This is a genomic window from Kitasatospora sp. RG8 (genome assembly GCF_017813315.1).
Taxonomy (GTDB): domain Bacteria; phylum Actinomycetota; class Actinomycetes; order Streptomycetales; family Streptomycetaceae; genus Kitasatospora.
Genome location: NZ_JAGIYX010000050.1, coordinates 1 through 42,204 on the forward strand (window position 1 = coordinate 1; position 42,204 = coordinate 42,204).

Annotated in this window: 39 protein-coding genes, 1 tRNA gene and 1 pseudogene; 23 read left to right on the forward strand and 18 right to left on the reverse strand. The window is 74.0% G+C overall.

Going from position 1 to position 42,204, the window contains the following annotated elements; all coding sequences use genetic code 11:
• The 10 genes and pseudogenes from J5Y04_RS39200 to J5Y04_RS39245 form a co-directional block, all read left to right on the forward strand.
• Positions 1–783: pseudogene (locus J5Y04_RS39200) on the forward strand (DNA polymerase III subunit gamma and tau); the annotation flags it as partial.
• A 197-nt stretch (positions 784–980) separates the two neighbouring features.
• A complete protein-coding gene (locus J5Y04_RS39205; RefSeq protein ID WP_209417321.1) occupies positions 981–1,319 on the forward strand; it encodes a YbaB/EbfC family nucleoid-associated protein in 339 nt (112 codons plus the stop codon).
• A 200-nt stretch (positions 1,320–1,519) separates the two neighbouring features.
• A complete protein-coding gene (recR, locus tag J5Y04_RS39210; RefSeq protein ID WP_209417322.1) occupies positions 1,520–2,119 on the forward strand; it encodes a recombination mediator RecR in 600 nt (199 codons plus the stop codon).
• Complete coding sequence (locus J5Y04_RS39215; RefSeq protein ID WP_245206365.1) at positions 2,112–2,837, forward strand: DUF5063 domain-containing protein; 726 nt, start codon at positions 2,112–2,114, stop codon at positions 2,835–2,837. Before recR ends, J5Y04_RS39215 begins: the two co-directional genes overlap by 8 nt.
• Before the next feature lie 297 nt (positions 2,838–3,134).
• A complete protein-coding gene (locus tag J5Y04_RS39220) occupies positions 3,135–4,415 on the forward strand; it encodes an aspartate kinase (RefSeq protein ID WP_148644038.1) in 1,281 nt (426 codons plus the stop codon).
• Positions 4,412–5,464 carry an aspartate-semialdehyde dehydrogenase gene (locus J5Y04_RS39225; protein ID WP_209417323.1) on the forward strand — a complete coding sequence of 351 codons (1,053 nt, stop codon included), beginning with the start codon at positions 4,412–4,414 and terminating at the stop codon, positions 5,462–5,464. The genes J5Y04_RS39220 and J5Y04_RS39225 overlap by 4 nt, the downstream gene beginning before the upstream one ends.
• 437 nt (positions 5,465–5,901) lie before the next feature.
• The gene (locus J5Y04_RS39230; protein ID WP_148644040.1) at positions 5,902–6,447 is read left to right on the forward strand and encodes a SigE family RNA polymerase sigma factor; all 546 of its coding nucleotides are present in this window, start codon (positions 5,902–5,904) and stop codon (positions 6,445–6,447) included.
• Positions 6,440–7,822: a hypothetical protein gene (locus tag J5Y04_RS39235; protein ID WP_209417324.1), complete on the forward strand. Its 1,383-nt coding sequence runs from the start codon at positions 6,440–6,442 to the stop codon at positions 7,820–7,822. Before J5Y04_RS39230 ends, J5Y04_RS39235 begins: the two co-directional genes overlap by 8 nt.
• A 137-nt stretch (positions 7,823–7,959) precedes the next feature.
• Positions 7,960–8,760 carry an SURF1 family protein gene (locus J5Y04_RS39240; protein WP_209417325.1) on the forward strand — a complete coding sequence of 267 codons (801 nt, stop codon included), beginning with the start codon at positions 7,960–7,962 and terminating at the stop codon, positions 8,758–8,760.
• Between the two features lie 260 nt (positions 8,761–9,020).
• A complete protein-coding gene (locus J5Y04_RS39245; RefSeq protein WP_209417326.1) occupies positions 9,021–9,338 on the forward strand; it encodes a hypothetical protein in 318 nt (105 codons plus the stop codon).
• 64 nt (positions 9,339–9,402) lie between these two features.
• Here the strand turns inward: J5Y04_RS39245 and J5Y04_RS39250 are convergent, their stop codons facing one another.
• From J5Y04_RS39250 to J5Y04_RS39260, 3 genes are all read right to left on the reverse strand, one after another.
• Positions 9,403–11,394: a prolyl oligopeptidase family serine peptidase gene (locus J5Y04_RS39250; RefSeq protein ID WP_209417327.1), complete on the reverse strand. Its 1,992-nt coding sequence runs from the start codon at positions 11,392–11,394 to the stop codon at positions 9,403–9,405.
• 205 nt (positions 11,395–11,599) lie between these two features.
• Positions 11,600–13,030 (reverse strand): MFS transporter, encoded by a 1,431-nt coding sequence (locus tag J5Y04_RS39255; RefSeq protein ID WP_209417328.1) that lies wholly within the window; start codon positions 13,028–13,030, stop codon positions 11,600–11,602.
• Positions 13,031–13,185: 155 nt separating this feature from the next.
• The gene (locus tag J5Y04_RS39260) at positions 13,186–13,611 is read right to left on the reverse strand and encodes a nuclear transport factor 2 family protein (RefSeq protein WP_209417329.1); all 426 of its coding nucleotides are present in this window, start codon (positions 13,609–13,611) and stop codon (positions 13,186–13,188) included.
• A 155-nt stretch (positions 13,612–13,766) separates the two neighbouring features.
• Here J5Y04_RS39260 and J5Y04_RS39265 point away from each other — a divergent pair, with 155 nt between their 5' ends.
• Entirely contained in the window at positions 13,767–16,613 is a 2,847-nt protein-coding gene (locus tag J5Y04_RS39265; protein ID WP_245206368.1) for a LuxR family transcriptional regulator, read from the forward strand.
• A gap of 340 nt (positions 16,614–16,953) precedes the next feature.
• Here J5Y04_RS39265 and J5Y04_RS39270 read toward each other — a convergent pair.
• The 3 genes from J5Y04_RS39270 to J5Y04_RS43815 form a co-directional block, all read right to left on the reverse strand.
• A tRNA-Pro gene (locus J5Y04_RS39270) sits at positions 16,954–17,027 on the reverse strand.
• A 100-nt stretch (positions 17,028–17,127) separates the two neighbouring features.
• Positions 17,128–18,069 carry a metallophosphoesterase gene (locus J5Y04_RS39275; RefSeq protein WP_209417330.1) on the reverse strand — a complete coding sequence of 314 codons (942 nt, stop codon included), beginning with the start codon at positions 18,067–18,069 and terminating at the stop codon, positions 17,128–17,130.
• Positions 18,070–18,135: 66 nt separating this feature from the next.
• Positions 18,136–18,297 carry a hypothetical protein gene (locus J5Y04_RS43815; RefSeq protein ID WP_307853532.1) on the reverse strand — a complete coding sequence of 54 codons (162 nt, stop codon included), beginning with the start codon at positions 18,295–18,297 and terminating at the stop codon, positions 18,136–18,138.
• A gap of 550 nt (positions 18,298–18,847) precedes the next feature.
• Between J5Y04_RS43815 and J5Y04_RS39285 the strand changes: the two genes are divergently transcribed.
• On the forward strand, positions 18,848–19,303 hold the full coding sequence (locus J5Y04_RS39285) for a GatB/YqeY domain-containing protein (protein ID WP_148644065.1): 456 nt from the start codon (positions 18,848–18,850) through the stop codon (positions 19,301–19,303).
• A 184-nt stretch (positions 19,304–19,487) separates the two neighbouring features.
• On the opposite strand, the gene J5Y04_RS39290 is transcribed toward J5Y04_RS39285, so the two are convergent.
• Positions 19,488–21,836: a transglycosylase domain-containing protein gene (locus J5Y04_RS39290; protein ID WP_209417331.1), complete on the reverse strand. Its 2,349-nt coding sequence runs from the start codon at positions 21,834–21,836 to the stop codon at positions 19,488–19,490.
• 423 nt (positions 21,837–22,259) lie between these two features.
• On the opposite strand from J5Y04_RS39290, the gene J5Y04_RS39295 reads away from it, so the two are divergent.
• Entirely contained in the window at positions 22,260–22,583 is a 324-nt protein-coding gene (locus J5Y04_RS39295; RefSeq protein ID WP_033333275.1) for a WhiB family transcriptional regulator, read from the forward strand.
• Between the two features lie 152 nt (positions 22,584–22,735).
• Here the strand turns inward: J5Y04_RS39295 and J5Y04_RS39300 are convergent, their stop codons facing one another.
• Both J5Y04_RS39300 and J5Y04_RS39305 read right to left on the reverse strand, forming a co-directional pair.
• On the reverse strand, positions 22,736–23,926 hold the full coding sequence (locus tag J5Y04_RS39300) for an ArsA family ATPase (RefSeq protein ID WP_374106214.1): 1,191 nt from the start codon (positions 23,924–23,926) through the stop codon (positions 22,736–22,738).
• Entirely contained in the window at positions 23,923–24,999 is a 1,077-nt protein-coding gene (locus J5Y04_RS39305) for an ArsA-related P-loop ATPase (RefSeq protein ID WP_209417332.1), read from the reverse strand. The genes J5Y04_RS39300 and J5Y04_RS39305 overlap by 4 nt, the downstream gene beginning before the upstream one ends.
• Before the next feature lie 227 nt (positions 25,000–25,226).
• On the opposite strand from J5Y04_RS39305, the gene J5Y04_RS39310 reads away from it, so the two are divergent.
• From J5Y04_RS39310 to J5Y04_RS39330, 5 genes are all read left to right on the forward strand, one after another.
• Positions 25,227–25,385, forward strand: coding sequence for a DUF4177 domain-containing protein (locus J5Y04_RS39310; RefSeq protein ID WP_094743074.1), 159 nt, complete (start codon positions 25,227–25,229; stop codon positions 25,383–25,385).
• Positions 25,382–25,852, forward strand: coding sequence for a RidA family protein (locus tag J5Y04_RS39315; RefSeq protein WP_209417333.1), 471 nt, complete (start codon positions 25,382–25,384; stop codon positions 25,850–25,852). The genes J5Y04_RS39310 and J5Y04_RS39315 overlap by 4 nt, the downstream gene beginning before the upstream one ends.
• Positions 25,853–25,931: 79 nt before the next feature.
• Entirely contained in the window at positions 25,932–26,798 is an 867-nt protein-coding gene (locus tag J5Y04_RS39320; RefSeq protein ID WP_245206370.1) for an NUDIX hydrolase, read from the forward strand.
• Positions 26,799–26,885: 87 nt separating this feature from the next.
• Positions 26,886–27,062 carry a hypothetical protein gene (locus tag J5Y04_RS39325; protein WP_209417334.1) on the forward strand — a complete coding sequence of 59 codons (177 nt, stop codon included), beginning with the start codon at positions 26,886–26,888 and terminating at the stop codon, positions 27,060–27,062.
• Positions 27,059–27,880, forward strand: coding sequence for an MBL fold metallo-hydrolase (locus tag J5Y04_RS39330; RefSeq protein WP_307853533.1), 822 nt, complete (start codon positions 27,059–27,061; stop codon positions 27,878–27,880). Before J5Y04_RS39325 ends, J5Y04_RS39330 begins: the two co-directional genes overlap by 4 nt.
• A 141-nt stretch (positions 27,881–28,021) precedes the next feature.
• Here the strand turns inward: J5Y04_RS39330 and J5Y04_RS39335 are convergent, their stop codons facing one another.
• Positions 28,022–28,696: a Crp/Fnr family transcriptional regulator gene (locus tag J5Y04_RS39335; RefSeq protein ID WP_030240972.1), complete on the reverse strand. Its 675-nt coding sequence runs from the start codon at positions 28,694–28,696 to the stop codon at positions 28,022–28,024.
• A gap of 431 nt (positions 28,697–29,127) precedes the next feature.
• Here J5Y04_RS39335 and J5Y04_RS39340 point away from each other — a divergent pair, with 431 nt between their 5' ends.
• The gene (locus tag J5Y04_RS39340; protein ID WP_209417350.1) at positions 29,128–30,009 is read left to right on the forward strand and encodes an isocitrate lyase/phosphoenolpyruvate mutase family protein; all 882 of its coding nucleotides are present in this window, start codon (positions 29,128–29,130) and stop codon (positions 30,007–30,009) included.
• Between the two features lie 73 nt (positions 30,010–30,082).
• On the opposite strand, the gene J5Y04_RS39345 is transcribed toward J5Y04_RS39340, so the two are convergent.
• The 3 genes from J5Y04_RS39345 to J5Y04_RS39355 are packed head-to-tail and all read right to left on the reverse strand — an operon-like array spanning position 30,083 to position 31,310.
• Positions 30,083–30,256, reverse strand: a complete 174-nt coding sequence (locus tag J5Y04_RS39345; protein ID WP_209417335.1) for a hypothetical protein — start codon at positions 30,254–30,256, stop codon at positions 30,083–30,085.
• Positions 30,257–30,261: 5 nt separating this feature from the next.
• A complete protein-coding gene (locus J5Y04_RS39350) occupies positions 30,262–30,879 on the reverse strand; it encodes a MarR family winged helix-turn-helix transcriptional regulator (RefSeq protein ID WP_209417336.1) in 618 nt (205 codons plus the stop codon).
• Positions 30,876–31,310, reverse strand: a complete 435-nt coding sequence (locus tag J5Y04_RS39355) for an SRPBCC family protein (RefSeq protein WP_209417337.1) — start codon at positions 31,308–31,310, stop codon at positions 30,876–30,878. Before J5Y04_RS39355 ends, J5Y04_RS39350 begins: the two co-directional genes overlap by 4 nt.
• Before the next feature lie 363 nt (positions 31,311–31,673).
• Between J5Y04_RS39355 and J5Y04_RS39360 the strand changes: the two genes are divergently transcribed.
• The 4 genes from J5Y04_RS39360 to J5Y04_RS39375 all read left to right on the forward strand — a co-directional run bounded on the left by J5Y04_RS39360 (position 31,674) and on the right by J5Y04_RS39375 (position 35,884).
• Entirely contained in the window at positions 31,674–32,639 is a 966-nt protein-coding gene (locus tag J5Y04_RS39360) for a trypsin-like serine protease (RefSeq protein ID WP_209417338.1), read from the forward strand.
• A 197-nt stretch (positions 32,640–32,836) separates the two neighbouring features.
• Positions 32,837–33,760, forward strand: a complete 924-nt coding sequence (gene nth / locus J5Y04_RS39365) for an endonuclease III (protein WP_245206372.1) — start codon at positions 32,837–32,839, stop codon at positions 33,758–33,760.
• Positions 33,757–34,488 (forward strand): CoA pyrophosphatase, encoded by a 732-nt coding sequence (locus tag J5Y04_RS39370; protein ID WP_209417339.1) that lies wholly within the window; start codon positions 33,757–33,759, stop codon positions 34,486–34,488. The genes nth and J5Y04_RS39370 overlap by 4 nt, the downstream gene beginning before the upstream one ends.
• Positions 34,489–34,699: 211 nt before the next feature.
• On the forward strand, positions 34,700–35,884 hold the full coding sequence (locus J5Y04_RS39375; RefSeq protein WP_148644074.1) for a MarP family serine protease: 1,185 nt from the start codon (positions 34,700–34,702) through the stop codon (positions 35,882–35,884).
• Positions 35,885–36,471: 587 nt separating this feature from the next.
• Here J5Y04_RS39375 and J5Y04_RS39380 read toward each other — a convergent pair.
• The 5 genes from J5Y04_RS39380 to J5Y04_RS39400 form a co-directional block, all read right to left on the reverse strand.
• On the reverse strand, positions 36,472–36,681 hold the full coding sequence (locus J5Y04_RS39380; protein ID WP_209417340.1) for a hypothetical protein: 210 nt from the start codon (positions 36,679–36,681) through the stop codon (positions 36,472–36,474).
• A 371-nt stretch (positions 36,682–37,052) separates the two neighbouring features.
• Entirely contained in the window at positions 37,053–38,099 is a 1,047-nt protein-coding gene (locus J5Y04_RS39385) for an alpha/beta fold hydrolase (protein ID WP_209417341.1), read from the reverse strand.
• 260 nt (positions 38,100–38,359) lie between these two features.
• Complete coding sequence (locus J5Y04_RS39390) at positions 38,360–38,836, reverse strand: phage holin family protein (RefSeq protein ID WP_209417342.1); 477 nt, start codon at positions 38,834–38,836, stop codon at positions 38,360–38,362.
• A 297-nt stretch (positions 38,837–39,133) separates the two neighbouring features.
• Positions 39,134–40,540: a Na+/H+ antiporter NhaA gene (gene nhaA / locus J5Y04_RS39395; protein ID WP_209417343.1), complete on the reverse strand. Its 1,407-nt coding sequence runs from the start codon at positions 40,538–40,540 to the stop codon at positions 39,134–39,136.
• Between the two features lie 745 nt (positions 40,541–41,285).
• A partial coding sequence (locus J5Y04_RS39400; RefSeq protein ID WP_209417344.1) for an AMP-binding protein occupies positions 41,286–42,204 on the reverse strand: 919 nt, incomplete at its 5' end.

Here is a 42,204-nt window from a genome sequence, read left to right on the forward strand (position 1 = left end):
CAGGCCGCCCCCGTCCAGGCCGTGCCGCAGCCGGCGCAGGCCCCCGCGCCCGCGGCGGCCCAGGCCGGCGGGCAGCCGTCGGGCGCCGCGCAGCAGGGTGCCACGCAGATCCGCCAGATGTGGCCGCAGATCCTGGAGGCGGTGAAGAACCGCCGCCGCTTCACCTGGATCCTGCTCAGCCAGAACGGCCAGGTGGCCGGGTTCGACGGCAGCGTGCTCCAGGTGTCGTTCATCAACGCGGGCGCCCGGGACAGCTTCGTCGGCAGCAACAGCGACGACGTGCTGCGCCAGGCGCTGTCGGACGCGCTCGGCGTGGACTGGCGGATCGAGTGCATCGTCGACCCCTCGGGCGGCTCGTCCGGCGGGGTGGCCGCCGGAGCGGGCGGCGGCGCGGCACCCGCCGGCGGCGGCTTCGGCAACAGCGGTGGCAACAGCGGCGGCGGCTGGGGTGCACCTCCGGCGCGTCCGGCGGCGTTCGCGCCCCCGGCGCAGCCTGCTGCGCCCGCGCCGGTCCCGTCGCCCGCGCCCGTGGCCGCACCCCCGTCGGCACAGGTCGCCCCGGCGGCCCCGGCCGCGTCGATGGCACCGGCCGCCCCGGTGGCGCCGGCCCAGCCCGTGCAGGCCCGGCCGGCCGCGCCCGCCGGTCCGGCGGTCGCGCTGGAGGACGACATTCCGGAGGAGGACGACCCGGACCTCAAGGAGGAGACGTTCTCCGGTCAGGAGCTGATCATCCGGGAGCTGGGTGCGACGGTCCTGGAGGAGATCCGCCACGGCGGCGGCTGACGGACGAGCACCACGTAGGCTCGGGGTGACGACGCGTACGACGACGACGTGATGATGCGTACGGCGCGACGACGCGACGACGCGCGAGACGCGGCCGCCACGGCTGCCGCGGACGACGCGAGCCGAGCAGGACGTGTCGCACAGACGTGTCTGCAAGACGAACCCGTAAGACGAACCCGAACGCAAGGGAGTGAGCCGTGTTCCCCGGTGGTGGCCAGCCCAACATGCAGCAGCTGCTCAAGCAGGCGCAGAAGATGCAGCAGGACCTCGCCCAGGCCCAGCAGGAGCTGGCCGAGGCGAAGGTGAACGGTTCGGCGGGCGGCGGCCTGGTCGAGGCCACGGTGACCGGTGCCGGTGAGCTGGTGGCGCTGACCATCGCCCCGGCCGCCGTCGACCCGGAGGACACCGAGACCCTGGCCGACCTGATCCTGGCGGCGGTCCGGGACGCGAACCAGACCGCGCAGAAGATGCAGGCCGAGCGGATGGGCCCGCTGACCCAGGGCCTGGGCGGCGGCATCCCGGGTCTGCCCTTCTGACCTGCGGACCTTCCCCGACCGGTGGGGAGGGTCCGGGGTCGTGATGCTCTGAAGTTCAGGCGACGGACCTGTGTGATTTATGCGGGAGTAGGGCGTCGGGCGGTGCGCCCGGCGCCCTGTTCGTTGGATGATGGCACCGGAGTACCCCGAGCGGGTGCACCACCGACCGGCCGGCACCGGCCACCTAGGGAAGGCGCGACGTGTACGAGGGCGTGGTTCAGGACCTCATCGACGAACTGGGCAGGCTGCCCGGCGTCGGGCCCAAGAGCGCGCAGCGGATCGCCTTCCACGTCCTGCAGGCCGACCCCGTCGACGTCCGCCGGCTGGCGCACGCGTTGCTGGAGGTCAAGGACAAGGTCCGGTTCTGCGCGGTCTGCGGGAACGTCGCGGAGGCCGAGCAGTGCCGGGTCTGCCTCGACCCGCGCCGCGACCTCGCGGTGATCTGCGTGGTCGAGGAGTCCAAGGACGTCGTCGCGATCGAGCGCACCCGCGAGTTCCGCGGCCGCTACCACGTGCTGGGCGGCGCGATCAGCCCGATCGAGGGTGTCGGCCCGGACGACCTGCGGATCCGCGAGCTGCTCGCGCGCCTCGCGGACGGCACGGTCACCGAGCTGATCCTGGCCACCGACCCCAACCTGGAGGGGGAGGCGACCGCCACCTACCTGGCCCGGCTCTGCAAGCCGATGGGCCTGAAGGTGACCCGGCTGGCGAGCGGCCTGCCCGTCGGCGGGGATCTGGAGTACGCGGACGAGGTCACCCTCGGTCGCGCCTTCGAAGGGAGACGACTGCTCGATGTCTGACCGGACGATCAACCAGCAGCCCCACACGCCCCACCAGGCCGGCCCCCACCCGGCCGGCCCGGCCCCGGACCGGCACGCCCCGCACACCCACGCGCACGGCTCGGAGCCCGACGACTTCGCGGTGCAGATCGCGGACTCGGTGGAGAGCTTCGTGCTCGCCGTCAGCGAGGTCGCCAAGGGCGACGAGCCCGGCAGCGCGGTCTCGCTGCTCCTCCTGGAGGTGTCGCAGCTGCTGCTGGCCGGCGGCCGGCTGGGAGCCATCGAGGACGTCGTCCCCGAGGACCGCTTCGAGCCCGACGCCGGGCCGGAGCCGGACGGCGAGCAGCTGCGCGAGCGGCTGGCCGAGCTGCTCGCGCCCATCGACGTCTACCACGAGGTCTTCGACCCGTACGGGCCGCCGGAGAAGCCGAACGCCTTCCGGATCTCGGACGACCTGGCCGGCGTGGTCAGCGAGCTCCAGCACGGGCTCACCCACTACCGCGAGGGGCGGGTCAGCGAGGCGCTCTGGTGGTGGCAGTTCTCGTACCTCTCCAACTGGGGCACGACCTGCTCGGCGGTGCTGCGGGCGCTGCAGTCGCTGATCGCCCACGTCCGGCTGGACAGCCCGCTCGGGGCGGTTCCGGACGGTGCGGACACCGACGACGACGGCCTCACCGACGAGCAGCTGGAGCAGCAGGCCGGCGACCTGATGGCGGCCGAGCTGGGGCTCGGACGGTAGACCGCCGGGGCGGAGGGCGGACTGTGACGCAAGCCTCAGGCTCCGGGGCCGCGAAGGAAAACCCCGGGGCCGCCGTCCGTTCGTCCGCCGATTCTTCGGGAGCGTCCCGGATGCCCCGCAGACCTGCCGGTGGCCACCCCGGTCACGGCGCTCACCTGCTGAAACAGGCGTCTCATCATATGGAAAGCGGCGGTCGCGGCACCCCTGCTCGGTAGACTGACGCCGACCGCACTACCCCCGCCACCCGGGGGTACGGGGGCCCCGGGCCCCCGAAACGACACAAGTCGAGGAGCGCACGTGGGCCTTGTCGTGCAGAAGTACGGCGGCTCATCCGTTGCGGATGCCGAGGGCATCAAGCGCGTGGCCCGTCGAATCGTCGACACCAAGAAGGCCGGCCATGAGGTCGTCGTCGTGGTGTCCGCGATGGGCGACACGACGGACGAGCTCATCGAACTCGCGGAGCAGGTGTCACCCATCCCTGCCGGCCGTGAGTTCGACATGCTGCTGACCGCTGGAGAGCGCATCTCCATGGCCCTGCTGGCCATGGCGATCAAATCCCTGGGTCACGAGGCCCAGTCCTTCACGGGCAGCCAGGCCGGTGTCATCACCGACTCCGTCCACAACAAGGCGCGCATCATCGACGTGACGCCGGGCCGCATCCGCACCGCCCTGGACGAGGGCAACATCGCGATCGTGGCCGGCTTCCAGGGCGTCTCGCAGACGAGCAAGGACATCACCACGCTCGGCCGCGGGGGCTCGGACACCACCGCCGTCGCCCTCGCCGCGGCCCTCAAGGCCGAGGTGTGCGAGATCTACACCGACGTGGACGGCGTGTTCACCGCCGACCCGCGCGTGGTGAAGAAGGCCCGCAAGATCGACTGGATCGCGTACGAGGACATGCTGGAGCTGGCCTCGTCCGGTTCCAAGGTCCTGCTCGACCGCTGCGTGGAGTACGCGCGGCGCTACAACATCCCGATTCACGTACGCTCGTCCTTCTCGGGCCTTCCCGGGACGATCGTCAGCAACGACAACCCGAACCAGCCCGAAGGGGGCGAGATGGAGCAGGCCATCATCTCCGGAGTCGCCCACGACACTTCCGAGGCCAAGGTCACGGTCGTCGGCGTGCCGGACAAGCCGGGCGAGGCGGCGCGCATCTTCCGCGCCATCGCCGACGCCGAGGTCAACATCGACATGGTGGTGCAGAACGTCTCCGCCGCGTCGACCGGGCTGACCGACATCTCCTTCACCCTGCCGAAGACCGAGGGCCAGAAGGCCATCGACGCGCTCGGCCGGGTCAAGGAGGGCATCGGCTACGAGTCGCTGCGCTACGACGACGCGATCGGCAAGATCTCCCTGGTCGGCGCCGGCATGCGCTCCAACCCGGGCGTCACCGCGACCTTCTTCGAGGCGCTCTCCGAGGCCGGCGTCAACATCGAGCTGATCTCCACCTCGGAGATCCGGATCTCGGTCGTCACCCGCGCCGACGACGTCAACGAGGCCGTGCGCGCCGTCCACACCGCCTTCGGGCTGGACAGCGAGTCGGACGAAGCGGTCGTCTACGGAGGCACCGGGCGATGACCCGGAGGCCGAACCTCGCCGTCGTCGGCGCCACGGGCGCGGTCGGCGAGGTGCTCCTCGGCCTGCTCCCCCTCCGTCAGGACATCTGGGGCGAGGTGCGCCTCGTCGCCTCCCCGCGCTCGGCCGGCCGCAAGCCGGTCGTGCGCGGGGAGCTCGTCGAGGTGCTCCCGCTCACCGAGGAGGTCTTCGACGGGATCGACGTCGCGCTGTTCGACGTGCCCGACGACGTCTCCGCCCGCTGGGCGCCGGTCGCCGCGGCCAAGGGCGTCGTGGTGGTCGACAACTCCGCGGCGTTCCGGATGGACGACGCCGTCCCGCTGGTCGTCCCCGAGGTCAACGCGGCGGCGGCCCGGATGCGCCCGCGCGGCATCATCGCCGGGCCCAACTGCACCACGCTCACGATGATCGCGGCGCTCGGCGCGCTGCACGCCGAGTACGGGCTCAGCGAACTGGTCGTCGCCTCCTACCAGGCCGCCTCCGGCGAGGGCCGGGCCGGCGTGGACGCGCTGCGCGAGCAGGTCGCGCTGGTCGCCGGCACCGAGGTCGGCGAGCAGACCGGCGACCTGCGCGCGCTGGTCGCCGACCACGGGCCGTTCGCCGCCCCGCTGGCGCTCAACGCGGTGCCGTGGAGCGGCTCGCTGATGGACGGCGGCTGGGCGTCCGACGAGCTGAAGCTCCGTGACGAGTCGCGCAAGATCCTCGGCCTGGCCGGCCTCAAGGTCTCCGCGACCTGCGTCCGCATCCCGGTGGTGCGCACCCACGCGCTGGCCGTGCACGCCGTCTTCGAACGCGAGGTCACCCAGGAGCACGCCCAGGAGATCCTGCGCGACGCCCCCGGCGTGGTGCTCTACGACGACCCGGCGTCGGGTGAGTTCCCCACCCCGAACGACGTCGTCGGGACGGACCCGGTCTGGGTCGGGCGGGTCCGCCGGGCGCTGGACGACCCGGCCGCGCTGGACCTCTTCCTCTGCGGCGACAACCTGCGCAAGGGGGCGGCGCTCAACGCCCTGCAGATCGCCGAACTGGTCGCGGGCGAGCTCTCCGGCTGACGCGCCGTCCGCGTGCCGCGGCCCGCGCCGCACGGGGTCGGGGGGTGACGTCCCGTCCGTTCCACGGCCTCGCACCGCACGGTCCGGGGTGGCGCCGCCGTCCGCTTTCCGGGCCTCGCGTCTCACGGGCCGGTTTCCACGTCTCACGAAGCGGGCTTCACGCACCGTCCACATTCCGGGCGCCGTGCTCCACGTTCCGGGCACACGGATCCGGATCCCTCCGCCGGGCCGATCGTGGAATCGGCCGTATCCCCTGGAGGCCGCTCCGGCCCATGCGCGAGAATGTCCCCCGGGCTGGGCAACCATGACAGGGGATCGAGTGTCCAACGGGCGTGGCGAACGTGATGGTGAGGGCAGGGGCGGGCATCTCGGCAACGGCCGCGGTGACGTTCCCGCTGCGCGCCCATTGGCCTGCGGATAGGCCGGAAGACAGTCAGATGAAGGCGGTCCCACCCGGCCCGGCGGACTCCGGTGCCGGTACCAGCGCGGGCACCAGCGAGGACCTGCTCACCGAGACCTACCAGGCCCACTACCGTTCCCTGCTGCGGTTGGCGGCGTTGCTCCTGGACGACCTCTCGACCTGCGAGGACGTGGTCCAGGAGGCGTTCATCCGGGTGCACGCGGCCCGGCGCCGGGTCCGCGAGCCCGAGAAGACGCTCGCCTACCTGCGGCAGACCGTGGTCAACCTGTCCCGCTCCACGCTGCGTCGCCGGATCCTCGGCCTGCGGCTGCTGCCGAAGCCCATGCCTGACATGGCCAGTGCAGAAGAAGGAGCCTACGATGCGCTGGAGCGCGATCAGTTGAAGGCCGCGCTGCGGGGTCTGCAACGCCGTCAGCGGGAGGTTCTGGTGCTGCGTTACTTCGTGGACATGACGGAGGCGCAGGTCGCGGAGACCCTGGGCATCTCGCTCGGTTCGGTGAAGGCGTACGGCTCGCGGGGGCTCGCCGCGCTGCGGGTCCAGATGGAGGCCGGGCATGGCTGACGACAGGGGCGGCCCCGGCAGTACGAACGGGCCGAGGCCGGGCGGGCCGCACCGGGACGGGCTCAAGCCGGGCGGGCCGCACCCGGGAGGCCCGAACCGGGACGGGCTGAGTCGGGACGGACTGGGCCGGGACGGACTGAGCGCGGAGGAACGGCGGATCCGCGAGCTGATGCAGCGCGCGGTCTCCGAAGTCCAGCCCGACCCCGCGGGCCTGCACCGCATCCGCCACGCCGTACCCCGACGGCGCGCCGCCGTGCGCGGCGCCTGGACCGGAGCCGCCGCGCTGGCGCTCGCCGTGGCCATCGCACTGCCCGCCCTGCACGACGACGACCACCTGGGCCTGTCCGGCGGCCCCGGCTCGCCCGGCGCCCACGGCGGGACGGCCTCCGCCCCCGTCGGCGGAACCAAGTCCGGCGACGACCCCGTCGGCCCCAACCAGTCTCCGCACTCCGGCACGAGCGGCACCGGCACGAGTGGCGGCCCGTCCGGCTCCGCCAGCGCCCCGCCCAGCCCCGGGGCGACCACGGCCGGCACGGGGCCGGGTCTGCCCGCCCCCACCACCGCGTCCAGCAGCGGCGGCGAGGTGCTGGTGCCGCTCTGCACCCGCGGCGACCTCGGGCAGGGCACCGCGCAGACCGGCAGGGCCGACGCCGCCGGGCGGATCTACGGGTACTTCACGGTGCTCAACGTCTCCGGGCGCGCGTGCAGGCTCGGTGGGCCAGGAGCGGTCTCGGTCGTCGCCGTCACCGGGACGGACGCCGGCCGGATCCGGGTGAGCGACCACACGGCCGGCGACCCGGCGACCGGCCTGCCCGCCCCGGGCGCGGGTGCCGCGGCGGGCGGGTCCGTGGGCGGATCCCTCGGTGGGGCCGTCGGCGGGGACGGGGCCGGACAGGGCCTGCTGCTCGCACCGCAGGCCGGGTACCGGGTGGACTTCGGCTGGGTGCCGGACGCCGGCGGGTGCCCCGCCCCGGGCGGCCCGACCCCCAGCGCCACGGCCGGGCCGGGCGGGCCGGCCGTCGCCGCCGGCCCCGCCCCGGGCGCCACCTCGGGGGCCCAGGCCGCCGCCACCGGAGGCTCCGGCGGCGCGGCACCGGCGGCCGCGTCCTCGGAGGCGCCCAGCGCGGCGCCCCCGGCGTCCGCCACGCCGACGACCGTCCCGACCACGGTCCCGAGCCCCACGATCACCCCGAGCAGCGGTCCCAGCTCGCCGCCACCCGCCGTCACCATCGCCCACACCCCCGCCCCGGGCAGCCCCTCCACCGCGACGGCCGTCCTGCCCGGCGCCTGTGCGGGCACCGTCTACCGCACCGCGCCCCAGCCCCTCACGCCTCCTCCCGCGCCGACCCCGACCACGGCGCCGTCGGCCGGCTGAGCCCGTCCTCGCAGGCGCGCGCCCGCGCGGGCCCGTCCGCGCAGGCGCGGGCCCGGAGGCCGGGACGGCCGACCTCCCGTGCCGGTGGGCCGACCCCTGTGGTCGGGAGGGGCGTGAGGAATGGTTACCGTGGGGGTGTGTACCGGTTTCTCCTCACTCCGCGCTGGCTGAGCGGCACCGCGCTGGCCGTTGCGGCCGTGGCGGTGTGCGTCTGGCTCGGCACCTGGCAGCTCGGCCGGTTCGAGGACAAGGTCTCCTCGCACCAGGAGATCAGCAGGACGGTGGACGACGCCGGCTCGGCCAGGCCGCTCGGGGAACTGCTCGGCGCCGACCGGCCGCAGGTCACCACCGACACCGTCGGCCGGGCCGTGACGGTGTCCGGCACCTTCGACCAGGAACACCAACTGCTCGTCCCCAACCGGGTCCTGGACGGCAAGCAGGGCTACTACGTGCTCACCCCGCTGCGCACCGGAGACGGCCGGACCGTCGCCGTCGTGCGCGGGTGGGCGCCGGGTGCACCCGCCGAGGGCGCAGCCGCCGAGGGAGTGGCCGCCGCGGCACCCGCCGGCGAGGTCACGGTGACCGGGCGGCTCCAGGCCGGCGAGAGCAGCGGCAGCAACGGCGCGGTGGCCGGCGGCCTCCCGGCCGGGCAGCTCGGCACGATCAACCAGGCCGCGCTGGTCAACAAGCTGTCCTACGAGGGCTGGTACGACGGCTGGGTGTCCGCGGACGCGGCTCCGGCCGGGCTGACCCCGGTGCCGACCGTGCAGCCGCAGGGCGGCGACGGGCTCACCCTGCGCGCGTTCCAGAACCTGGGCTACACGCTGGAGTGGTTCGTCTTCGGCGGCTTCGTCGTCTTCATGTGGTTCCGCCTGGTGCGCCGCGAGGCGGAGGCCGAGCAGGACCGGGCCCTCGGGCTGGACCCGGTCCTGGAGTAGCCCTCGCGGGGGCTCAGCGCGTCGGCTTCGCCGTCGGTACGACCGGCAGCGACGGTACGGCCGGGGTGCCCGGTACGCGCGCGGTCGGCGACGGGGTTGAGGCCGGTGACGGAGCCGAGGCCGAGGGGGTCGGGGCAGGCGTGGCCGAGGCCGTCGGACTCGGCGGCGGGTTGCTGCACCGGCTGCCGTTCCCGTTCCCGTTCCCGTAGTCGTCGTCGTCCGAGTCGTAGTCGGTGTGGTGGCGCGTCTTGCGTCCGCTCTTGGACCCCTTGGAGCCGGACGACTTCGACCCCGACGACTTCGACCCGGACTTGGCGAGTACGACCACCCCGTCGTCCCCCTCGCCGCTCTCCGCCGTGCGGAAGGCGGCCTGGACGGCGGGCTGGACGGCGGACCGGACGGCGAGGCTCCCCGCCGAGGCACTTGCCTTCCCGGAAGCGGCGGCGGAGGCCGAGGCCGGGGCAGCGGCCGATGCCTTGGCCGAAGTCGGGGCCGACGGCGACGCGGGGGCCGGGGACGTCGGCCGGGTGGACGGCGAGGCGGTCGGCGGGCAGGCTGCTCCGCTGCTGCTGTCCTGATCCGAGCAGCCGGTGAGCACCAGGGCCCCGGCCACCCCCACCCCTACGATCGCCAGCAGACGTCTCACCCGGTCCCCCCGTCGGTCGTGCCGTCCGTGGCCACGGCTCCCGCGGCGACCCCGGCCCGATTCTCCCCGACGCCCTGCGATGCGCCGTTCGAGGCGCCCTTCGAGGCGCCGTTCGCGCCGAGGTGGCGGCGCACGAAGTCGATCTCCAGTCGCAGCTGCTTGATCCGCTCCTCGACCACGAGCGAGCCGTGCCCGGCGTCGTACCGGTACACCTCGTGCGGGGTGCCGAGCTGCTCCAGCCGTTCGACGTAGTTCTCGATCTGCCGGATCGGGCACCGCGGGTCGTTGACCCCGGCGCTGATGTAGACCGGCACCCGCACCCGGTCGACGTAGGTGAGCGGCGAGGAGGCCGTCCAGCGCTCGGGCACCTCCTGCGGCGTGCCGCCGAAGAGCGTGCGGTCGAGCGACTTCAGCGCCTCCATCTCGTCCTCGTACGCGGTCAGGTAGTCCGCGACCGGGACGGCGGCGACGCCGAGCGCCCAGTTCTCCGGCTGCACGCCGAGACCGAGCAGGGTGAGGTAACCGCCCCAGGAGCCGCCGCTGAGGACGAGCCGGTCGGGATCGGCGAGCCCCTCGGCCACCGCCCACGCGCGGACCGCGTCGATGTCCTCCAGCTCGATCAGGCCGACCCGCTCGCGCAGCGCGTCCGTCCAGGCCTGGCCGTAGCCGGTGGAGCCGCGGTAGTTGACCCGGACCACCGCGAAGCCGTGGTCCAGCCAGGCGGCCGGGCCGGCGGCGAAGGAGTCGCTGTCGTGGTGGGTCGGCCCGCCGTGGATCTCGAAGACGGTCGGGAACGGACCGTCGCCGGCCCCGGCCGGCCGCTGGACCAGTGCGTGCACCCGCCCGCCGGGCCCGTCGACCCAGACGTCCTCGACCGGCACCGAGCGGGGCGGGACCGTGCCGGGGGCCCGCAGCACCACCGTGCCGGCGGTGGAGCGGACGGCCGACGGCTCGGCGGCCGAGGACCAGAGGTACTCCACCGTGCCGTCCGGGCGGGGGGTGGCACCGCTGACGGTGCCGCGCGGGGTCTCCAGGCGGGTCAGGCGGCCGCCGTTGCCCGGTTCCTCGTCCAGCGAGTACGAGAACAGCTCGCTGCGCGCCTCGTACTCGTGCTCGACCAGCAGCGCGCGGGCCCCCGGGCGCCACTGCGCGGAGACGTCGCCGGGCAGCTCGCGGCCCTGCTCGTCGCGGAGCGGCAGCGCGGTCTCGGCGCCGGTGGCGACGTCCCAGATCATCGGTTCCCAGCGGCCGCTGCGCTGGTGGGCCACCAGCAGCCGGGTGTCGCCCTCGACGGGGGCGAAGCCGAGGCAGGCGACTCCGCGCGGCTCGTCGCGGCCGGTGACCTCGTCCAGCTCGGCGACGGTCGCGCCGTCGGCGAGCCGGACGACCCGGATCGCCGAGTGCATCGCGTCGCCGTGCTCGGTGTGGTCGATGGCCAGCAGCGTGCTGTCGTAGCTGAGGTCGCCGACGCCGCCGTACTCCTCGTGCCGGTAGATCTCCACCGCCTCCGCCGCGCCGGGGCGGCGCAGGTGCAGGGTGGTGCCGTGCTCGTCGGTGGAGCGGCCGACCACCACCGTGCCGTCCCGGCCGAGGGCGAGGCCCGCCGAGTAGGAGGCGGCCAGGCCGGGGACGGCCTCCTCGTCGGGGCCGGTCGCGCCGTCGGCGCCGTCGGTACCCGCGGGGCCGTCCGCCCGGCCGGCGAAGGGCTGGCGGCGCCAGATGCCGAACTCGTCGCCGTCGTTGTCGTCGAACCACCAGACCCAGGCGCCGTCGGGGGACAGCTCGGCGTCGGTGGTGCCGTTCGGTCGGTCGGTCACCCGGCGGTGGGTGTCGCCGGCGCGGTCCCAGGCGTACACCTCGTAGGTGCCGGTCGCGTTGGACACGTACAACGCCCGGTCGGGGGCGTCCTCCGCCCAGTCCGGGAGGGAAACCCGGGCCGCCCTGAACCGCTGCTCCCACGCCGGTACGGCGCTCTTCTCCTCGCTCATCCACCCATCCAACCCGATCGGGGGGACGGAACGGAACGGGCGGGTGGGCCCCGGAGGCCCACCCGCCCACGTCTTCCCCGTCCTGCCCGGGCCCCCGTCCTCCCTGGGCCCCGTCCCCGGCCGGGGAGCCGTCCTCCCCGGGTCCCGTGCCGGCCGGGCGCCGTCCTCCCCGGGCCCCGTGCTCCCCGGCGGGCGCCTTCGGAGCTCAGGCCGCCCGGCGGGGCAGCAGCTGCACCAGGCCCACCAGCAGCAGCTCCAGCACCGCCAGGACCGCGACGCTCCGGCCGAAGGCGGCGGCCGGGTCGGCGGCGCCGTAGTAGACGATGCCGATCAGCGCGATCCCGAGCGAGCCGGCGACCTGCTGGACGGTGGCCACCACCCCCGCCGCGGAACCGGCCAGCTGCGGCTCCACCCCGGCCAGCACCACGGAGGTGACCGGTGCGATCACCAGGCCCATGCCCAGGCCGTCCACGAACAGGCCCGGCGCCAGCCACCAGACGCTGCCGGTCGCCCCGGCGGCGTGCACAGCGAGGCCGAGCAGCCCCAGCCCGGCGGCCATCAGCAGCCCGCCGAGCGCGACCGCCTGGCGGCCGAGGCGGGCGGCGACGCGGTGCGCGGTGGTCGAGGTGATCAGGTAGCCGACGCCGATTGCGGTGAAGACCAGGCCCGCCCCGAGCGCGTCCAGGCCACGGCCCGGCTGCAGGTACAGGGCGAGCACCAGGAAGAACGACGACTGGCCGAGCCAGAAAGCGAGTTGGGCGAGCAGCCCGGCGGCGAACGAGCGGGTCCGGAACAGCCGGGTGTCGACCAGCGGCGAGCCGGTGGCGCGGGTCCGGTGCTGGTGCACGGCGAAGGCGGCGAGCAGCGCGACCGAGCCCGCCAGGCAGAGCCAGGTCCAGAGCGGCCAGCCCTGCTCGCGGCCCTGGATCAGCGGAAGCACCAGGCCGGTCAGTGCGACGGTGACCAGCAGCACGCCCACCGGGTCCAGGCCGGGACGCTGCGGAGCGCGGGACTCCGGCAGGCAGCGGCGGACCATCGCGAGGGCGGCCAGGCCGACCGGCAGGTTGATCAGGAAGCAGCTGCGCCAGTCCAGCCCGAAGAGGTCGGCCCGGATCAGTACCCCGCCGATCAGCTGGCCGAACACCGCGCCGACGCCCATCGTCAGCCCGTACATCGCGAACGCCCGGGCTTGCGCCGCACCGCTGAACGCCGTCCGCAGGATCGCCAGCACCTGCGGCCCCATCAGCGCCGCCGCCAGGCCCTGCGCGACCCGTGCGCCGACCAGCGCGGCAGCGGTGGGGGCCAGGCCGCAGCCTGCCGAGGCGAGCGTGAACAGGGCCAGCCCGAGGGCGAAAACCCGGCGCCGGCCGTACCGGTCACCGAGCCGCCCGGCGGTGACCAGGCCGGCTGCGAGGGCCAGGCTGAAGCCGGCGATCACCCACTGGACGGCCGCGGGGCCGGCGCCCAGGTCGGCCTGGACGGAGGGGACGGCGACGTTGACGACGAAGACGTCGAGGGCGGTCATGAAGGTGGCGGTCAGGACGACCGGCAGCAGGCCCCGGGTCGAGGATCCGGCCCCGGTGGGGGCCTGCCGGGCCTTGGGGGCGGCCGTGCGGGTGGGCAGGGCGGTGCTCATCGCGGGTGCTCCTCGCGGGGTCGTCGTGGTCGGCGGGGCTGTCGGGGCCGGCGGGGCGGGCCCGGTCGCGGGCCCGCCCGTGCGGCTCGGTGGGGCGGCTCGGTGGTGCGGGGGTGGGGCCGTCGGTCGCTCCGGCGGCGCCGGCGTGCGGCGGCTCAGGCGCCCGGGACGCGGTCCAGGAAGCCGTACACCGAGGCGATCCGGCCGTCCGGGTCGGCCACCAGCACGTCGAACCCGATCACCAGCGGCTCCTCGCCGGCCGGCCCGAGGTTCCAGGTGAACCGGGCGATGTCGTGGTGCGCGTCGACCGCGCCCAGGGTGAACTCCAGGCCCGGGAACTGCGCCTGGGCCGCGCCGATCAGCGCGTCCACGCCGTCCCGGCCGGTGACCGCGGCCAGCGGGTCGGTGTAGCTGCCGTCCTCGGCCCACGCCTGGTCGATCAGCTTGCGGCGGGCGGCCGGGTCGGTCTCGTTCCAGACGGCGAGGTAGCGCTCGGCGAGCTGCTGGAGGTCGGCGGGCTTCTGGACGTCGGCGGGCCGGGCGCCGGCCGCCTGGGTGCCGGTCTGCTGGAGGTTCGTCATGGTCTTCTCCCGTGTGCCGCTTGGCTGTTCGGCGGGTCGTTCCCGCTGGTCATGAAGGTACGGGCGGCGCGCGGAGGGCGAATCTGTCACGGATAGGTAGGGGTGGGTACGTCACTCGGTGCGGGGCGGGCGGGCCGCGCCAGTAGGGTCGGGGGATGGGGATGCTCTACGGGCGGGAACAGGAGCAGGCCGTCGTCGACGCGCTGCTCGACGGGGCGAGGGCGGGCCGCAGCGGGGTGCTGGTGCTGCGCGGCGAGCCCGGGATCGGCAAGACGGCGCTGCTGGAGTACGCGGTGGCGGCCGCCGGCGAGGCGTTCCGGGTGGTCCGGGCGACGGGGGTCGAGTACGAGGCCGAACTCCCGTTCGCCGGGCTGAGTCTGCTGCTCGCACCGGGCCTGGACCGGCTCTCCGTGCTGCCCGGACCGCAACGGCGTTCCCTGGAAGGCGCGTTCGGACTCGGCGAGGACGCGGCTCCGGCCGGCGCGCCCGGCGACCGGCTGCTGACCGGGCTGGCCACCCTCGGGCTTCTCGCCGAACTCGCCTCCGAACAGCCGTTGTTGTGCCTCGTCGACGATGTCCAGTGGCTGGACCGGGCCTCGCTGGACGCGCTGCTGCTCGCCGCCCGCCGACTCCAGGCGGAGGGTGTCGCCCTGGTGCTCGCCGTCCGCGACGCGGGCGCGTCGGGAGCCGCAGGGGGTTCCGGGATCGCCGGGCTTGCCGGGGCGGCCGGTGGTGCTGCGGACGGGCTGCCGCTGGCTGGTCTTCCCGAGCTCCGGCTGGCCGGCCTGCCCGAGCCGGCCGCCGCCCGACTCCTGGACGCCCGAGCGGCGGTGGAGCTCACCGGCGGAGTCCGCCGCCGGCTGCTCGCCGAGGCCGCCGGCAACCCGCTGGCGCTCACCGAACTTCCCGTCACCGCAGGGGAGTCCGCCGTCGGGGACACCGCCGCCGCGCCCGGTGCACTGCCGCTCACCAGCCGTCTGCAGATCGCCTTCCATGGCCAGGTCACCGGCCTTCCGCCGGCCACCCAGAACCTGCTGCTGGTCGCCGCGGCCGAGGAGAACGGGGACCTCGCCGTCGTCCTCGCGGCCGCCGCCGCCCTCGGTGTGACCGCCGAACACCTCGCCCCGGCCGAAGAGTCGGGCCTGGTCCACGTCGACACGGACCGTCGGCTCGTCTTCCGGCACCCGCTGCTGCGTGCCGCCATCCTCCAACGCGCGCCGCTGCAACAGAAACTGACCGTCCATCGGGTCATCGGCGAGGCACTGGAGGACGGCGACCGCCGCACCTGGCACCTGGCCCTCGCCGCCACCGCCCCCGACGCCGAACTCGCCGACGCGCTGGAACGCACCGCCGTCCGCGCCGAGGCCCGCGGCGGCCACGGCGGCGCCGCCGCCGCGTACGAACGCGCCGCGCGCCTCACCCCCGACCGCGACGGGGCCACCCGTCGCCTCGTCCTGGCCGCCGAAGCCGCCACCGAGGAAGGCAAGTTGGAGCAGGCCGAGGCGCTCGCCGAACGGGCCGGCGCGCGGACCGACGACGCCCTGGCCCATGCGCTGCTCGACCACGTCCGGGCCACCGCACACTTCTGGCGTGGCTCCTACCCCACCGCCTACCGGCTGCTGCTGGATGCGGCCGGCACCGGCATCGAGCCGTCGCACGCCGCCCGGATGCTCTTCCAGGCCTTCCACGCCGCCTGGTACGCGGGCGAGGAGCCGGTGGTCGCCGTCCTCGACCGGCTGGCCGCGGTCCTGGCCGAACTGCCGGAGGGCGACCCGCTCACCCCGCTGGCCCGGCACCTGCCCGCCGCCGTGCTGCCCGCCCTCGGCCGCCCCGCCGGGCCGCTGCCGGCCGCCCGGGACACGGCGGCGGCGGCCCGCCGGGCGGGCGCCGAGACCCCGGGCGACCTGGTCCAGCTGTGCGGGGCGACCCTGATCCTCGGCCGGGACGCCGAGACCGCCGAACTCGCCGCCGAACTCGTCGCCGAGGCCCGCGCCAAGGGCACCGTCGGCGTGCTGCCCACGCTCCAGTTCTTCGCCGCCGAGGCGGAGCTGTTCCACGGACGCCATCGCGACGCCGAGGTCACCGCCACCGAGGCGCTCGCCCTCGCCCGCGACACCGGGCAGCACCAGTGGGTCAGCCAGCTCAGCGCCCTGCTCGCCTGCCTGGCCGCGCTCGCCGGCGACGCGGACCAGGTCGCGGCGCTCACCGCGACGGCCCGGACGGCGACGGCGCTGACCACGACCACGCCGGGCGGCGGTACGGCCGGCTCCGCGGCCGCGGCCCCCGGCGAACCGTGGGCCCAGTGGGCGCTCGCCCTGCTCGACCTCGGCCACGGCCGGGCCGGCGACGCCGCCGACCGGCTCCAGGGCCTCACCACCGGTCCCTACCGGCACCACGTCAGCGGCACCCGGGCCGTCCCCGACCTCGTCGAGGCCGCCGTCCGCCTCGGCGCCCCCGAACGCGCCGCCGAACCGTACGAGCGGTTCGCCCGCTGGGCCGGCGCCGCCGCCGTGCCGTGGGCCGAGGCGCTGAGGCTGCGCTGCCAGGCTCTGCTCGGCCCGGACGAACTCGCCGAGTCGGCCTACCGCGCCGCCCTCGGCCTCCACGACGGCACCCACCGCCCCTTCGAACAGGCCCGCACCGCGCTGCTCTACGGCGAGTGGCTGCGCCGCGAACGCCGCCGCACCGACGCCCGCCCCCACCTGCGCGCCGCCCTGGAGACCTTCGAACGCCTCGGCGCCCGCCCCTGGGCCGACCGCGCCCGTACCGAACTCACCGCCACCGGCACCAGCGCCCCCGCCCCGGCCGACGCCCCCGCGGGCGCGCTCACGGCGCTCACCCCGCAGGAGCTCCAGATCGCCCGGCTCGCCGCCCAGGGCCTCACCAACCGCGACATCGCCGCCCAGCTCTTCCTCAGCCCCCGCACCGTCGGCCACCACCTCTACAAGGCCTACCCGAAGCTCGGGATCGCCTCCCGGACGGACCTCCCGGCGCTGTTCTGACCTCCGCCGAGCCGGTCCGGTCGGGGCGTCGGGTCACCCGCCGGCCGCCGCCGCGATGCCGCCGGGGCCGGACGTACTGCCCGTCCGTCAGGCTGATGCCCGAAGCACCCACGCTCCCCGCCGGGCGCCTGCCGGAGCCGCCCCCCCCGGGACGGGGCGGCACCGATCCCACGGGGTGACCTCGCTCACACGCCATCGGCCGCCCGCCCTGCCGACCCTGCCCGCCCTGGCTGGCCGTCAGCCCGGCCCCGGGGGCGAGGCCACGGCAACGGGCTTTCGCGTTTGCGCATACGTCAGAGGCCCTACCGGGTTTCTCCGATAGGGCCTCTGTACTACTGGGTCGGGGTGGCGGGATTTGAACCCACGGCCTCTTCGTCCCGAACGAAGCGCGCTACCAAGCTGCGCCACACCCCGGTCTTTCTGTTTGTCGCTCCGTCTCCTTCGCGACGAGTAGAACTCTACCGGACGCTCGCCGAGAGACGAAATCCGATTCCCGGCGAGCGTCCGGCGCAGGTCAGGGGGCCGGGGTGAGGGTGAGGAGGGTGGCCTCGGGGGGGCAGGCGAAGCGGACCGGGGTGTAGCGGTTGGTGCCGCAGCCTGCGGAGACGTGGAGGTAGGAGCGGCGGCCGCCGGCCTGGTGGGTGGAGAGGCCCTTGACCCGCTTGGCGTCGAGGTCGCAGTTGGTGACCAGGGCGCCGTAGAAGGGGATGCAGAGCTGGCCGCCGTGGGTGTGGCCGGCCAGGATCAGCGGGTAGCGGTCGGCGGTGAAGGCGTCCAGGACGCGGAGGTAGGGCGCGTGGACGACGGCGAGCGACAGGTCGGCGTCGGCGGAGGGGCCGCCGGCGACCTCGCTGTAGCGGTCGCGGCGGATGTGCGGGTCGTCGAGGCCGGTGAACTCCAGGTCGAGGCCGCCGATGTTCAGCCGGCCGCGGGCGTTGGTGAGGTCGAGCCACCCGGCCGCGTCGAAGCCGTCGCGCAGCTTCTCCCACGGGTTGTGGACGGCGCCGCTGATGCCGCGGCTCGCGGTGCCGTCGGGGTTGTTCATGCCGTGGACGCCGCTGCGCATCGCCTGGAGGTAGCGGGCCGGGTTCTTGCGGGCCGGGCCGTAGTAGTCGTTGGACCCGAAGACGTAGACGCCGGGGAACTCCATCAGCGGTCCGAGCGCGTCGAGCGTGGCCGGGACGCCGAGCGGGTCGGAGAGGTTGTCGCCGGTGTTGACCACCAGGTCGGGGCGCAGGCCCGCGAGGCTCTGCAGCCAGCGCTGCTTCTTGCCCTGCCCGCTCACCATGTGGATGTCGGAGACCTGGAGGACCCGGATCGGGCGGGCGCCCCGGGGCAGGACGGGGATCTCGATCCGGCGGAGCCGGAAGGAACGGACCTCGTACCCGACGGAGTAGGCGAGGCAGGCGGCGCCGGTGGCGGCGATTCCGAGGGGGACGGAGTACAGCGGTCGCATCGCTCCATGCTCTCAGACGGCGGATCAGCTGGTGAACGTCCGGGCGGCAGGTGGGGACACGCCCTCCTACTCCGTACGCCCCCGGTGCGGTGCCAGCTCGGCGGCGACGGCGTCGATCACGGACCGCCAGTGCTCGCGCTGCCGGGCGCGTTCGGCGGGGTCGCCGAGCCGCTCCTGGTGGAAGCGGAGCACGGTGCCGCCGCCGGCGGGTGTGACGGTCAGCTGCACGGTGGTTCCCGGCCCGGCCGGCGGGCTGCCAGGTGAGCCGGATCCGGGAGCCGGGGTGCAGGCTGCGGAGCTCGCCGGCGGAGCCGTCGGCGGCGGTGACCGGTCCGCCGACCCGGTCGCCGAGGCGGGCGCCGGGGCCGAGCCAGAGCGCGGCGCCCCCGGGGGAGGTCAGCAGGGCCCAGACGGCCTCCGGGGGGTACGGCAGGGTGCGGGAGACGCCGATCTGGAAGCCGGCGTCGCGGGTGAGCCCGACAGGGCGCTCGGCGGTCATGCGGATCACTCCTCCGTCCGGTCCGTCCGGTCCGTCCGGTCGCGGCGGGTCCGTGGCGGTCGAACCGTGTCCCGAAGCGGTCGGGCCCGTGTCCCGAAGCGGTCGGACCACGCCCCGTGGCGACCGGACCGCGTCTGCGGGGCCCGTGCGGTGGCCGGCTCCCCGGCGGCGGTCGTACAACCAGTATGGGGAGCCGCGGGAGGCGGGAGCCTGCGCGTTGCGCAGGGGCGTTGCGTTAATGGCGGGCAGCCGAACGCCGCAGGTGGGAGACTCGGGGCCATGACCACGCTCAAGGAGCAGCTGCAGGAGGACCTCACGGCTGCCATCAAGGACCGGGACGAGCTGCGCTCGTCCACCATTCGGCTCACGCTCTCCGCTGTCACCAGCGAGGAGGTGGCGGGCAAGGAGAAGCGCGAGCTGTCGGACGCCGAGGTGCTGAAGGTGCTCGCGCGTGAGGCGAAGAAGCGCCGGGAGGCCGCCGAGGCGTTCGACGGTGCGGGCCGGGTCGACCAGGCCGCCCGCGAGCGGGCGGAGGGCGAGGTGCTGGCCGGCTACCTGCCCAAGCAGCTCTCCGACGAGGAGCTGACGGCGATCGTGGCCGCCGCCGTCGCCGAGAGCGGGGCGACCGGTCCGCAGGGCATGGGCGCCGTGATGAAGCTGGTGAAGCCGAAGGTGGACGGTCTGGCCGAGGGCGGCCGCGTGGCCGCCGCCGTGAAGGCCGCGCTCACCGGCTGACGCGCCGCACGGGCACCGCCCGCACCACCGGCACAAGCACCGGCACCGTCCGCACCACCGGCACCGGCACCGGCAACAGCACCGCCCGACGCACCCGAACCGGCGCGCAGACACGAGGGCGCAGACACGAGGGCGCCCTCCGAGCGAATCGCTCGGAGGGCGCCCTTTCGCGTGTCGGTCCCGGCTAGTGCCGGCCGCCGTTTCCGTTGCCGTTCCCGTTGCCGTTCCCGCCGATGATGCCCGGCGGGAAGGTGAACCCGCCGCCGATCATCCCGCCGGGGTTGCCGCCCCCGGGGCCGCCACCCGGGTTCCCACCCGGGTTGCCGCCGCCCGTCGCCGCGGCCGCGTCGCCGTTCGGCGGGGTGGCGGGCGGGGTGGCCGGCGGGGTGGGATCGGCCTTGACGGGGTCCGGGATGTTGACGGTGGGCAGCGTCTCCAGGGGGGCGCCGCGCAGGGCCTGGTTCATCGCCATCTGCCAGATCGGTCCCGGGCCGGTGGCGCCGAAGACGCCGTCGCTGCCGTAGTAGGTGTCGCCGATCTTGATGTTCTTCATCTTCACACCGCCGGCCGGGCCGCCGAGCCAGACGGAGGTGGCGAGCTGCGGGGTGTAGCCGCTGAACCAGGCGGCCTTCTTCTCGTCGGTGGTACCGGTCTTACCGGCGATCTGCCGGCCGCCCTCCAGGCCGAGGGAGGCACCGGTGCCCTTCTCGGTCACGTTGAGCAGGACGGCGTTGAGGTTGTCCGCGGTGCTCTCGGAGTAGGCCTGGTTGCAGGTCGACTGCGGGACCTTGACGTCCTTGCCGTCCACCGTGGTGATCTTGTTGATGGCGATCGGGGTGCAGTACTTGCCGCGGGCGGCGAAGGTCGCGTAGACGTTCGCCATGGTCAGCGGGGAGAGCTCCAGGGTGCCGAGGACCATCGAGGGCACCTCGACGAACGGGTCGCCCTTGGCGGTCTGGCTGATGCCGAGCTTGTTGGCCATCTGCTTCATGGCGCAGAGGCCGACCTGCGCCTCCATCTGCACGAAGTAGGTGTTGACCGAGCGGGCCATGGCCTCCTTCAGCTCGTAGGGGCCGACCTCGCTCTCCGACTCGTTGCCGACGCTGCGGTCCTTGCCCTTGGCGGTGTTCTTCCAGGTGCCCGAGCAGGTGGACATCGTGGGGTAGTCGATCCGGTTCTGGGACGGGAACGCCTGGGTGGCGGACATCCCCGACTCCAGCGCGGCCGCGGCCAGCACCGGCTTGAACGTCGAACCGGTCTGGAAGCCGTTGCCGCCGCCCATCGACGCGTCGACGTTGAGGTTGACGACGGTCTGGTTCTTGTTCTGGTCCAGGCCGTACGGGCGGGTCTGGGCCATCGCGAGGATCTTGCCGCTCCCGGGCTCCATCATGGTGGCGGCGGCCGACACCGGGTCGGTCACCTTCACCTTGGTGGTCACGGCGTTCTGTGCGGCGGCCTGCTTGTCCGGGTCGAGGGTGGTGTAGATGTTCAGGCCGCCCTGGTCCCAGAACTTCTTCCGCTCGGCGGTGGTCTTGCCGAAGACCGGGTCCTGCTTGACCACGTGGCGCACGTAGTCGCAGAAGAAGCCCATGCCCGCGTTCGCGGTGATGCAGCCGTTCTGCGGGTCCTTGTACTTCAGGCCCAGCGGGGCGGCCTTGGCCTCCTTGGCCTGGTCCGCGGTGATGTGCTTGTTCTCGACCATCTTGTCGATGACGACGTTGCGGCGCTTGACCGTGTTCTCGGGGTAGCGCACCGGGTCGAACGACGAGGGGTTCTGCACCATGCCGGCCAGGGTGGCGGCCTCGGCGACGGTGAGGTCCTTGTTGCTCTTGCTGAAGTACCGCTGGGAGGCGGCCTCGACCCCGTAGGCCTGGTGGCCGTAGAAGGTGATGTTCAGGTAGTTGGTGAGGATCTGGTCTTTCGTCAGGTCCTCCTCCAGCTTGATCGCGACCTTCAGCTCCTGGATCTTGCGGCCCAGGGTCTTGCGCTGGGCCTCCAGGACGGCGGCCTGGTCGTCGCCGGCCTTCTCCACGTTGACGTTCTTCACGTACTGCTGGGTCAGCGTCGAAGCGCCCTGGGAGGCGGTGCCGCTCTCCGCGTTCTTGCCGACCGCACGGAGCACGCCCTTGAGGTCGACGGCGCCGTGCTCGTAGAAGCGGGCGTCCTCGATGTCGACCTGCGCCTGCCGCATGAACGGCGACATCTGGTCGGCGGCCAGGACGGTGCGGTCGCGCTCGTAGACCTTGGCGATCAGGCCGCCCTTGGCGTCGAAGATCTGGGTGGCCTGGGTCAGCGGCGGGGTCTTGAAGTCGTCCGGGATGTCCTCGAAGCTCTCCGCCGTGTTCTTGGCGGTCAGCCCGAGCGCGCCGACGGCGGGCAGGGCCATGCCGGCCAGCAGGACTCCGGAGAGCACGCTGACACCCAGGAACTTCACTCCGTGTCCCGCGAAGTCGAGCGGTGACCCGCGGCGCTGGCCGCGCGGAGCTCCGGTGTTGCCTGGGGGCTGGGGTGCCTGGGGGCGCTTCGGTGCCATGGGGAGAACCCTACGTCGCCGATTCCCCTCCATCGGGGCAGGTGTTCGCCTAGGCTTGTCACAAGCTTGCGACAGCTTCGGTGCGTCAGCATTACTCACTCTTGTGAGTGATGAGGTTTGCCCGAATTGCCCCTCTCTGGAGTGTTTTTGAGGCACCTGTCGCCAGCTGTGCCCCTGCTTTTGGTGGCACTCCGTGATCGCTCGCGTGGCGAGAGTGGTCCTCGTTTTCTTGGCAAGGCTTGCGACCTGCAGTCACTCCAACGAGTGAGCTGACCGATACCCATAGTCCAATCGGGTCATTCGAGATTGAGCCCGAAGGGGCTGTTGCAAGCTGTCGTTCTTCCGTAACGTCCTCAACTGGCAACGGTGAATATGCCGTTGCCGCCGTGGGGGAGCCTCGATTCGGGAGAGGACGGCGCCGGCATGGGCTGGGTAGACGACTGGAGTGCGCAGGCCGCCTGCCGCACTAGTGATCCGGACGAACTTTTCGTCCAGGGGGCGGCGCAGAACCGCGCCAAGGCGGTGTGCAGCGGGTGCCCCGTCCGCACGGAGTGCCTGGCGGATGCGCTGGACAACCGGGTGGAGTTCGGGGTCTGGGGTGGAATGACGGAGCGCGAGCGCCGGGCGCTGCTGCGCCGCCGGCCGACGGTGATGTCGTGGCGGCGGCTGCTGGAGACGGCCCGCACCGAGTACGAGGAGTCCCTCGCCACCGGAGTGATACTGACGGACTACGCCCAGGCGGGCTGAACACCCCGTCACCGCACACCGCGGTCCATCCCCGCGGACGTGCGCCGCGGATCCACCAGCATGGACGTGCGCCGCAGGTCCGTCACCACGGACGTGTGCCGCGGATCCACCGCCACGGACGTGCGCCGCGGGTCCGTCGCCGGACCGCGGACCTACACGGCACCGCTCAGGCGGTCGCCGATGGCCCGCAGCCCGTCCAGGTCGTGGACGTCTCCGGGCAGCGCGGCGACCTCGACGATCGGCACGTCCGGGTAGACCGAGACGAAGCGGTCGCGGGTGCGGCGCTCCCGCACCATGATCTGCATCCGCTCCGCGTGCAGCCGCAGCAGTCCGGCCGCGAGCAGCTCGGCCTCCGGGGAGGCGTTCTCCGCGCCGTTCTCCTCCAGTGCCTCGGCCGCCGCCAGCGCGCGCTCCGAGGTGAGCTGGGGGGCGCCCGTCCGGTGCACCCGGTTGAGCACCAGTCCGGCCAGCGGCATCCGGTCGGCGGCCAGGCGGTCGACGAAGTAGGCCGCCTCGCGCAGTGCGTCCCGTTCGGGCGCGGCCACCACCAGGAACGCCGTGCCCGGTGCCTTGAGCAGCTGGTACGTCCGGTCGGCGCGCTCGCGGAAACCGCCGAACATCGAGTCCATCGCGCTGACGAAGGTCTGCACGTCCGTCAGCAGCTGGGCGCCGAAGATCTTGCCCAGGGTGCCGGTGAGCAGGCCCATCCCCGCGTTCAGGAACTTCATCGCGCTGCGTCCGCCGACCTTGGCCGGCGCGGTCAGGATGCGGATCACCTTGCCGTCCAGGAAGGACCCGAGCCGGTTCGGCGCGTCCAGGAAGTCCAGCGCGGACCGGGACGGCGGGGTGTCGACGACGATGAGGTCCCACTCCTCGGCCGCGCGGAGCTGGCCGAGCTTCTCCATCGCCATGTACTCCTGGGTGCCCGCGAAGCCGGCCGAGAGCGACTGGTAGAACGGGTTCTCCATGATCGCCCGGGCCCGTTCGGGTTCGGCGTGGGCCAGCACGACCTCGTCGAAGGTCCGCTTCATGTCGAGCATCATGGCCTGGAGCTCGCCGTCGCCGTTGACGCCCTTGACCACCCGCGGGGTGTTGTCCAGCTCGGTCAGGCCCATCGACTGGGCGAGCCGGCGGGCCGGGTCGATGGTGAGCACCACGACCTTGCGGCCGCGCTCGGCGGCCCGCAGCCCGAGGGCCGCGGCGGTGGTGGTCTTGCCGACGCCGCCCGAGCCGCAGCAGACGATGATCCTGGTCTTCGGGTCGTCGATCAGCTCGTCCACGCCGAGCCTGTGCCCGCTGCCGCGCACCCCGTTGTCGCCGTTGCCCACGCCGCCCCCGCTCACGCCGCCCCCTGACGCTTCAGCTCGCCCGCCAGCCGGTAGAGCCCGCCGAGGTCCACGCCCTCGCCCAGCAGCGGAAGTTCGTAGGTGGGGAGCTTCAGCTGCTGGAGGTCGGCGCGCTGTTCGCGCTCCAGCTCCACCCGCTCGGCGTGCTCCCGGGCCTGTTCGAGAAGCGGGTCGAGCAGTGGTTCCACCGCCGCCCGGACCGTGTCCGGCCTGCGCGAACGCCCGCCGAGGCCCGCCTCGCCGAGGGCCAGCGCGACCTCCTCGCGGTGGTCCCCGTCGACGGCGGCCACGGCGGCCGCGTCCAGGACCGGAGGCCGGACCATGTTCACCAGCACCCCGCCCACCGGGAGGGCGGCCTCGCGCAGCTCGGCGAAGCCGTCGACGGTCTCCTGCACCGGCATCTCCTCCAGCAGGGTGACCAGGTGCACCGCGGTCTCCGGCGACCTCAGCACCCGCATCACGGCCTGCGCCTGGGTGTGGATCGGCCCGATCCGGGCCAGCCCGGCCACCTCGGAGTTCACGTTCAGGAAGCGGGTGAGCCGGCCGGTCGGCGGCGCGTCCATCACCACCGCGTCGTACGTGCGCCGTCCGTCCGGGCCCTTGCGCCGGGCCGCCTCGCAGGCCTTGCCGGTGAGCAGAACGTCCCGGACGCCGGGCGCGACGGTGGTGGCGAAGTCGACGAAGCCGACCTTCTGCAGCGCCTTGCCGGCCCGGCCGAGCTTGTAGAACATGTCGAGGTACTCGAGCAGCGCCTGCTCGGTGTCGATGGCGAGGGCGAAGACCTCGCCGCCGGCGGCCTCGTCCTCCGCGGGCAGCCCCAGCTGGGCGCGCGAGACCGACGCGATCCGCCGCTCCTCGTACGGCAGCGCGGCGATCCCGAACAGCTCGGCGATGCCCTGGCGGCCCTCCACCTCGATCAGCAGGGTCCGCTTGCCCTCGGCGGCGAGGGCCAGTGCCAGCGCCGCCGCCAGGGTGGTCTTCCCGGTACCGCCCTTTCCGCTGACCACGTGCAGCCGGACGCCCTCCCAGTCGGGATCGCGCCGGGCCGCCTGGCCGGGGGTGCGTGCCACGCTCCGTCTCCGTCCGTCTCCGAGGGCCGAGGGCCGAGCGTCGCCGCGGGCCGGCGCCACTCGGGCGCCATCCCGCAGGTGCCCTCCCGCGAGAGTAACCAGGGACCGCGCCGGATGCCGGGAGCATCAGGGGGGCCAGGCCTGAATCATGCCCGGTTTGTGGGCCACCTCACACGCGCGTCCGCGGGCCGCACGGCTCGCGGGGGCCGCTCGTCTAGAGTCTGGCCATGACCAAGTGGGAATACATGACGGCGCCGCTGCTCGTGCACGCGACCAAGCAGATTCTGGACAACTTCGGCGAGGACGGCTGGGAGCTCGTCCAGGTCGTGCCCGGCCCGAACCCGGAGCAGCTGGTGGCCTACTTCAAGCGGGAGAAGAACGCATGAGCAAGGTCGAGGAGAAGCTCGCCGAGCTGGGCCTGACCCTGCCGCCGGTGGCCGCACCGGTCGCCGCCTACGTGCCGGCCCTGCGCTCGGGCGAGTTCGTCTTCACCTCCGGCCAGCTGCCGATGGTGGGCGGCAAGCTGCCGAGCACCGGCAAGGTCGGCGCCGAGGTCACCCCGGAGGAGGCCAAGCAGCTCGCGCAGACCTGCGCGCTGAACGCGCTGGCCGCCATCAAGTCGGTGATCGGCGACCTGGACCAGATCGAGCGCGTCGTGAAGGTGGTCGGGTTCGTCGCCTCCGCCGCCGACTTCACCGGGCAGCCGGGCGTCATCAACGGCGCCAGCGAGCTGCTCGGCCAGGTGCTGGGCGAGGCCGGCGTGCACGCCCGCAGCGCGGTCGGCGTCGCGGTGCTGCCGCTGGACGCGCCGGTCGAGATCGAGCTCCAGGTCCGGGTCAAGGCCGGGGCCTGACCACCGGGCACCGTCCGGACAGATCACGAGGCGGGGTTGGCCCTGTCCAACCCCGCCTCCGTGCGCTTAGCATCCGGGCATGGACCATCGAGCAACGACGCTCCCGATGCCGCCGGGCTGGCCTGCCCGGATCCGGGCGGTCGAATCCGGCGAGCTGACCCCGCCGGTTCCCCGGCCCGCCGCCACCGTGGTGCTGCTGCGGGACGCGGCCGCCGGGCCGGAGGCCTACCTGCTGCGACGGCGCACCTCGATGGCCTTCGCCGCCGGCATGTACGCCTACCCGGGCGGCGGGGTGGACCCGCGCGACGCCGAGGCCGAGATCGGCTGGGCCGGCCCGGGCCCGCAGGAGTGGGCCGAGCGGCTCGGCGTGGACGCCCGGACCGCGCAGGCGGTGGTCTGCGCGGCCGTCCGCGAGACCTTCGAGGAGGCCGGCGTCCTGCTGGCCGGCCCGGACGCCGCCAGTACGGCCGAGCCCCGGGACTGGAGCGCCGAGCGCGCCGCCCTGGAGGCCCACGAACTCTCCTTCGCCGACTTCCTCCGCAAGCACGACCTGCTGCTCCGCAGTGACCTGCTGGCCTGCTGGGCCCGCTGGGTCACCCCCGAGTTCGAGGAGCGCCGGTACGACACCTGGTTCTTCGTGGCGGCCCTGCCGCCGGGCCAGCGCGCCGCGCTGGAGGTCGGCGAGGCCGACCGGGTCGCCTGGCTGACCCCGGCCGAGGCGGTCCGCGGCCACGAGGAGGGCCGGTTCGGCATGCTGCCGCCCACCGTCACGGTGCTGCGCGAGCTGCTGCCGGTGAGCGGCGCCGCCGAGGCCCTCGACGCGGCCGCGGGCCGGTCGCTGGACCCGGTCCTCGGCCGGGCCGAGGTGCGGGGCGACCGGATGACGGTCCGCTGGCCGGGGTACGAGGAGCTCACCATCGACGGGGACTTTCCCGCCGACCGCTGATGTCCGCCGACTGCTGATGTCCGCGGACCACCGAAACCCACAGACCACCGGAGTTCCGGAAACCTACCGAGGAAGGACCGACGCCCGATGACCCACAACGACGTGGCTCGCCGGACGGCGCGCTCGATGCCCGCCCGCAGCCTGACCACCCGCACCCTCCCCGGTGACGGCGACTCCGTCCCCTTCCCGGAGGTGGTGCAGCGCGCCCTCGTCCGGGCCGTTCCGTCGCGGCTGTTGCACCGGGTCAGCGAGGGCGGCCGGTGAGCGGACTCCTCCCGGGTGACCCCGCCGCCGCCATCGGCGGCGAGGCCACCCCCCGGGCACTCTGCGTGTTGGCGCCGAACCCGTCCCCGATGACGCTGGACGGCACCAACACCTGGCTGCTCTCCGAGCCCGGCTCCGACCTCGCGGTGGTCGTCGACCCGGGCCCGCTCCACGAGGGTCACCTGCGCCGGGTGATCGAGACCGCCGAGCAGCAGGGCAAGCGCATCGCGCTCACCCTGCTCACCCACGGCCACGCCGACCACTCCGAGGGCGCCGCCCGGTTCGCCGAGCTCACCGGGACGGAGGTCCGCGCCCTGGACCCGGCGTACCGGCTCGGCTCCGAGGGGCTGACCAACGGGCAGCGGCTGGACGTCGGCGGCCTCGACCTGCGGGTGGTCGCCACCCCCGGGCACACCTCGGACTCGCTGACCTTCCACCTGCCGGCCGACGGCGCGATCCTGACCGGTGACACCGTCCTGGGACGCGGCACCACGATGGTCGCCCACCCCGACGGCCGCCTCGGCGACTACCTGGACTCGCTGCGCCACCTGCACACGATGGCCTCCGAGCACGGCGTACGCACCGTGCTGCCCGGCCACGGGCCGGTGCTCGCGGACGCGCTCGGGGCCGTCGACTACTACCTCGCGCACCGGGCCGGCCGGCTCGCCCAGGTGGAGACGGCGGTCGAGGCCGGCCTGCGGACGGCGCCCGAGGTGGTGGCCCGGGTCTACGCGGACGTGGACCGCTCGCTCTGGCCGGCCGCCGAGCTGTCGGTCCTGGCCCAGCTGCAGTACCTGGAGGAGCACGGGCTGATCTGACCCGGTCCGACCCGGTCCAAGCTGCCCGACCTGGTCCGGCCCGGTCCGACCGGACCGCACACCGGCAAGCGCGAGGGCCCGTACACCCATCGGTGTACGGGCCCTCGGCGTGAGCGTGCCCGGGTGGGCGCGCCCGGACGGTCAGCGCGAGCGGCGGGAGAGGCGCTCGACGTCCATCAGGACCACCGCGCGGGCCTCCAGCTTCAGCCAGCCGCGGCCGGCGAAGTCGGCGAGCGCCTTGTTGACCGTCTCGCGGGAGGCGCCGACCAGCTGGGCCAGCTCCTCCTGGGTGAGGTCGTGGGCGACGTGGATGCCCTCCTCGGACTGCACGCCGAAGCGGCGGGAGAGGTCCAGCAGGGCCTTCGCGACGCGCCCGGGCACGTCGGAGAAGACCAGGTCGGACATCACGTCGTTGGTCCGGCGGAGCCGGCGGGCGATGGCGCGCAGCAGCGCGATCGAGACCTCGGGGCGGGCGTGCAGCCAGGGCTGGAGGTCACCGTGGCCGAGGCCGAGCAGCTTCACCTCGGTCAGCGCGCTCGCCGTGGCGGTGCGCGGGCCCGGGTCGAACAGCGACAGCTCGCCGATCATCTCGCTGGGGCCGAGGACGGCGAGCATGTTCTCGCGGCCGTCCGGCGAGGCGCGGTGCAGCTTCACCTTGCCCTCGGCGACGACGTACAGCCGGTCGCCCGGGTCGCCCTCGTGGAACAGCGACTCACCGCGGGCGAGGGTGACCTCGGTCATGGAAGCGCGCAGCTCGCCGGCCTGTTCGTCGTCGAGTGCCGCGAAGAGTGCGGCGCGCCGCAGAACGTCGTCCACGTGCTTCCTCCTTCTCGGCCGTCCGGCTGTCAAGCCCGTCGGCGCAAGTTCGTACAGTGCTCTGCATCACCAAGCATGGCGCATGTCGCTCCGATCATATGAGGAGGGGGTGCGCCGAGGTGCGCTGCGCGGGGCCATTCGTACCGCCGGTCCGGCCCGCGGAACACGCCGGCGGGCCTGTCGGCACAGGGCGGTGAGGTGCTGGTCCGCCCGCTGCGGCGCCGGGCGCTGTGCCCTTCGGCGTCGTGGGGACCCGGCCGAGGATTCGGTCTCAGCTGAATCGATGGAGGCGGTGCCGGTCCCGGGCGCAGGATTCAGGTCGTCGGCAGCCCGATGCAAGACGGCACGACCGCCCGAGAGCCCGACCGCACGAAAGACGGTGACCCCGCATGTCCACTGACACCTGCACCACGACGTCGCCCGCGTCCAGCATGACGCTCGCGTCGTCCGCGTCGTCCGCGTCGTCCGCGTCGTCCGCGTCGCTCCGGGAGCGGGCGCTGCGGCTGCGGGCGCTGGTGGCGGACGGGGTGCCCGGCGGGGTGCTCGTCCTGCCGAACGCCTGGGACGCCGGCAGCGCCGCCGTCATCGCCTCGGCCGGTGCGGCCGCGATCGCCTCCACCAGCGGCGGCGTCTCCTGGTCGCTCGGCCGCGGCGACGGCCAGCAGCTCGGCCGGCCGGAGGCGGTCGAAGCGGCCCGCCGGATCGCCGCCGCCGTCGACCTGCCGGTGACCGTCGACGCCGAGGGCGGCTACGGCCCGCGGCCCGCCGACGTCGCGGACACCGTCCGGGCGCTCATCGGCGCGGGCGCGGCCGGCGTGAACCTGGAGGACTCGACCACCCCCGGCGGCCCGCTCTTCCCGGTGGCCGAGCAGGCCGCCCGGCTGGGCGCCGCCCGGGAGGCCGCCGCCGGGGCGGGGCTTCCGGAGCTGGTGGTGAACGCCCGGACGGACGTCTTCCTGTTCGGGATCGGCCCGGCCGAGGGCCGGCTCGACGACGTGCTGGCCCGTGCGGCGGCGTACGCGGAGGCCGGGGCGGACGGCCTCTTCGTCCCCGGGCTGCTCGACCTCGACGCGCTCGCCCGGCTCTGCGCCGCGTCCCCGCTGCCGGTGAACGCGATGGCGGTCCCCGGCGGTCCGGCCGTGGCCGAACTCGCCGCCGCCGGGGTGCGGCGGATCAGCGTCGGCACCGGCCTGGCCCAGGTCGCGTACACCGCGGCCCGCCGGGCCGCCGCCGAGCTGCTCGGCGCGGGCACCCTGACGGAGCTGGACGGCGCGCTGGGCTTCGGCGAACTGGACGCGCTGTACCGGCGCTGAGCCGGACGCCCTCGACCGGGGGTGTGCCCCGGCGCCCACGGGGGAGGCGCCGGGGCACACCCGGCTGCCTCGGTCAGCACTCGCCCGGCTCCGGCAGGGCGGCCGGCCCGGCCGACCCGTCGGCCGCGGCGGGCGGTCCGAGCAGGCGCCGCACCGCCCGCCGGGCGCGCTCGCCGGCGGCCCCGGCCCGGTGGAGCCGGCGGGCGTGGTCGAGGGCCGGGGCCGGCCCGGTCGGCTCGAAGGCCACCTGCGCTACTCCTGCTCGGGCGCCTCGGCCAGGCGTCGGAGCAGGGCGCTCAGCGCCCGGCTGTCCAGCCCCGCGGCCGGCCCGCCGCCCAGTCCCTTGCCCGGGCGGTCCGCCGGGCCATCCGGCTGTTCCGCGGGTCGGAAGAAGGCCGCGTCCACCCGCTCCACCTCGACGATGGCGGCCTGCGCGAGTTCCGCCCCGCGCGGGGTGATCCGCAGTCGGCGCGCGCGGGTGTCCTGCGGGTCCGTCTCACGGTCCAGAAGGCCCTTGGCCTCCAGCTTCCGCACCAGTTGCGAGGTCATCTTCACGTCGGTCCCGGCCTGCCGGGCCAGCGCCTGCTGATTGGGTACCGCGCCCTGCTCGTTGAGCCACCAGGCACAGGAGAGCAGGACGAACTGCGCATGCGTCAGGTCGAACGGCGCCAGGGCCGCCGTGATCCGCCGCTGCCAGCGCAGCGTCGCGTGCCAGAGCCAGAAGCCCGGACTGTAGTCCGGTCCGTCGACGCCCTCGGCACCCACGGCGTCCCCGGTGGGTCCGGCGTCCCCGGTGGGTCCGGCGTCTCCGGTGCGTCCGGTGCCCTCGACGCCCCCGGCGCTCCTCCGCCCGTCCGTCGCGCCGCTCATGCGCCGTTCCCGGTGTCCCCGGCGGCGTACGCGAACAGGGCGGCCATCGCCTCGGGGAAGTCCTCCGTGATGGCGGGGCCCAGCTCCGGAGCGATCTCGTCGGCGGCCGGGCCCGAGATCTCCAGCCGGTGCACCACCTGCGTGCCGCCACCCGCGAGCGGGCTCAGCGCGTGGCTGAAGCGCAGCTCGACCCCGCCGAACTCGGTTCGGTCGGCGTACAGCGCGTTCTCCTCGATCGCCGTGATCACCGAGACGATCGGATCCTGCCCCTTCGGCGTCATCGAAACCCTGCTCCCCACCTCGAAGGGCCCGAGCAGCGACACGACCTCCATCGAGCCGTCCCAGCGCGCCCAGCCGTCGAGGTCCCGCAGGACCGCCCAGACCGCCTCCGCCGCCGATGCCGTCTCACCCGTGTACTCGTGGCTCCACATGGTCCGCATCCCCTCGTCCCGAGCCCGCCCCCTCGGCAGTTGCTCTACGCGCAGACTATCGTCGCGACGACTAACTTCACAAGGGGTCGAGGCCCGAGGAACGACCCGAGGAACAAGCCCGAGGAACCTCCATCGGCGGCCGCTTGCGACGACGCGCGTGCCGCCTTGCCGGGGGCACGCCGCCGAGCAGCGGCGGAACGGCCCGGCGGCGCACCTCGCCGCCACCGCGAAAGCCGGGGGGATAACCCCACCGCCTCCGGGCCTGCTGCCCCGACCGTGTGTCCACCGGCTACCACCGTGGCCCGATGGATCTTCGATGAGCAGGCTGAACGCGTACGCATTTCCGAGCAAAGGGAACGTTCCGTGTTCAGCCTGAAGCCGTCTCGTCGCCGTACTGCCCGCACCGCCGCCGTCGGTGCTCTGGCTGTCGCCGCCTGCGCCACCCTCATGGCGGGCAGTGCCGGTGCGATCGTCAACGGTGGCGACTCCACCGAGAGCTACCCGTTCATGGCGACGATCCCCGAGTCGGCTCCCACCCTCGGGCTGCTGGACGGCAACTGCGGAGCGTCGCTGATCGACCGGCAGTGGGTGCTGACGGCGGCACACTGCGTCACGGGCGAGGGCCTTGAGTTGGAGGGGATCGTCCGCGTCGGCAGCGACCAGCGGAAGACCGGGGGCACCGTCCGGAAGATCGACCGGACCTTCGTCCACCCCGGCTACCTGAGCGGCGAGTCGAAGGCCGCCAACAAGGACGACCTCGCGCTGGTCCGCCTCGACCGACCGGTCACCGAGCAGCCCGTCAGGATCGCCGAGCAGGCGGGGCGGCCGGGTGCCCCGACCCGGCTCCTCGGCTTCGGCACCACCGCCGACGGCCAGTTCAAGTTCCCGGACCGGCTCCAGGAGCTGAACACCCGCCTGGGTGCCGAGTCGGAGTGCGCACCCGGCTACGCGGGCCCGACCCGGCTGTGCACGATCAGCTCCACGCCCAAGGCCATGGCGTGCTTCGGGGACTCCGGCGGCCCGCAGCTCCAGAAGGGCCGGGACGAACGGTGGGAGCTCGTCGGGGTCACCTCGGGCCCCGGGGCCCCGAAGGTGCCGTGCTCCGCAGGACCGGGGCTCTACACCAGCGCGCCCGCCTACGCGGACTGGGTCCAGAGCACCATGAAGACCAACAGCGCCCAGGCGCCCGCGGAAGGCGGCTCCGACCTCGCCGAGACCGGCACGGACGGCAGCGCCGCCGCGCTCGCCGGCGTGGCCGCGGTGCTGGTCCTCGCCGGTGGCGGCACCACTGTCGCGCTGCGCCGCAGGAAGGCCCACCGCTCCGTCTGACGTGCCGTCCGGACCGGCGCCGGCGAGTGCCCGGCGCCGGTGTCGTCGCGGCCTGCGTGCAGTCGGGAGGACCCCCGGCGGACAGCCGGCGGCGGTCGGACGGGGTGCGGACGGGGGTCGGACGGGGGTGCGGAAGGCGCTCGTCCATCGGTCGTGAAGTGCCCCCGGCCGTCGACCGGGCGGCGTAGCCTTCGGGCATGGCAGAGAGCAAGGTCCGGAAGGCGGCCGCGCCGAGGGCGAAGTCCGCGCCGAAGGCGGAGTCCGCACCGAAGGCAGAGTCCGCGCCGAAGGCGAAGTCCGCGGTGAAGCCGAGGAAGCCGGAGTCGCACCTGGCGATGGTGCGGCGGGCACGGAAGATCAACCGGGAGCTGGCGGAGCTGTATCCGTACGCGCACCCGGAGCTGGACTTCGACAACCCGTTCGAGCTGCTGGTGGCCACCGTGCTGTCGGCGCAGACCACCGACCTGCGGGTGAACCAGACGACGCCCGCCCTGTTCGCGAAGTACCCGACGCCGGAGGACATGGCGGCGGCGGTGCCGGAGGAGCTGGAGGAGATCATCCGGCCGGCCGGGTTCTTCCGGGCCAAGGCGAAGTCGCTGATCGGCCTCTCGATCGCCCTGCGGGACGACTTCGGCGGCGAGGTCCCCGGCCGGCTGGCGGACCTGGTCACGCTCCCGGGCGTCGGCCGGAAGACCGCCAACGTGGTGCTGGGCAACGCGTTCGGGGTCCCGGGGATCACCGTGGACACCCACTTCGGCCGGCTGGCGCGGCGGTTCGGGTGGACGGCGGAGGAGGACCCGGAGAAGGTCGAGGCGGCCGTCGCGGAGATCTTCCCGAAGTCGGAGTGGACGATGCTCTCCCACCGGGTGGTCTTCCACGGCCGGCGGATCTGCCACTCCCGCAAGCCGGCCTGTGGTGCCTGCCCGATCGCGCCGCTCTGCCCGTCGTACGGGGAGGGCGAGCTGGACCCGGAGAAGGCGAAGAAGCTGCTCAAGTACGAGATGGGCGGGCAGCCCGGCCAGCGGCTGCGGCCGCCCGCCGACTTCCCCGGGGAGGCGGCGGCGCGGGCCGATGCCGCCGCGCACAAGGGGCAGGTCGCGGACCTGGCGGTGGCCGAGTGACCGCGAGGATCGAGCGGGACGGGCTGCCGGGGTGGCTGGAGCCGGTCCGGGACGCCGCCGAGCGGGTACTGCCCGAGCAGCTGAGCCGCTTCCTGCCGCCCGCCGAGGGCGGACGCGCCGCGGCCGTCCTGGTGCTCTTCGGCGAGGGTGAGGCCGGGCCGGACCTGCTGCTGATCGAGCGGGCCCGGTCGCTGCGCTCGCACGCCGGCCAGCCGTCCTTCCCCGGTGGCGCACTGGACCCGGAGGACGGGGACCCGGCGGGGCCCGGCCCGGTCGCGGCCGCGCTGCGCGAGGCGTGGGAGGAGACCGGCCTGGACCCGTCCGGGGTGCAGGTCTTCGCCGCCCTGCCCGCCCTCTACATCCCGGTCAGCCGCTTCGTCGTGACCCCGGTGCTGGGCTGGTGGCGCACGGAGTCGCCGGTCAGGCCGGTGGACGCGGGCGAGACCGGCGCGGTGTTCCGGGTGCCGATCGCCGAGCTGACCGACCCGGCCAACCGGGTCCGGCTGCGCCACCCCTCCGGCCACCTCGGCCCGGCCTTCGCGGTCGCCGGCCGGCTGGTCTGGGGGTTCACCGCCGGGGTGATCGACCGGGTGCTGCACCACAGCGGCCTGGAGCTGCCCTGGGACACCTCGCGGACGGTCGACCTGTCCGACGATGCGATCGAACTGGTGCAGGGCGACCTCGACCGCTCCCGTGCGCTGCTGGGCGGCGACGTCAGGAAGACGTGACCGGCCGGCGGTCCGGCGGTCCGCAGGCCGGCCTGTGGGGCGGTCCTGAGGCCGGGCCGTGCGGCGGTCCGCGCGGCCGTCCGCACGGGTCCCGGGGCCGTCCTTACGGCTTCCGTCCCCGCGGTCCGTACAGTTGTTCTCACGGCTACTGGAACGGTCGACCGCACGGCTCCCGGCACGGCCGCCCGGCCGGCCGTGGGAGGGTGTCGGGGTGAACGTCCTGGATCTGCTGCTGATCGCCGCCGCCGTGGGATTCGCCGTGTCGGGCTACCGGCAGGGCTTCGTGGTCGGCGTCATGTCGGTCCTCGGCTTCCTCGGCGGCGGCCTGATCGCCGTCCAACTGCTGCCGCTACTGCTCGACCACCTCAGCCCCGGCACCACCGCCTCGGTGATCGCCGTGGTGGTGGTCATCGTGCTCGCGGCGATCGGCCAGGCGGTCACCACCCACTTCGGCTGGAAGCTGCGTGGTCACATCGACCGGCGCCCGGCCAAGGCGCTGGACGCGGCCGGCGGCGCGGTGGTCAACGTGATCTCGATGCTGCTGGTGGCCTGGCTGATCGGGTCGGCGCTCGCCGGGACGTCCCTGCCGACCGTCTCCAAGCAGGTCCGCTCCTCGGCCGTGCTCGGCGGCGTCCAGGACGCCCTGCCGTCGGACGCGCCCAACTGGTTCTCCGACTTCTCCAAGGTGCTCGCCCGCAACGGCTTCCCGCAGGTCTTCAACCCCTTCGAGCACGAGCCGATCACCCAGGTCGACACCCCCGACCCGGCGCTGGCCGCCAGCCCGGCGGTGGCCAGGGCCAAACAGAGCCTGGTCAAGGTGGTCGGCACCGCCCCCTCCTGCGGCAAGACCCTGGAGGGCAGCGGTTTCGTCTACGCCCCGCACCGGGTGATGACCAACGCCCACGTGGTCGGCGGCGTCGACGAGCCCACCGTGCAGATCGGCGGCACCGGCCAGCTGTACGACGCGACCGTCGTCCGCTACGACTGGCAGCGCGACATCGCGATCCTGGACGTGCCCAAGCTCAACGCGCCCCCGCTCACCTTCGCGGGTGAGGCGAAGACCAACGACAGCGCGATCGTGGCGGGCTTCCCCGAGAACGGCTCGTTCAACGTCCAGCCGGCCCGTATCCGCGGCCGGATCCAGGCCAACGGCCCGGACATCTACCACCGCGGCCAGGTGGTCCGCGACGTCTACTCGGTGCGCTCGCTGGTCCGCCAGGGCAACAGCGGCGGCCCGCTGCTCACCCCGGACGGCCAGGTGTTCGGCGTGGTCTTCGCCAAGTCGCTCGACAGCGTGGACACCGGGTACGTGCTGACCGCCGCCGAGGTGCGTGAGGACGCGGCCCAGGGCAGTACGGCGACCGGCAGGGTGGACACCCAGGGCTGCGCGCTCTGAGACGCGCTGGCGTGCTCCGGCGCCCGCCAGGGGCGTGCGGCGGCTCTGGTGACGTCCGCGTCCGTGTCCGCGTTTCCCGACCCGCCCACGGCCTTGTGCACGGGCGCCGCGCCACTGCCGGACCTCGACCACCACGACGGACGATCGCCGACTCCCTCGGCCCCCGTCTCCGGGCTCCTCTGTCGCGTTGCGGCGTGGATCTCCGGGGCCCCGCCGGGCCGGCTGCCGTACGCGGCGGCGCCGGGCACGCCGACGCACCTGCGGGGCGACAGCCTGACCGGGCGGGGCGCTGACCGGGCGGGGCGCTGACCGAGGTCGGCACTGACCGAGCAGGGCACTGACCGGGCAGGGAACTGGCCGTGAAGGGGGCAGTGACCGAGCAGGGTGCACCGCTGTTCTGGCCGCACCAGGAGCGCTACGAGGCGGTGCTGATCAAGCGCGGCGGCGACGAGGTCGGGACCAGGGCGTTGGTGCCGATCGTGTCGGCGGCCGCCTTCGTGCTGCTCTGGTTCACAGCGGCCGCCGACGGTGGTCAACCGTCCTGCTTCAGGGGCCGATCTGCCGCCGGGGGCGCGCGGCGCGGGGCCTCAGGTCTCGCGCCGCAGCCGTGCGCCCACCCAGCGGGCGCGGCGGCCGAGGATGTGTGGGATGCCGAGCTGGCGCTGCGCCGAGCGCTGACGGCGGTCCACGCCGTCGTATCCGAGGTCGTCCGCCCAGTCGGGGCGGTGTCCGGACCTCTGCGAGCTGTTGTGGCGTCGGCCGCGTGGAGCGCTGTCGCGATCGGGCATCCAGGTCATACCGCAATGGATGCCCCTGGGCCGGTCGGCGTAACCGCCTGCACAGGGTCCAACTTGTCCTATGCGTTTGTCATATGAGCTCAACATCAGGGGAGTTGGGACCCATGGCCCTGGGCAGGACGCGTTCCGCACTCATCCCGTCGGCGGCGGAGCCCGCCGCCGAGGGTTCCCTGCCGGCGGGCCGCGGATGGCCGGTTCCCCCGGGGTCGGCCTCCGGGCGACCGGCCACCTGGACGCCGGACACATGGGCACCGGCCACCTGGACGCCGGACACATGGGCACCGGCCACCTGGACGCCGGACACATGGGCACCGGCCACCTGGGCACGGACACCTGGACACCGGCCACCTGGGCACCGGCCGACCAGGGCCTCAGTCCTTGTGCCGGCCGATCCAGTCCAGCAGCTCGGAGGTGAACTCCTCCGGTGCCTCCTCGTGCGGGAAGTGCCCGATCCCGGGAAGCAGCCGCCAGCGGTACGGCGCGGCCACGTACTCGCCACCGCCGAGCGCGGTGTGCGACAGCAGCACCGGGTCCGCGGCGCCCTGGACGTGCAGGGTGGGCGCGGTGATCGGCTTCTTCATCCGTCGGGCGAACTGGATGCCGTCCGGGCGCGCCATCGACCGCAGCAGCCAGCGGTAGGGCTCGATCGAGCAGTGCGCGGTGCTGGGGATCTGGATCGCCTGCCGGTACGCGGCCACCGCCGCCCGGTCCAGCTGGTTGCGGCCGGTCCAGGCGTCCAGGTAGCGGCCGACCAGTTCGCCGTCGTCGGCCACCAGGCGGCGCTCCGGTATCCACGGCCGCTGGAAGCCCAGCACGTGGTCGAAGGCGGCCATCTGGCGGCGGTCGGTCAGCAGTGCCCGGCGCAGGTCGCGCGGGTGTGCGGCGGACACCACGGTGAGGCTCTGGATCACCGACGGCCGCATCACCGCCGCCACCCAGGACAGCGTGCCGCCGGAGGCGTGGCCGACCAGGTGGGCCCGGCGTTCGCCGAGCGAGCGGATCACGCCGGTGATGTCCAGGGCGAGGTTGCCCGGGTCGTACCCGCGAGGGGTCCGGTCGCTGCCGCCGACGCCCCGCAGGTCGACCGCGACGGCCCGGTAGCCGGCCTCGGCGAGCGCGGTCAGCTGGTGGCGCCAGGCCCACCAGTACTCCGGCCAGCCGTGCACCAGCAGGACCAGCGGGCCCTTGCCCAGCTCGGCGATGTGGAACCGGGCGCCGTTGGCCGCGAGGTCGCGGTGCGTCCAGGGGCCCGCCTGCCGGACGTCCCAGGCGTGACCGGGCACGGACGCCGCGGTGCCGTCGTCGGCGACCGCGGTCACGCCGTCGGCGGCCTCGTCAACGGCGCCCTGGCCGCCCGTGCGGTCGGGGCCGGAGTCGGCGGACGGCTGCGCGGACGCGGGCTTCTGGTCAAGCGGCATACCGAGAGCGTGTCACATCCCTACGCCGGACACGCGCCCGGCACTCGTTCTCGGTGCGTCAGACCACGGGCAGGGCTGCCGTCCGTCCTGCTGCCGCCCTGCCGCCTCCCCGCCGGCGCCCTGCTCCCGGCGTACGGGCGGGCCCACGGGTGGGCGGGCGTACGGGCGGGGCGCAGGGACGGGCCGCCGGGCGGCGGGCCTACGAGAGACGGGCCGCCGGGCGGCGGGCCTACGAGAGACGGGCCGCCGGGGCGCCGGGCTTACGGGATGCGGCCCAGGGCCCGGTCGATCTCCTCCTGGGTGGCGGGGCGCGGACGGGCGTTCTTCAGCACGTCGGCGGTCTTCTGGGCGCCCTCGATGGTGCGGCGCGGCTTCTCGATCCGCTTGAACGAGCGCCAGGCCATCAGCCCGAGCAGTACCGCGAGCAGCAGGTAGGCACCGGCCACGATGAGGAAGGACCAGCCGAGCGAGACGCCCAGCGCGTGAATGCCGAAGGCCGCCGCGGCGCTCAGCATCGGGACGGAGGCCAGCGCCACCACACCGGCGACCGTCAGCGAGACGCCGCCGGAGACGCCGCGCTTGACGTCCGCCCGCAGCTCGGCCTTGGCGAGCGCGATCTCGTCGTGGACGAGTGCGGACAGGTCGGCGGTGGCCGCCGCGAACAGCTGCCCGACCGAACGCTCGCCCTCGTAGGGCGCCCGGCCGTTGCTGGACGGGTCTGCGGCTCCTGCGGGCATCAGCTGTTCTCCTCTGCGGCTGTGCGGCGTGACGCCGCCGTGCGGTGCGGTTCCGGGGGCCGGAGGGGGTCCGGAGGCGTCAGTGGACTGTCGACAGCTCAGAATCATGCCCCCAGCGGTCAGTCGCACACCACTCCGGGGCCCTGCCGGAGGGACGTGTCCCCCGTGCTAGCCCTGCTGAGGCCGTTGCGGTGGCCAATGCCGTGGCCCCTGCGGCTTACCTTGGGCGGTGTTGCCCTGGGTGGCGCTTCCCCCGGCCCCCCGGTGAGGGGCTTCCCCCGGACCGGGGCGGGCGTCTCAGCGGTGAGGGGTCGGTCCGGACGCGGCGCCGTCCTCGGGGCCGTCCTCCGCCGGATGCGGATGGTTGGCCAGCTTCGCCATCCGTGCCCGCCAGGCCGGATCGTCCTGCTGGTAGACGTCGGGGATGCCGTCGCCGTCGAGGTCGCGGTCCTCCTCCTCGCACAGCTCGCGGTAGTGCCGGTTGCGCAGCTTCAGCAGCACGGTGGCGACGACGGCGCAGAGCAGCGAGCCCACCAGGACGGCCGCCTTGGAGCGGTCGGCCAGCGCCGGATCGTCCGCGAAGGCCAGCTCGCTGATCAGCAGCGAGACGGTGAAGCCGATGCCGGCCAGCACCGAGAGGGCGAACATGTCGGCCCATTTGAGCTGCGGGTTCAGCTCGGCGCGGGTGAAGCGGGCGGTCAGCCAGGTGCCGCCGAAGATGCCGACGGTCTTGCCGACCAGCAGCCCGAGGATGATCCCGAGCGGGGTGGCCTGGGTGAACACCTCGCCCAGGGCCGGCCCGCTGATCGTCACCCCGGCGGCGAACAGGGCGAAGACGGGGACGGCGAACCCGGCGGAGATCGGACGGACCAGGTGCTCGATGTGCTCGCCGGGGGACTGCTCCTCGTCGCCCTCCCGGTGGCAGCGGAGCATCAGGCCCATCGCGACGCCGGCCACCGTGGCGTGCACGCCGCTCTCGTGCATCAGTGCCCAGTTCACGAAGGCCAGCGGGACGAAGAGGTACCAGCCGTGCACGCCGCGCCGGTGCAGGAACCAGAACAGCACCAGGCCGGCCACGGCCAGCCCGAGCGCCCAGAACTTGATGCCGGAGCTGTAGAAGATCGCGATGATCAGGATCGCGATGAGGTCGTCCACCACGGCGAGGGTGAGCAGGAAGGCCCGCAGGGGGGATGGCAGGTGGCTGCCGACCACGGCCAGCACGCCGAGCGCGAAGGCGATGTCCGTGGCGGTCGGGATGGCCCAGCCGCTCGGGTGTCCGCCGGGCCCGGAGTTGGCCAGGGCGAACAGGATCGCCGGCAGTGCGACGCCGCAGGCCGCGGCTATGACGGGTAGCAGCGCGGCGCTGGGGCTGCGCAGCTCGCCCGCCACGAACTCGCGCTTGAGCTCGATGCCGGCCACGAAGAAGAAGATCGTCAGCAGGCCGTCGTTGGCCCAGGTCTCCAGGCTGAGGTGCAGGTGCAGCGGGCCGGACGGTCCGACGGTGTAGTCGAGGACGGTCTCGTACGCGTGCGGCCAGACGTTTGCCCAGATCAGCGCCACCACCGCAGCGGCGAGCAGCAGGATGCCGCCGACCGTCTCGGTGCGCAGGGCGTCGGTGATGTACGTGCGCTCGGGGAAGGACAGCCTGCCGAGGAGCTGGCGGCGTCGGGTCGTCGGCTCGTTGACGGGCGGCTGGCTGGCCACGCGTGACCTCCTGGGGCGGGGAACGGTGTACGGATGCACCTGTGGTGCAGTGCCGACCAGACTTCCCGGCGCGCCCTGTGACGCAGCGGATTCCGCGGGGGATCCGGGAGGTGTTCCCTGGATGCTTCCGGCGGAGATCTTGATGCGTCTTTGACAGTCTAGCCGGAAGCGCAGGGAGGAATCCTTATTGTCATATTTCAGGACTCAAGGCCTAATGGCCTGCTCTGCTGCCGCGCGCGGTGTCCGACGGTGGCCGATGGCACCCGGATGGAGTCGGCCGAATGCAGACGGTCGAGTGCAGACTGGTGAACGCCTCCCTGCCGTCGATCGCAGGCGCTGCCCCGTCCGGGTGGCGCGTTTCCTCCTTCCCGGCGCCGTACCGTCGAGGCGCAGCCATGTACCGGAGGCACGACGACGCCCAGGTCGCCCCTCCCAACCCTTCCTCCTGCCCGCCCGGCGGCGCAGCCCGTCCGCGGAGCGGCCCGGGTCCGAAGCGTCCGCGCCCGCCGACGGGGCAGCCCGGTCGAGCGCGACCGATGAACGGTTCAGTCACCCGTCTGTCTGCCGCGGACATCGCTGGGGCCGCGGGGGGCGGTCGTCGTTGGGGCCGCGGAGGCCGGGCGCGGTTCGGCGTCGGACGGGTAGGCCGGCCGGCGCCTGCCATTTCCGGCGGGAGGGGGGTACGCCAACGGCGGTGCACCGGGTGGTTGTGGCCGCCCGGTGCACCGCCGTTCGCGGTGGTGTGTCAGCCCTGGCTGCCCGCGGGCGGGAGCTGGGACTGGATCAGGTTCATCACCGTGCTGTCGGCCAGCGTGGTGGTGTCGCCGACCTCGCGGCCCTCGGCGATGTCGCGCAGCAGGCGGCGCATGATCTTGCCGGAGCGGGTCTTCGGCAGCTCGCCGACCACCTTGACCTGCTTCGGCTTGGCGATCGGGCCCAGGGTGCGGCCGACGTGCGCCCGCAGTTCCTCGACCAGCTCGGGGCTCTCGGTGGCGGTGCCGCGCAGGATGACGAAGGCGACGATGGCCTGGCCGGTGGTGGCGTCGGTGGCGCCGACCACGGCGGACTCGGCGACGGACGGGTGGCCGACCAGGGCCGACTCGACCTCGGTGGTCGAGATGTTGTGGCCGGAGACCAGCATGACGTCGTCGACCCGGCCGAGCAGCCAGATGTCGCCGTCCTCGTCCTTCTTGGCGCCGTCACCCGCGAAGTAGCGGCCCTCGAAGCGCGACCAGTAGGTGTCGATGTAGCGCTGGTCGTCGCCCCAGATGGTGCGCAGCATGGAGGGCCAGGGTTCGGTGAGGATGAGGTAGCCGCCGGAGCCGTTGGGGACCTCGCGGGCCTCGTCGTCGACGACGGTGGCGGCGATGCCGGGCAGGGCGCGTTGGGCGGAGCCGGGCTTGGTCTCGGTGACGCCGGGGAGTGGGCTGATCATGATGGCGCCGGTTTCGGTCTGCCACCAGGTGTCGACGATCGGGGTCTTGCCGGCGCCGATGTGTTCGCGGTACCAGATCCAGGCCTCGGGGTTGATCGGCTCGCCGACGCTGCCCAGGACCCGCAGGGAGGAGAGGTCGAACTTGGCGGGGATGTCGTCTCCCCACTTCATGAAGGTGCGGATCGCGGTGGGGGCGGTGTAGAGGATGGTGACGCCGTACTTCTGGACG

Excerpts from the sequence above, each read along its gene's own strand:
- J5Y04_RS39215 (WP_245206365.1), top strand. The coding sequence starts at position 2,112 with ATGTCTGACCGGACGATCAACCAGCAGCCCCACACGCCCCACCAGGCC.
- J5Y04_RS39225 (WP_209417323.1), top strand. The coding sequence starts at position 4,412 with ATGACCCGGAGGCCGAACCTCGCCGTCGTCGGCGCCACGGGCGCGGTC.
- J5Y04_RS39230 (WP_148644040.1), top strand. The coding sequence starts at position 5,902 with ATGAAGGCGGTCCCACCCGGCCCGGCGGACTCCGGTGCCGGTACCAGC.
- J5Y04_RS39235 (WP_209417324.1), top strand. The coding sequence starts at position 6,440 with ATGGCTGACGACAGGGGCGGCCCCGGCAGTACGAACGGGCCGAGGCCG.
- J5Y04_RS39250 (WP_209417327.1), bottom strand. The coding sequence starts at position 11,394 with ATGAGCGAGGAGAAGAGCGCCGTACCGGCGTGGGAGCAGCGGTTCAGG.
- J5Y04_RS39255 (WP_209417328.1), bottom strand. The coding sequence starts at position 13,030 with ATGAGCACCGCCCTGCCCACCCGCACGGCCGCCCCCAAGGCCCGGCAG.
- J5Y04_RS39260 (WP_209417329.1), bottom strand. The coding sequence starts at position 13,611 with ATGACGAACCTCCAGCAGACCGGCACCCAGGCGGCCGGCGCCCGGCCC.
- J5Y04_RS39265 (WP_245206368.1), top strand. The coding sequence starts at position 13,767 with ATGGGGATGCTCTACGGGCGGGAACAGGAGCAGGCCGTCGTCGACGCG.
- J5Y04_RS39275 (WP_209417330.1), bottom strand. The coding sequence starts at position 18,069 with ATGCGACCGCTGTACTCCGTCCCCCTCGGAATCGCCGCCACCGGCGCC.
- J5Y04_RS39285 (WP_148644065.1), top strand. The coding sequence starts at position 18,848 with ATGACCACGCTCAAGGAGCAGCTGCAGGAGGACCTCACGGCTGCCATC.
- J5Y04_RS39290 (WP_209417331.1), bottom strand. The coding sequence starts at position 21,836 with ATGGCACCGAAGCGCCCCCAGGCACCCCAGCCCCCAGGCAACACCGGA.
- J5Y04_RS39295 (WP_033333275.1), top strand. The coding sequence starts at position 22,260 with ATGGGCTGGGTAGACGACTGGAGTGCGCAGGCCGCCTGCCGCACTAGT.
- J5Y04_RS39310 (WP_094743074.1), top strand. The coding sequence starts at position 25,227 with ATGACCAAGTGGGAATACATGACGGCGCCGCTGCTCGTGCACGCGACC.
- J5Y04_RS39315 (WP_209417333.1), top strand. The coding sequence starts at position 25,382 with ATGAGCAAGGTCGAGGAGAAGCTCGCCGAGCTGGGCCTGACCCTGCCG.
- J5Y04_RS39320 (WP_245206370.1), top strand. The coding sequence starts at position 25,932 with ATGGACCATCGAGCAACGACGCTCCCGATGCCGCCGGGCTGGCCTGCC.
- J5Y04_RS39325 (WP_209417334.1), top strand. The coding sequence starts at position 26,886 with ATGACCCACAACGACGTGGCTCGCCGGACGGCGCGCTCGATGCCCGCC.
- J5Y04_RS39340 (WP_209417350.1), top strand. The coding sequence starts at position 29,128 with ATGACGCTCGCGTCGTCCGCGTCGTCCGCGTCGTCCGCGTCGTCCGCG.
- J5Y04_RS39350 (WP_209417336.1), bottom strand. The coding sequence starts at position 30,879 with ATGAGCGGCGCGACGGACGGGCGGAGGAGCGCCGGGGGCGTCGAGGGC.
- J5Y04_RS39355 (WP_209417337.1), bottom strand. The coding sequence starts at position 31,310 with ATGTGGAGCCACGAGTACACGGGTGAGACGGCATCGGCGGCGGAGGCG.
- nth (WP_245206372.1), top strand. The coding sequence starts at position 32,837 with ATGGCAGAGAGCAAGGTCCGGAAGGCGGCCGCGCCGAGGGCGAAGTCC.
- J5Y04_RS39380 (WP_209417340.1), bottom strand. The coding sequence starts at position 36,681 with ATGACCTGGATGCCCGATCGCGACAGCGCTCCACGCGGCCGACGCCAC.
- J5Y04_RS39385 (WP_209417341.1), bottom strand. The coding sequence starts at position 38,099 with ATGCCGCTTGACCAGAAGCCCGCGTCCGCGCAGCCGTCCGCCGACTCC.
- J5Y04_RS39390 (WP_209417342.1), bottom strand. The coding sequence starts at position 38,836 with ATGCCCGCAGGAGCCGCAGACCCGTCCAGCAACGGCCGGGCGCCCTAC.